General features: G+C 65.1%; 46 protein-coding genes and 6 pseudogenes (2 of these 52 cut by a window edge). 36 read left to right on the top strand and 16 right to left on the bottom strand.

Going from position 1 to position 57502, the window contains the following annotated elements; genetic code table 11:
- Nucleotides 1–360 carry the 3' portion of a winged helix-turn-helix domain-containing protein gene (locus ACRQ5J_RS09110; RefSeq protein WP_432382766.1) on the top strand. It extends 339 nt beyond the left edge of the window, so 360 of the gene's 699 nt are visible here — the last part of the coding sequence; its start codon lies beyond the left edge, outside the window; the stop codon is at nt 358–360.
- Entirely contained in the window at nt 357–1163 is an 807-nt protein-coding gene (epsA, locus tag ACRQ5J_RS09115; protein WP_432382767.1) for an XrtB/PEP-CTERM-associated transcriptional regulator EpsA, read from the top strand. The genes ACRQ5J_RS09110 and epsA overlap by 4 nt, the downstream gene beginning before the upstream one ends.
- Nucleotides 1164–1251: 88 nt before the next feature.
- On the opposite strand, the gene ACRQ5J_RS09120 is transcribed toward epsA, so the two are convergent.
- The 3 genes and pseudogenes from ACRQ5J_RS09120 to ACRQ5J_RS09130 all read right to left on the bottom strand — a co-directional run bounded on the left by ACRQ5J_RS09120 (nt 1252) and on the right by ACRQ5J_RS09130 (nt 5164).
- A complete protein-coding gene (locus ACRQ5J_RS09120) occupies nt 1252–2202 on the bottom strand; it encodes a hypothetical protein (protein ID WP_432383614.1) in 951 nt (316 codons plus the stop codon).
- 358 nt (nt 2203–2560) lie between these two features.
- Nucleotides 2561–4420 (bottom strand): annotated as a pseudogene (locus ACRQ5J_RS09125) (S8 family serine peptidase); the annotation flags it as partial.
- 18 nt (nt 4421–4438) lie between these two features.
- Nucleotides 4439–5164: an NF038120 family PEP-CTERM protein gene (locus ACRQ5J_RS09130; RefSeq protein ID WP_432382769.1), complete on the bottom strand. Its 726-nt coding sequence runs from the start codon at nt 5162–5164 to the stop codon at nt 4439–4441.
- A 321-nt stretch (nt 5165–5485) separates the two neighbouring features.
- On the opposite strand from ACRQ5J_RS09130, the gene gspG reads away from it, so the two are divergent.
- The 12 genes and pseudogenes from gspG to ACRQ5J_RS09190 all read left to right on the top strand — a co-directional run bounded on the left by gspG (nt 5486) and on the right by ACRQ5J_RS09190 (nt 14811).
- Nucleotides 5486–5905, top strand: a complete 420-nt coding sequence (gspG, locus tag ACRQ5J_RS09135; RefSeq protein ID WP_432382771.1) for a type II secretion system major pseudopilin GspG — start codon at nt 5486–5488, stop codon at nt 5903–5905.
- An 11-nt stretch (nt 5906–5916) separates the two neighbouring features.
- Entirely contained in the window at nt 5917–7107 is a 1191-nt protein-coding gene (locus tag ACRQ5J_RS09140) for a type II secretion system F family protein (protein WP_432382773.1), read from the top strand.
- A complete protein-coding gene (locus ACRQ5J_RS09145; RefSeq protein ID WP_432382775.1) occupies nt 7104–8783 on the top strand; it encodes a GspE/PulE family protein in 1680 nt (559 codons plus the stop codon). The genes ACRQ5J_RS09140 and ACRQ5J_RS09145 overlap by 4 nt, the downstream gene beginning before the upstream one ends.
- Nucleotides 8776–9594 carry a hypothetical protein gene (locus ACRQ5J_RS09150; RefSeq protein ID WP_432382777.1) on the top strand — a complete coding sequence of 273 codons (819 nt, stop codon included), beginning with the start codon at nt 8776–8778 and terminating at the stop codon, nt 9592–9594. Before ACRQ5J_RS09145 ends, ACRQ5J_RS09150 begins: the two co-directional genes overlap by 8 nt.
- Nucleotides 9591–10127 carry a hypothetical protein gene (locus ACRQ5J_RS09155; RefSeq protein ID WP_432382779.1) on the top strand — a complete coding sequence of 179 codons (537 nt, stop codon included), beginning with the start codon at nt 9591–9593 and terminating at the stop codon, nt 10125–10127. Before ACRQ5J_RS09150 ends, ACRQ5J_RS09155 begins: the two co-directional genes overlap by 4 nt.
- Nucleotides 10112–10675, top strand: coding sequence for a hypothetical protein (locus ACRQ5J_RS09160; RefSeq protein ID WP_432382781.1), 564 nt, complete (start codon nt 10112–10114; stop codon nt 10673–10675). Before ACRQ5J_RS09155 ends, ACRQ5J_RS09160 begins: the two co-directional genes overlap by 16 nt.
- Nucleotides 10672–11211 (top strand): hypothetical protein, encoded by a 540-nt coding sequence (locus tag ACRQ5J_RS09165; RefSeq protein WP_432382782.1) that lies wholly within the window; start codon nt 10672–10674, stop codon nt 11209–11211. The genes ACRQ5J_RS09160 and ACRQ5J_RS09165 overlap by 4 nt, the downstream gene beginning before the upstream one ends.
- The gene (locus ACRQ5J_RS09170) at nt 11211–13256 is read left to right on the top strand and encodes a secretin N-terminal domain-containing protein (protein ID WP_432382784.1); all 2046 of its coding nucleotides are present in this window, start codon (nt 11211–11213) and stop codon (nt 13254–13256) included. The genes ACRQ5J_RS09165 and ACRQ5J_RS09170 overlap by 1 nt, the downstream gene beginning before the upstream one ends.
- Before the next feature lie 5 nt (nt 13257–13261).
- Nucleotides 13262–13735, top strand: coding sequence for a type II secretion system protein (locus ACRQ5J_RS09175; RefSeq protein WP_432382787.1), 474 nt, complete (start codon nt 13262–13264; stop codon nt 13733–13735).
- Nucleotides 13736–13737: 2 nt separating this feature from the next.
- Nucleotides 13738–14108: pseudogene (locus ACRQ5J_RS09180) on the top strand (type II secretion system protein).
- A gap of 5 nt (nt 14109–14113) precedes the next feature.
- Nucleotides 14114–14500 (top strand): type II secretion system protein, encoded by a 387-nt coding sequence (locus tag ACRQ5J_RS09185; RefSeq protein WP_432382789.1) that lies wholly within the window; start codon nt 14114–14116, stop codon nt 14498–14500.
- Nucleotides 14455–14811: a hypothetical protein gene (locus ACRQ5J_RS09190; RefSeq protein ID WP_432382790.1), complete on the top strand. Its 357-nt coding sequence runs from the start codon at nt 14455–14457 to the stop codon at nt 14809–14811. The genes ACRQ5J_RS09185 and ACRQ5J_RS09190 overlap by 46 nt, the downstream gene beginning before the upstream one ends.
- Here the strand turns inward: ACRQ5J_RS09190 and murJ are convergent.
- Nucleotides 14808–16345, bottom strand: a pseudogene (gene murJ / locus ACRQ5J_RS09195) (murein biosynthesis integral membrane protein MurJ). The gene ACRQ5J_RS09190 and the pseudogene murJ sit on opposite strands and share 4 nt — an antisense overlap.
- Before the next feature lie 196 nt (nt 16346–16541).
- Between murJ and rpsT the strand changes: the two are divergent.
- Nucleotides 16542–16808 carry a 30S ribosomal protein S20 gene (rpsT, locus tag ACRQ5J_RS09200; RefSeq protein ID WP_092281579.1) on the top strand — a complete coding sequence of 89 codons (267 nt, stop codon included), beginning with the start codon at nt 16542–16544 and terminating at the stop codon, nt 16806–16808.
- Nucleotides 16809–16902: 94 nt separating this feature from the next.
- Here the strand turns inward: rpsT and ACRQ5J_RS09205 are convergent, their stop codons facing one another.
- Complete coding sequence (locus ACRQ5J_RS09205) at nt 16903–17463, bottom strand: pseudouridine synthase (RefSeq protein WP_432382792.1); 561 nt, start codon at nt 17461–17463, stop codon at nt 16903–16905.
- A 249-nt stretch (nt 17464–17712) separates the two neighbouring features.
- Between ACRQ5J_RS09205 and icd the strand changes: the two are divergent.
- Nucleotides 17713–18833, top strand: a pseudogene (icd, locus tag ACRQ5J_RS09210) (NADP-dependent isocitrate dehydrogenase).
- A 118-nt stretch (nt 18834–18951) separates the two neighbouring features.
- Here the strand turns inward: icd and cspE are convergent.
- Nucleotides 18952–19155, bottom strand: a complete 204-nt coding sequence (gene cspE, locus ACRQ5J_RS09215; RefSeq protein ID WP_008446468.1) for a transcription antiterminator/RNA stability regulator CspE — start codon at nt 19153–19155, stop codon at nt 18952–18954.
- Nucleotides 19156–19480: 325 nt separating this feature from the next.
- Between cspE and clpS the strand changes: the two genes are divergently transcribed.
- The 7 genes and pseudogenes from clpS (at nt 19481) to ACRQ5J_RS09250 (ending at nt 30703) form a co-directional block, all read left to right on the top strand.
- Nucleotides 19481–19783 carry an ATP-dependent Clp protease adapter ClpS gene (gene clpS, locus ACRQ5J_RS09220; RefSeq protein WP_008446470.1) on the top strand — a complete coding sequence of 101 codons (303 nt, stop codon included), beginning with the start codon at nt 19481–19483 and terminating at the stop codon, nt 19781–19783.
- Nucleotides 19780–22086 carry an ATP-dependent Clp protease ATP-binding subunit ClpA gene (gene clpA / locus ACRQ5J_RS09225; RefSeq protein ID WP_432382795.1) on the top strand — a complete coding sequence of 769 codons (2307 nt, stop codon included), beginning with the start codon at nt 19780–19782 and terminating at the stop codon, nt 22084–22086. The genes clpS and clpA overlap by 4 nt, the downstream gene beginning before the upstream one ends.
- A 206-nt stretch (nt 22087–22292) precedes the next feature.
- Nucleotides 22293–24020 (top strand): hypothetical protein, encoded by a 1728-nt coding sequence (locus tag ACRQ5J_RS09230; RefSeq protein ID WP_432382797.1) that lies wholly within the window; start codon nt 22293–22295, stop codon nt 24018–24020.
- Nucleotides 24021–24028: 8 nt separating this feature from the next.
- The gene (locus ACRQ5J_RS09235) at nt 24029–24967 is read left to right on the top strand and encodes a hypothetical protein (protein WP_432382799.1); all 939 of its coding nucleotides are present in this window, start codon (nt 24029–24031) and stop codon (nt 24965–24967) included.
- Between the two features lie 2017 nt (nt 24968–26984).
- A pseudogene (locus ACRQ5J_RS09240) lies at nt 26985–27056 on the top strand (hypothetical protein); the annotation flags it as partial.
- Between the two features lie 15 nt (nt 27057–27071).
- Entirely contained in the window at nt 27072–28151 is a 1080-nt protein-coding gene (locus ACRQ5J_RS09245; RefSeq protein ID WP_432383615.1) for a S41 family peptidase, read from the top strand.
- Between the two features lie 119 nt (nt 28152–28270).
- Nucleotides 28271–30703, top strand: a complete 2433-nt coding sequence (locus tag ACRQ5J_RS09250) for an FtsX-like permease family protein (RefSeq protein ID WP_432382801.1) — start codon at nt 28271–28273, stop codon at nt 30701–30703.
- A gap of 9 nt (nt 30704–30712) precedes the next feature.
- On the opposite strand, the gene ACRQ5J_RS09255 is transcribed toward ACRQ5J_RS09250, so the two are convergent.
- From ACRQ5J_RS09255 to prpR, 4 genes are all read right to left on the bottom strand, one after another.
- Entirely contained in the window at nt 30713–31411 is a 699-nt protein-coding gene (locus tag ACRQ5J_RS09255) for a LytR/AlgR family response regulator transcription factor (protein WP_432382803.1), read from the bottom strand.
- On the bottom strand, nt 31412–32446 hold the full coding sequence (locus tag ACRQ5J_RS09260; protein WP_432382805.1) for a sensor histidine kinase: 1035 nt from the start codon (nt 32444–32446) through the stop codon (nt 31412–31414). It abuts the gene before it with no gap.
- Nucleotides 32447–32450: 4 nt separating this feature from the next.
- Nucleotides 32451–33314 carry an alpha/beta fold hydrolase gene (locus ACRQ5J_RS09265; protein ID WP_432382807.1) on the bottom strand — a complete coding sequence of 288 codons (864 nt, stop codon included), beginning with the start codon at nt 33312–33314 and terminating at the stop codon, nt 32451–32453.
- A 100-nt stretch (nt 33315–33414) separates the two neighbouring features.
- On the bottom strand, nt 33415–35088 hold the full coding sequence (gene prpR, locus ACRQ5J_RS09270) for a propionate catabolism operon regulatory protein PrpR (protein WP_432382809.1): 1674 nt from the start codon (nt 35086–35088) through the stop codon (nt 33415–33417).
- A 145-nt stretch (nt 35089–35233) separates the two neighbouring features.
- On the opposite strand from prpR, the gene prpB reads away from it, so the two are divergent.
- From prpB to ACRQ5J_RS09310, 8 genes and pseudogenes are all read left to right on the top strand, one after another.
- Complete coding sequence (gene prpB, locus ACRQ5J_RS09275) at nt 35234–36121, top strand: methylisocitrate lyase (RefSeq protein WP_432382811.1); 888 nt, start codon at nt 35234–35236, stop codon at nt 36119–36121.
- Nucleotides 36122–36240: 119 nt separating this feature from the next.
- Nucleotides 36241–37385, top strand: a pseudogene (prpC, locus tag ACRQ5J_RS09280) (bifunctional 2-methylcitrate synthase/citrate synthase).
- 2 nt (nt 37386–37387) lie between these two features.
- Nucleotides 37388–40018 (top strand): Fe/S-dependent 2-methylisocitrate dehydratase AcnD, encoded by a 2631-nt coding sequence (gene acnD, locus ACRQ5J_RS09285; protein ID WP_432382813.1) that lies wholly within the window; start codon nt 37388–37390, stop codon nt 40016–40018.
- Nucleotides 40018–41202 (top strand): 2-methylaconitate cis-trans isomerase PrpF, encoded by a 1185-nt coding sequence (gene prpF, locus ACRQ5J_RS09290; protein WP_432382814.1) that lies wholly within the window; start codon nt 40018–40020, stop codon nt 41200–41202. Before acnD ends, prpF begins: the two co-directional genes overlap by 1 nt.
- Before the next feature lie 15 nt (nt 41203–41217).
- On the top strand, nt 41218–43071 hold the full coding sequence (locus ACRQ5J_RS09295) for a propionate--CoA ligase (RefSeq protein WP_432382816.1): 1854 nt from the start codon (nt 41218–41220) through the stop codon (nt 43069–43071).
- Nucleotides 43072–43142: 71 nt separating this feature from the next.
- A complete protein-coding gene (locus tag ACRQ5J_RS09300; protein ID WP_432382818.1) occupies nt 43143–43451 on the top strand; it encodes a DUF485 domain-containing protein in 309 nt (102 codons plus the stop codon).
- A complete protein-coding gene (locus ACRQ5J_RS09305; protein WP_432382820.1) occupies nt 43448–45109 on the top strand; it encodes a cation acetate symporter in 1662 nt (553 codons plus the stop codon). The genes ACRQ5J_RS09300 and ACRQ5J_RS09305 overlap by 4 nt, the downstream gene beginning before the upstream one ends.
- Nucleotides 45110–45227: 118 nt before the next feature.
- Complete coding sequence (locus ACRQ5J_RS09310) at nt 45228–48473, top strand: EAL domain-containing protein (RefSeq protein WP_432382822.1); 3246 nt, start codon at nt 45228–45230, stop codon at nt 48471–48473.
- On the opposite strand, the gene xth is transcribed toward ACRQ5J_RS09310, so the two are convergent.
- On the bottom strand, nt 48470–49234 hold the full coding sequence (xth, locus tag ACRQ5J_RS09315) for an exodeoxyribonuclease III (RefSeq protein ID WP_432382824.1): 765 nt from the start codon (nt 49232–49234) through the stop codon (nt 48470–48472). The two genes, ACRQ5J_RS09310 and xth, sit on opposite strands and share 4 nt — an antisense overlap.
- A gap of 400 nt (nt 49235–49634) precedes the next feature.
- Between xth and ACRQ5J_RS09320 the strand changes: the two genes are divergently transcribed.
- On the top strand, nt 49635–50042 hold the full coding sequence (locus ACRQ5J_RS09320) for a hypothetical protein (RefSeq protein ID WP_432382826.1): 408 nt from the start codon (nt 49635–49637) through the stop codon (nt 50040–50042).
- 109 nt (nt 50043–50151) lie between these two features.
- Nucleotides 50152–50592, top strand: a complete 441-nt coding sequence (locus tag ACRQ5J_RS09325) for a hypothetical protein (protein ID WP_432382828.1) — start codon at nt 50152–50154, stop codon at nt 50590–50592.
- Here the strand turns inward: ACRQ5J_RS09325 and ACRQ5J_RS09330 are convergent, their stop codons facing one another.
- Complete coding sequence (locus ACRQ5J_RS09330; protein ID WP_432382830.1) at nt 50593–52089, bottom strand: leucyl aminopeptidase; 1497 nt, start codon at nt 52087–52089, stop codon at nt 50593–50595.
- A 130-nt stretch (nt 52090–52219) separates the two neighbouring features.
- On the opposite strand from ACRQ5J_RS09330, the gene lptF reads away from it, so the two are divergent.
- The 3 genes from lptF to ACRQ5J_RS09345 are packed head-to-tail and all read left to right on the top strand — an operon-like array spanning nt 52220 to nt 54872.
- The gene (lptF, locus tag ACRQ5J_RS09335; RefSeq protein WP_432382832.1) at nt 52220–53329 is read left to right on the top strand and encodes an LPS export ABC transporter permease LptF; all 1110 of its coding nucleotides are present in this window, start codon (nt 52220–52222) and stop codon (nt 53327–53329) included.
- Nucleotides 53326–54495 carry an LPS export ABC transporter permease LptG gene (gene lptG, locus ACRQ5J_RS09340; protein WP_432382834.1) on the top strand — a complete coding sequence of 390 codons (1170 nt, stop codon included), beginning with the start codon at nt 53326–53328 and terminating at the stop codon, nt 54493–54495. Before lptF ends, lptG begins: the two co-directional genes overlap by 4 nt.
- Nucleotides 54496–54497: 2 nt before the next feature.
- The gene (locus tag ACRQ5J_RS09345) at nt 54498–54872 is read left to right on the top strand and encodes a sirohydrochlorin chelatase (protein WP_432382836.1); all 375 of its coding nucleotides are present in this window, start codon (nt 54498–54500) and stop codon (nt 54870–54872) included.
- Between the two features lie 106 nt (nt 54873–54978).
- Here ACRQ5J_RS09345 and ACRQ5J_RS09350 read toward each other — a convergent pair whose 3' ends face one another.
- The 4 genes in view from ACRQ5J_RS09350 to cobA are tightly spaced (at most 49 nt apart) and all read right to left on the bottom strand, a layout consistent with a single transcriptional unit that may run on beyond the window.
- Nucleotides 54979–55791 (bottom strand): MipA/OmpV family protein, encoded by an 813-nt coding sequence (locus tag ACRQ5J_RS09350; RefSeq protein ID WP_432382838.1) that lies wholly within the window; start codon nt 55789–55791, stop codon nt 54979–54981.
- A gap of 5 nt (nt 55792–55796) precedes the next feature.
- Nucleotides 55797–56567 (bottom strand): glutaminyl-peptide cyclotransferase, encoded by a 771-nt coding sequence (locus tag ACRQ5J_RS09355; protein ID WP_432382840.1) that lies wholly within the window; start codon nt 56565–56567, stop codon nt 55797–55799.
- A gap of 24 nt (nt 56568–56591) precedes the next feature.
- Nucleotides 56592–57281, bottom strand: coding sequence for a hypothetical protein (locus ACRQ5J_RS09360; protein WP_432382842.1), 690 nt, complete (start codon nt 57279–57281; stop codon nt 56592–56594).
- 49 nt (nt 57282–57330) lie between these two features.
- On the bottom strand, nt 57331–57502 hold the final stretch of the coding sequence (cobA, locus tag ACRQ5J_RS09365) for a uroporphyrinogen-III C-methyltransferase (protein ID WP_432382844.1). It continues 590 nt past the right edge of the window; only the last 172 of its 762 coding nucleotides appear in the window; its start codon lies off the right edge, out of view — the gene reads right to left on this strand; it ends in the stop codon at nt 57331–57333.

Consider the following 57502-nt stretch of genomic DNA (forward strand, 5'->3'; position numbering starts at 1 on the left):
GTGGCGCGCGTGCACAGCCTGCTGCGCCGCGCGCAGGCGGCCGCAGGCGCCGACGCGCCGCTGCAACTGGCCGGCCTGCGGCTCGATCCGTGCACCCAGCGCGTCACCGCCGGCGCGCGCGAGGTGGCGCTGGGCCGGGTCGAGTTCCGGCTGCTGAATTTCCTCATGAGCCACCCGGAGCGCGTGCACAGCCGCGCCCAGCTGCTCGACCAGGTATGGGGCCACGCCGCCTACCTCGACGAACGCACCGTCGACACCCACGTCGGCCGGCTGCGCAGCGCCTTGCAGCCGAGCGGCTGCCAGCGCCGCATCGAGACCGTGCGCGGCAGCGGCTACCGCTTTGTCGCGGCGCCGCTGTGAGCGTGGAACAGCTGGTCATTCTGAGCGCGCTGGAGCAGGAATACCTGCTGCACGCCATCGAGGCCGCGCTGCCGGTGCAGGACGCGCGCCAGTTCTTCCTGTGGACCCAGGGGCCGTTGCAGGCGCTGCTGCCGCACCAGGTCATGCTGGCTTTGCAGTTCGGCGCGCAGGACGAGTTGCAGCATGTCGAATGCCTGCACAGCGGCGTGCTGGACGCCGCGCTGCGCGAGCGCCTGAGCAATCGCGACGATGGCCTGGCGCTGCGCCTGGCCCGGCATGGCCGGCGCGGCGGCCGCTTGCCGGCCATGCTCGACGCCGGTCCCGGCGCCGACCCGTCCAAGGGCAGTCCCGGCCTGGCGCCGTTCCACGGCGAGCTGCGCGAGCTGGGACTGGAAAACATGCTGCTGCATGGCAGCGAGCGCCTGCCGGGCGGCGCGACTTTCTTCGTATTGTTCGGCCTGCCGCACCGGCCGCGCGCGCGGCACGCTTACTTCCTGCAATTGCTGCTGCCGTATCTGCACCTCAGCCTGCAACGTGTCGGCGGCCAGCAGGCGCGTGCCGCGGTGCGTGCGCTGGCGCGGCCGGTCAGCGCGCGCGAAGCGGAGATATTGCACTGGGTGCGCGAAGGCAAGAGCAATGATGAGATCGGACTGATACTTGGCATCAGCGGGCTGACGGTGAAAAATCACCTGCAGCGGCTGTATCGTTTGCTGGCGGTGTCGAACCGGGCGCAGGCGATCGCGCGGGGGATGGCGTTGCAGTTGTTTGATCGGCCGCCACAGCTGCTGGCGCGCGCGGCCTGAGACGTCGTTCCCGCGCATGCGGGAACCCATGCCGAGCGCGCGCCGCGCGCTCGATGGATTCCCGCCGGCGCGGGACCGGCGCGACCGCCTAGCGCTGGCTCACGCGCACGGCGCTACGATCCGGCTTCTGCACCTGCGGAATCGGATTATTGGTCTCCACCAGCAAGGCCGTGGTGGCGCCGACGCCGCCGTTCGGGTCCAGCAGCTGGATGCCGCCGTAGTAGCGCTGGCCGCTGGCCAGGCCCGACCAGCTGGCGCTGACCGACGCCGTGCTGGCCAGATACACCTGGCTCGGCACCGCCGCCCGCAGATTGCCCACCGTTTCGCCGCGCACCGCCACCGCCGACGACAGGCGGAACGTGGTGGGCGCGCCGTTCAGCGTTTTCCAGCCGACCACGCACACGGTGTAGCCGCCGGCCGCCGGCGATTTCAGCACGATGGCTTCGTTGGAGCCGCCGGTGCCGCTGTAATCGACCAGCTGGCCGGCCGCGTTCAGCACCACCATGTCGAGGTCGTCGCTGGCGCCGTGCCCGGTGTCGGCGTTGAACAGCTCGAAGGCGGCCACCACCGTGTTGGCCGGCACCGTCACCGCGATCTTGGTGGCGCCGACGTTGTTGGCGTTGCACGCGGCAGCCACTTCGTCCGGATTGTCGACCGAGACGGTGGCCTGCGCCACCGACTGCGGCGCGCCCTTGGTGACAGCCTTGAAGCCGCCGGTGCTGGCGTTCATGCGGCCCGAGAAGCCGGTGCCGACGCTGATCGCCATGCTGCCGGTCGGCCGCACGCTCGACAGCAGCGCCGGCGCGCTGACCGGTTTGCCGCTGCGCGCGGTGACCGGGATGCGCACGATGTGGCTGCCGTCGGTCCAGGTCAGGGCGCCGTACTGCCAGACGTCGTTCGGCGCGGTCGAGCGCGTCAGCTTGACGGTGAAGCTGGCGCTCTGGCCTGGGTTGAGCGTCAGCGCGGCCGGCGTCACCACCGTGGTGTAGCCCGGCACCGACGCCTGCGCCGTGTAGGTGGACCGCGGCGCTGCCCACATTGGTCACGGTGCGGGTGACGGTGGCGTTGCCCAGCACGTTGGACAGCGTGATCGACGGCAGGTTCAGGTTGTACGCGACCAGCGTGCCGCTGCCGCACTGGCTGCTGACGCCGTTGCCGCACAGGTATTTGCGGTAGTCGGCCGGCGCCACGTCGTACACCAGCCCCGGCGCGATGGCGCCGCCCGGATTGCTGGCGGCGTTGCCGTAGGCGGTCAGGCCGCCGCGCGGGTTGATGTGGCCGGCGCCCTGCGACCACGGCAGCACGCCCGCCGACAGGCCCGGCTGGGCGTCGGGGAAGGTCTGCGTGGCCGAGGTCATCAGCGCCGACTTGATCGCTGCCGGCGACCAGGCCGGATGCGCCTGGCGCAGCAGCGCGGCCACGCCGGCCACGTGCGGCGCCGCCATCGAGGTGCCGCTGTACAGCGACCAGGCGTTCGGCACCGGCGTCAGCGTGCCGGTGTTCAGGTTGTCCTGCTGGGCCGGGCTCAGTTCCGGCGACACGGCGGCCAGGATGTCGACGCCGGGGGCGGACAGGTCCGGTTTCAGCAGGTTGCCGTCATACGCGTTCGGGCCGCGCGACGAGAAGCCGGCGATGATCGGGCCGACGCCTTTCTGCTCGAAGAAGTGGCTCAGGCTGGCCCTGGCGCCGCTCGCTTGCGCATAGGCCTTGATGGCGGCGCCGTCGGCGGCGGAAACGTGCACCGTCGGCACCGAGTGCAGCTCGGCCACCAGGCCGCTGCCGTTGTCGACCAGCACCATGCCGACGCCCTCAGCCTGCTTCACGGCCAGGCTCTTGTCGACGCGGTCGTTGGTGCCGCGCACGCAGGTGACGATCTTGCCGCGCACTTTTTCCGGATCGAGTACCGGCGCGCCGTTCCAGTTGGCGCTGTAGCACAGGCGCGCGGCGGCGGCGTTGGCGCCCGGCAGCGCGGCGTCCTCGGAGCGGATGACCGGGGTGGTGGCCGGCAGCGTCTTGCTGCTCAGCGAGGCGCCGGTGTAACTGGCGCCGTTGCCCAGGCCGATGGTGGCGACGCGGAACTGGTCGTGCGCGGCCGCCGCCACCGTGGTCAGCCATGGACCGACGTGGTTGACCGCCTGCGCCGGACCGTCGTTGCCGCCCGAGGCGGAGACGAACACGCCGGCCGCCGTGGCGTTGAGGAAGGCCAGTTCGACCGCGTTGCTGGCGCTGTCGCCGCCGCTGATCGAGTAGTTCAGCACGTGCACGCCGTCGAGCACGGCGCGCTCGATGGCGGCCACGCTGTCCTGTTCCCAGCAGCTGTTCTTGCCCGGCGTGGTGCCGTCGACGTAGGTCCAGCACACCTTGTACATGGCGACGCGGGCGCGCGGCGCCGCGCCCGACACCGCGCCCATGGCCATGCCGTCCATGGTGGCCGCCACGCCGTAGTTGCCGGCCGCCGTGCTGGAGGTGTGGGTGCCGTGGCCGCCCTTGCCGAGCGTGCCGCCGATGGAGTCGCGCGGCGAGACGAACTCGGTCCAGTGCTGCGGATTGCCCGAGCGGACGAAGCCGTCGCGGAAGTAGCGCGCGCCGATCAGCTTGTTGTTGCAGCTGGCGCTGGTGAACGCCTCGCCGGTCTGGCACACGCCGTTCCAGCTCTGCGGCGCGCTGTAGGCCAGCGCGCCGCTGTTGTCGAAGGTCGGCAGGCCGTTGCTGTCGACGCGGTCGGCGTAGGCCGGATTCTCCGGCCAGATGCCGCCGTCGATGACGCCGATGATGACGTCCTCGCCGGCCTTGTCGCGCCCGCCCGCCTGCGCCCACAAGCCGCCGGGGCCGTCCAGGCCGAGGAAGGTCGGGGTGTAGCTGGTGTCGAGGTGGCGCTCGGCGTTGGCGTGGATCGCGGCGACGGCGCCGCTCGCTTGCAGCGTGCGCACCTCGGCGTCGGTCAGGCGCGCCGAAAAGCCGTTCAGCACCACCTTGTACTCGTATTCGATGTCGGCGGCCGGCACCAGGGCCTTGACGGCGTCCTGCTTCTGGCCGAGGTAATCGGTGTACAGCTGCAGGGTGGCGCTGGCCGGGTCGATGCGCTGGCCGGCCGGCGGCTGCGTGGCGGCCAGGCCGGCGACGCCGCCGGTATAGGTGGCGGCCGGCTTGTCGGCCAGCTGGACCAGGTAGGAGCGGCGTTCCTCGTCGGCGTGGGCGGCCAGCGTCAGGGCGCTGGACAGCAGCAGAATGGCGGCGGGTACTGGGCGTAATTTCATCAGGGATCTCCTCGGGTATCAGGCGCGGCGGCGGCGGCTGGCGACCAGCAGCAGCATGCCGCTGCCCAGCATCAGCCAGGTCGATGGTTCAGGGACGGCGGTGGTCACCAGCGTCAGGTTGTCCAGCGCGAACTGGGCGCGGTCGCTGTTGAAGCCGCTGCAGCTGCCGGCGCTGTTGCAGGCCAGGCCGAACACATACAGTTCGGTGAACTGGTCGGCGGCGAAGGCGGCCGAGGTGCTGAGGTCGCTGAAGGCGTAGCCGTCGGCGCCGGGTGCGCCAAAGGTGTAGGTTTGCAGCACCGAGCTGCCGTCGGCGTGCACGCCCATCAGCCGCACCGCGCCGACGATCGGGTTGTAGGCGTCGGCATAGGCGCCGAGGAAGCTGGCGCTGAACGAGCGCACGCTGAAGCTGTTGCCGCTGAAGGTGCTGAAGTACAGCGCGGCGTCGTTGACCACCGCCACATAGCTGCTGCCATTGGCGGTGCACTGCAACTGGCCGCATTGCTCGAAGGCCCAGTTGCTGTCGACCACCTCGGCCACGTAGTCGCCCGGTTGCGCCACCGGCGAGTTGGAAAACGCCTCGAAGTAGATGTCGTGGCCGAGGTCCCAGGCCTCGCCGTTGTACAGCGGCCCGTTGGGTAGATTTTCAAACGTCAGCGTCAGGTCGGTGGTGGCGGCCGAGGCGCCGGGCACGGCGGCCAGCATCATCAGGCTCAGTAACAGGGCATGCAAGACACGTTTCATGGGTGTTTCCTTCTCAGCAGGTAGATGAAAACTGCGGTGGCGGTGCGGCAGGGTACAGACGAGATTGCTGTAAGAAAGTATAGGCTTTCCATTAATTTTGTGGCATTCGTGACAACGTATTAAATTTGTTTATTCGCATATGAAAGTTAAGTTTATTCTGTTGCAAGAATGAAAAACTATGCCGCCGAGCATGAGTGAAATTGTTCAAAAAAAGCCACACACGTGAAACGCATCAAATCAGGAATAAAAGATTGTCGTACCGGCAAACCGCGTGGTAGCCTCTGGCTTTGAGCCGCCGCTTTTAGTTGAGGAGTTGCAGGGATGGATGGGGTTAAACAACACCGTGGATTCACGCTGCTGGAACTGCTGGTCGTCATCGTCATCATCGGTTTGCTGGCCGCTTACGTGGGCCCCAAATACTTCTCGCAACTGGGCAAGTCGGAAGTCACGATTGCCAGGGCGCAGATCGACGCGTTCGAAAAATCGCTGGACACCTTCCGCCTCGACGTCGGCCGCTATCCCACCACCGAAGAGGGCCTGAATGCGCTGCTGGCCGCGCCGGCCGCCGCCGCCGCCAAATGGAACGGTCCCTATCTGAAAAAAGGCGTGCCGCCGGATCCGTGGGGCCACGCCTACCAGTACAAGGCGCCTGGCGCCAGGGCTGAGTACGAGATCACCTCGCTGGGCCGCGACGGCCAGCCCGGCGGCAGCGGCGAAGACGCCGACCTCACTTCGCAGTAACCGTCCCCGCCATGCAGTTCGACGTGCGCACCCTGTCGGCCGAGATGGTCATCTCGCAGCTGCGGATCGATGGCCGCGACGAGGCCGACGCGCGCCGCCAGGTCGAGGCGCGCGGCCTGTTCGTCAGCGCCATCACGCCGGTGCGCGCCGGGCTGCCGGGACGCGGCGGCAAGCGCCGCGCGCTGTCCCTGGTGCTGTTCAGCCAGGAGCTGCTGGCGCTGCTGACGGCCGGCCTGGGCATCGTCGAAGGGCTGGAAGCCCTGCTGGAGAAGGAGGCCAGCCCGGCCACGCGCGGCGTGCTGGAACGGCTGCTGGCCGGCCTGCGCGAGGGCCAGCGCTTTTCCGCCGTGCTGGCCGGGCAGCCGGACTTGTTCCCGCCGCTGTATGTCGGCATCGTCAAGGCGGCCGAGGGCACGTCCGACCTGCCGCGCGCGCTGGCGCGCTTTATCGACTACCAGCAGCGCATCGACGCGGTGCGCGCCAGGCTGGTGTCGGCGGCGATTTATCCATGCATCCTGCTGCTGGTCGGCGGCGGCGTCAGCCTGTTTTTGATCGGCTACGTGGTGCCGCGCTTCGCCGAGGTCTATCAGGGCGCCGGCCGCAACCTGCCATGGCTGTCGCAACAGATGCTGAACTGGGGCCAGTTCGCCGGCGCGCACACGACGCTGGTGCTGGCCGCCATCGGCGCCGCGCTGCTGGCGCTGGTGCTTGGCGTGCGCCGGCTGATCGCCAGCGGCGGCCTGGCGCGGCTGCTCGGCAAGCTGCCCGGCATCGGCGAACGGGTGCGCATCTACGAGTTATCGCGGCTGTACCTGACGCTGGGTATGCTGAGCGAGGGCGGCATCACCATCGTCCACGCGATCGAGACGGTGCAGGGCATGGTGTCGCCGGCCATGCGCGCCAATCTGCACAGCGCGCGCGCGGCGGTGGAAGCGGGGCTGCCGCTGTCGGCCGCGTTCGAGGCCAGCCAGTTGACCACGCCGATTTCGCTGCGCATGCTGCGGGTCGGCGAGCGCACCGGCGACATGGGGCCGATGTTGACACAGTCGGCCGCGTTCTACGACGGTGAAATCAGCCGCTGGATCGATCGCTTCACGCGCACCTTCGAGCCGCTGCTGATGGCCGCCATCGGCCTGGTGGTCGGCGCCATCGTGGTGCTGCTGTACATGCCGATCTTCGATCTGGCGGGAGACATGTCGTGACCGCGCTCGACACCGCGCTGCTGGCGCGCGCGCGCCATCTGCGCCAGCAATCGAAACGCACGCTGGTCGAGGAGCTGGAGGCGCTGACCAGCGCCGAACCGCGCCTGCTGGTCCGCGCGCTGGCGCAGCCATTCGGCATGGCGGTGCTGGAGACGGCCGACATGCTGGAACATGAGCCGGCGTGGGACCTGCTGCCGCTGTCGCAGGCGATGGCGCGGCACTGCGTGCTGCTGCGCGCGCGCGACGGCACGCTGGCCGGCGTGATCGCCGATCCGTTCGACCTCGATCTGCAAACCTGGCTGGGCACGCAGGCGCGCGCGACGCCGTCCGCGCCGCTGCAAACGCGGCTGGCGCTGCAGGCCGATATCCAGGCGTATTTGTCCAAGCAGGAGGAATCGGCGCGCGCCACCGACACGCTGCTGCCCGGCGTCAGCGAGGGCCGGCGCGATGGCAGGACGGCGGCGGTGCTGTCGTTCGCGTCGGTGTCGGAGGGCGCCAGTCCGGCGGTCCGGCTGGTCAACTCCACGCTGTACGATGCGCTCAAGGCCGGGGCGTCCGACATCCACCTCGAAAGCACGGCCGGCGGCCTGGCGGTCAAGTACCGCGTGGACGGCGTGCTCGATCACGCCACCGCGGTCAACGGCGTCGACGTCGCGGAGCAGATCATCTCGCGCCTGAAAGTGCTGGCGGAACTGGACATCGCCGAGCGCCGCATTCCGCAGGACGGCAGCTTCCGTGTGGAGTCGGGCGGGCGCGAGATCGATTTGCGCGTGTCGATCATGCCGAGCATTCACGGCGAGGACGCGGTGATCCGGATTCTCGACAAGCGCGCGATGATCGAGGCCTATGGCGCGCTGACGCTGGAGGCGCTGGGCTTCGATGCGCCGTCGCTGGCGACCTTGCGCACGCTGGCGCAGGAAGCCTACGGCATGCTGCTGGTGACCGGGCCGACCGGCTCCGGCAAGACCACCACGCTGTATGCGGCGCTGACCGAAATCCACAACGGCCGCGAGAAGATCATCACCATCGAAGATCCGGTTGAATACCAGCTGCCGGGCATATTGCAGATTCCCGTCAACGAGAAGAAGGGGCTGACCTTCGCCAAGGGCCTGCGCTCCATCCTGCGCCATGACCCGGACAAGATCATGGTGGGCGAGATCCGCGACCGCGAGACTGCGGAAATCGCCGTGCAGTCGGCCCTGACCGGGCATCTGGTGCTGACTACCGTGCACGCAAACAATGTGTTCGACGTGTTCGGCCGCTTCACGCACATGGGCATCGATCCGTATGCGTTCGTGTCGGCGCTGAACGGCATCTGGGCGCAGCGGCTGATCCGCATCAACTGCCCGCACTGCGCCACCGAGTACACGCCGGACGATCACGAACTGGCCAGCGTCGGCATGACGCGCGCGGATGCCCATGCGTACCGTTTCATGCAGGGCAGGGGCTGTGGCGATTGCCGCGGCACCGGCTACAAGGGCCGCCGCTCGATTGCCGAGATTCTGACCCTGAACGACGAAATCCGCGAGCTGATCGTCGACAAGCGGCCGATCCGCCAGATCAAGCAGGCGGCCTATGCGAATGGCACCCGCAGCCTGCGGCAGGCGGCGCTGGAGCTGGTCAGGCGCGGCGGCACCACGCTGTCAGAAATCAAACGGGTGACTTTGCATGCGTAGAGCGATCGGCCAATACCTGCGCGTCGATGTAGCGCCGCACGCAATCGCGGTGCAGCGCGCCACCCGCTGGCGCTGGAAGGTCCGCGCCGGAGCGGCCGGCGCACTGGCCGGCGCGCCGGGCGGCGGCGAGGCGCTGGCGGCGCAAGCCATCGCGCCATCCGGCGACCATCCGTTCGACGCCATCGCCAACGCGCTGCGCGCGGTGCTGGGCGAGCTGGATGTCGCCGGCTGGCCGGCGAGCTTTGTGCTGGCCGACGAGTTGACGCGCATGTGGCGCGTCACGCCGCCGCCCGGCGCCGCCCGCATGGCCGACCTGGAAGCCGCCGCAGGGCTGCGCTTCCAGTCGCTCTACGGCGAGGCCCCGGCCGCCTGGCAGCTCTCTGCCGACTGGAATGCTACGCACCCATTCTTCGCCGCCGCCGTGCCGCGCGCCTTGCTGGCCGCATTAAGCGGCGCCGCCAAGGATCACAAGCTGGCCATCGTCGCCATCGAGCCGCGCTTCGTCAGCGCCTGGAACCAAAGCCGCCGGCGCCTGAAGCAGGGCGCCTGGTACGGCCACATACACGACAACCTGCTCACGCTGGCCGCCACCGAAGCAGACGGCCAGCGGCTGCGGGCGATCCGCCCGCTACCGATCCCGCACGGCGCCGATCACGGCTGGCTGACGCAAACGCTGCAACGCGAAGCACTGCTGCTCGACATGCAAGCGCCATCGCTGCTGCAGGTGAGCGGCAGCGTTCCCGTCAGCTGGGCGCAGCCGGTCGCCAACGCCGCCCACATTCCGTGTGCGCTGCTGGGGGCGGCGCGATGAAGATCGACTTCGCGCCAGCCAGCGCGCGCCGCACCTTGTTCCGCCTCCACCCGGCAGTGCTGGCGCTGGGCTGCGGCGGCGCGCTGCTCTGCGCCGCCGCAGCCTTCGGCGGCTGGCAGCTGCTGGAACAGCAGCGCCAGCGCGAACAGCAGCTACAGCATCTGCGCGATCACGCCGCCGCCATGAGCGCACGCCCGGTGGAAGTCGCCAGGGTCGCCATTCCCGAAGCGCAGGCCAGCTTTGTCAACGGCGCCGTCATGCAACTCAACCTGCCGTGGCGCGAACTGCAGGACGCGGTGCTGGCCGCCACGCCGCGCACCGTCGCGCTGATCGCGCTGGAACCCGATCCGCGCAAGCGCGTCCTGAAAATCACTGCCGAAACCAGAACCAGCGACGACATGGTCGCCTACGTGGCGGCGCTGAAGGAACAGGAAAGCTTTAGCGGCGTGCTGCTCACCCGCCACGAAATCAACGAACAGGACCCGAACCGGCCCTTGCGTTTTCAGCTGGAGGCCACATGGCTGGCCCGCTGAACGATGTCAACCTCGCGGCGCTGCTGCTGCGTGGCCGGATCGCCGTGCAGCGCCTCGGCGCACCGGCCTGCGTGGCGGCGGCGCTGTGCATTGCCGGCGTGACCGCGTGGGCGTGGCTGCTGCCGGAGCGCGCCGGGCAGGCGCGCCTGATGGCGCAACCGTTGCCCGCGCCATCGACACTGGTCGCGCCGCCGCCAGCGCCGTCCGCCAATCAAAACCTGGCTGCGTTTTACGAGGTGCTGGGCGAAAAGCGCCACGCCGAACAGCAAGTCAAAGTGCTGTTCGACCTGGCGGCCAAGTCCAACCTGACGCTGAATCAGGGCGAGTACAAGGCGGGCTACGACAAGGCCAGCCAGGTCAGCACTTACCAGATCATCCTGCCGGTGAAAGGGCCGTATCAATCGATCTGGCAGTTCGCCATGCAGGGTTTGCGCGAGATGCCGTTTGCTTCGCTGGACGAAGTGGCCTTCCGCCGCGAAACCATCGCCGAGCCGACCGTGGAGGCGCGGCTGCGTTTCACGCTGTATCTGAAGGGGCAGCAGCCATGAAGCCCTATCAAGTCCTCATGGCGCTGGCGCTGGCCGGCTCCGCAGCGCTGGTGCTGTTTGGCGATAACTCGCCATCGGCCGGCATCGCCGAAGCGGTGACGCGCGCTCCCGGTGCGAAGCCTGTCGCTGCGGCGCGCGCGCCGCAAGCCGCAAGCCGCGATGCCGATACCACCATCCTGCGCCTGACGCCACGCGCGGAACTGGTCGGCGACTCGGGCGACGCCGCCTTCGCGCAAGGCGAGGGCGTGTTCGCAGGTCAGAACTGGAATCCGCCGCCGCCTCCCGCGCCAGCGCCATCGAACGCACCGCCACCGGCGCCCGTCGCGCCGGCGCTGCCATTCATCTACATCGGCAAGTCGGTGGCCGATGGCGCGTGGGAAGTCTACCTGTCGCGCGGCGACAAGACCTACAGCGCCCGTGCGCACACGGTGATCGACGGCGCCTACCGCATCGACAGGATCGCGCCGCCGCTGATGACGTTGACCTATCTGCCTTTGAATCAGCAACAACAGATGAATATTGGAGTTTTCGAGTGATGGCTAGCTCTCTGACGAAAATCGGCCGCGGCGCGGCGTTGCTCCTTCTGCTGAGCGGCTGCGCCGCGCAGATGGCCTACCGCGACGGCAATGAGCTGGTGGCCCAGGACCAGATCGAGGCCGGCCTCGCCAAATATCAGCAAGCGGTGCAGGCAGATCCCGGCAACGCGCAGTACCGCGCCGCCTTCATCTCCGCGCGCGACCGCGCGACGCAACGCCTGCTGGACGTGGCCGAAGCCGAGCAGGCCGCAGGCCGCGCCGCCCAGGCGGAGCAGGGCTTTCGTCGCGTGTTGGGCCTCGATCCGCGCAACGAGCGCGCCATCGCCGGCTTGCGCGCGCTGGAGCGCGACAGCCGCCAGGCCAGGCTGCTGGAGGCGGCTACCCAGCATCTGAACAAGAACGAGTACGAACTGGCCAGGCAAAAGCTCAATTCCGTGCTGAGTGAAACGCCGGGCAACGAGCGCGCGCGCGCGATGCTGCGCGAGGCGACCGAAAAGAGCGCGCCGCCGGTGGTGGAATCGGGGCTGGCGAAAAGCTACAAGCAGCCGATCTCCATCGAGTTCCGCGACGCCCCGCTGAAGCAGGTGTTCGAGGTGATTTCGCGTCGCTCCGGCCTGAATTTCGTGTTCGACAAGGACGTGAAGACGGACCAAAAAACCACCGTGCTGCTGAAGAACAGCACCGTCGAATCGGCGATCTACTTCCTGCTGCTGACCAACCAGCTGGAGCAGCAGGTGATGGACGCCAATACGATTCTGATTTACCCCAACGTCGCCGCCAAGCTCAAGGAATACCAGGAAATGACGGTGAAGACCTTCTTCCTGGCGAACGCCGAGGCGAAGCTGGTGGCCAATACGCTGCGCGCCATCACCAAGACGCGCGACCTGGTGGTCGATGAAAAACTGAACCTCATCATCGTGCGCGATACGCCAGAGGCGATCCGCCTGGCCGAACGCCTGATCGCGCTGCAGGACGCGCCGGAGGCCGAGGTGATGCTGGAGGTGGAGATTCTGGAGGTGAAGCGTTCCAGCCTGATGGACCTGGGCGTGGTGTGGCCTACGTCGCTGAACTTCTCGCCGCTGTCGACTTCCGGCGGCGCCGGCATCACCATCCGGGACTTGAACAACCTGAATCAGCGCACCATCGGCGTTAGCGGCGTGCAGCTCGGCGTCAACGCCAACAAGAACGACAGCGACTCCAATCTGCTGGCCAATCCGCGCATCCGCGTGCGCAACAAGCAGAAGGCCAAGATTGTGATCGGCGATAAGCTGCCGGTGATTACATCGACGGTGTCGTCGGGCGTCGGCGGCTTTGCCAGCGATTCGGTGACCTATGTGGATGTGGGCCTGACGCTCAATGCCGAGCCGACCATCTATCTGAACAACGAGGTGGCGATCAATATGCAGCTGGAGGTCAGCAACCTGGTAAACACCATCACCACCAAGAATGGCACCACCGCCTACCAGCTTGGCACGCGCCAGGCGTCGACGATGCTGCAATTGAAAGATGGCGAGAACCAGGTGCTGGCGGGGCTGATTAATAACGAGGAGCGCAACTCGTCCAACAAGATTCCGGGCTTTAGCGAGCTGCCGGTGGTGAGCCGCCTGTTCGGCAGCCAGCGCGATGATAATCAGAAGACCGAGATTGTGCTGTCGATTACGCCGCACCTGATTCGCAATGTGCAGCGGCCCGAGGCCGGCGCCGCCGAGTTCTCGGCCGGCACCGAGGCCAGCTTCCGCCGCCGGCCGGACCTGACGCCGCGCACGCCGGTCGCGCTGCCGCCAGCGCCGGGCGCTCGCCCAGCTGCTGGCGCGCCAGCAGCGGCGCCTGCCGCTGCGATGCCGGCGTCGGTCGCCGCGCCGGCTGCTGAACCGTCTGGTGGCGTTGCGTCGCCGGCGGGCGCTGCTGCCGCGCCGTCGCTGCCGGTGCAGGCGACGCCGTTATCGCAAACGCAGCCCGCGCCGCTGCCGGCCACGCAGGGCGCGCAGCCGCAGGCCGTGCAGCCGCCGGCTGCCGAGCCGACGCCGCCACCCGCGCAGCAGTAAGCCGCATGATGCGCGCGCGCGGTTTCACGCTGATCGAGCTGCTGGTGACGCTGGCCATCCTTGGCCTGCTCAGCGCCTTGGTCATCCCCACAGCGCAGGTAGTGGTGCAGCGCCGGCAGGAGCAGGACCTGCGCACCTCGCTGCGCGAAATCCGCCACGCGCTGGACGCCTACAAACGCGCCTACGATGAGGGCCGCATCACCAAAACACTGGCCGCCAGCGGCTATCCGAAATCGCTGGAAGTGCTGGTGGAAGGCGTGCCCGATCAGCAGAACCCCAGGCACGCCAGGATCTACTTCCTGCGCCGTGTGCCGCGCGATCCATTCAGCAGCGACCCCACGCTGAGCGACGCGCAAACCTGGGGCAAGCGCAGTTACGCCAGCGAACCCGATCAGCCGCGCGAGGGCGAAGACGTCTACGACGTCTTCAGTCAATGCGAAAAGACCGGCTTGAACGGCATACCGTACAAAAAGTGGTGACCATGAAGAGCAAAGGCTTCACGCTGATCGAACTGCTGGTGGTGCTGGGCATCGTGGCCCTGCTGCTGACGCTCGCCGTGCCGCGCTACTTCCCCAGCGTGGACAAATCGAAGGAGACTGTCCTCGCCGATAACCTGCGCAATGTCCGCACCGTGATCGATCAATACTACGGCGATACCGGCCGCTATCCCGACTCGCTCGACCAGCTGGTGGAAAAAAGTATCTGCGCGCGCTGCCATTCGACCCGGTGGCCGATAGCGACACCGCGTGGATCATCGTGCCGCCGGAAGACGGCGCCAAGGGCGGCGTCTACAACATCCACAGCGGCGCGGCTGGCAATGACCGCCACGGCAAGCCTTACGCCGAATGGTGATGGCCGTGCCGCGCCAACGCCGCCAGCGCGGCTTCACCTACCTGAGCACCATCATTCTGGTGGCGATTATCGGCCTGGTGTCGGCGGCCACGTTGAAGATGGGCGCCGTCATCCAGCGCAGCAAGGCGGAAGAACAGCTGCTCGACATCGGCGCGGCCTTCAGCGACGCGCTGCAGAGCTATGCCGACGCCACGCCGGCCGGCATGCCGCCGCAGCCGCCGTCGCTGAAAGACCTGCTGCGCGACCCGCGCTTCCCGGTGTGCGCCGCCATTTGCGGCAGATTTATCCCGATCCCATCACCGGCAAGACCGAGTGGGGCGTCGTTTATCTGGGGGATAAGGTCGGGGTGCTGGCGGTCTACAGCCTGTCGGATGCGAAGCCGGTCAAGATAGGAAATTTCCCGTTGCGCCACGCGGCGCTGGAGGGCAAGCAAAAGATATCGGATTGGCGCTTTGCCGCCACGCCGAGGGCGGACGGCCAGGCCACGCCAGCCGCGCCGCCAACGCTCGCACAACCGGCGCAAGGCGTTCCGCCGCCGGCTGACGCCGGCCTGCCGCCATCACCGCCATCGCCGCCAGCCGAGCCGGCGCCGCCTCCTGCCGCTGTGCCGCCCGCGGAGTCGCCGGCAGATCAGGCGCCGCCGGCCGAACCGGCCGAGCTGCCGCCCGGACCGCCGCCGGCGGAAGAAGTCAAAACCAATTAGCGCGCGATGCGCCTGAAGTCGCGCAGACGGAAGCCCATCGCCAGCAGCGCGGCGAAATACACCACCGCGCACAAGCCCACCAGCAGCAGCATGGCGCCGATGCGCAGCAGGGCGTGGTGCTGCAAGCCCAGCCAGTCAATCTGCTGCGCGCCAAACCACGCCGCAACACCCATCAGCGCGCATGCGATCACTAGCTTCAGGCAGAACGGCGTCCAGCCCGGAGCAGGGCGATAAATCTCGCGCTTGCGCAGGCCGTAATACAGGAAGCCCGCGTTCAGGCATGCTCCCAGGCCGATCGACAGCGCCAGGCCGGCCACTTTCAGGTACGGCACAAACAGCAGATTCATCAGCTGCGTGGCGACGAGCACCCCTATCGCAATGCGCACCGGCGTGCGGATGTCCTGTTGCGCGTAAAACGCCGGCGCCAGCGTCTTTACCAGAATGATGCCCAGCAGGCCAGCGCAGTAAGCGACCAGTGGACGCGCCGAGGCGGCGGCGTCGGCGTCGGTGAACGCGCCGTAGTGGAACAGCGTGGCGATCAGCGGCTCGGCCAGCACCGCCATGCCCACGGCCGCAGGCAGCGCCAGCAGGAAGGTCAGGCGCAGGCCCCAGTCCAGCAGGCCGGAGTATTCGGTCTTGTCACCGTCGGCCTGCGCCTTGGACAGGCTCGGCAGCAGAATCGTGCCCAGCGCCACGCCCAGCAGCGCGGTCGGGAACTCCATCAGCCGGTCCGCATACGACAGCCACGAAATGCTGCCCTCGGCCAGGCGCGAAGCGATGGTGGTGTTGATCAGCAGGCTGATCTGCGCTGCCGACACGGCAAACAGCGCCGGTCCCATTTTCTTCAGCACCCGGCGCACGCCCGCATCGCCGAGGCCGGCGGCTGGATTCCACGACAGCCTGGGCAGCATGCCGATCTTGACCAGCGCCGGAATCTGGATCGCCACCTGCAGGATGCCGCCGACAAACACGGCAATGGCCATCGCATAGATCGGCGTTTCCAGATGCTGTTGCAAAAACAGCGAAGCGACGATGGACGACAAATTCAGCAGCACCGGGGTAAATGCCGGAATCTTGAACTCGCGCCAGGTGTTGAGCACGCCGCCGGCAAGCGCCACGAAGGCCATGAAGCTAATATAGGGGAACATCAGCCGCGTCATCCACACGGCGGCGTCGAACTCTTCCAGCCCGGTGGCGATCAGGTAGATCAGCAGCGGCGAAGCTATAATGCCGAGGATCGATACCAGCAGCGTGGCCCACACCAGCGTGTTGGCCACGTGGTCGGTCAGCTTTTGCTGGCCTCCATGCCCTGTTTGTTCTTGTATTCCGACAGGATCGGCACGAAGGCTTGCGAAAACGCGCCCTCGGCGAACAGCCGGCGCAGCAGGTTGGGAATGCGGAAGGCGACGATATAGGCGTCGGTCATGCCGCCGGCGCCAAAGGCGCGCGCGATCAGGGTTTCGCGCAGCAGGCCGGTGATCCGGGACAGCATCGTCATGCTGGAGATGGCGGAGAGTGTCTTAAGCAAGTTCATGGGACGTGATTATAGTTGCTCCTGCCGAAAAATATCGCTATAATCACAGGCTGTACAAAATTCTGTTGCGCAGACAATATTGTTTGGCAAGCAGTAGTTTGACTCACACGGTTCGCTCTGATTGCAACCTTGGACGTACCTGTTTGCCAAACAATAATGTTTGCAAACGCATCATTTCACTGATTTAGGAAATTTCATGGCAAATACCGCACAAGCGCGCAAACGCGCTCGTCAAGCAGTTAAGCAAAACGCCCACAACTCGGCCCAGCGTTCGACCCTGCGCACCGCTATCAAAGCCGTGCGTAAGGCCATCCAAGCCGGTGACAAAGCTGCTGCGACGACCATCTTCCAAGCTTCGGTGTCGACCATCGACAGCATCGCTGACAAGAAGATCATCCACAAAAACAAGGCAGCTCGCCACAAGAGCCGTCTGGCCGCTGCCCTGAAAGCACTGGCAGCTTAATTCCGGTCCGCCGGTTTTAAAGCAAGAGCCCGTTCCGGTTCGTCCGGCGCGGGCTTTGTCGTTTGTGCAGCCCCGGCGTGGGGCCGCGCGGGCTTCAGCTGGCCAGGTCCCTGGACGACACTTCCATCCATTCGCCCGGCATCAGCGGGTGCGTGGCCAGCGAAATGCCGCCGATGGCGGTACGGATCAGGCGCAGCGTCGGCAGGCCGACGGCGGCCGTCATGCGCCGCACCTGGCGGTTCTTGCCTTCCTGTAGCGTGATCGCCAGCCAGCTGGTCGGCTGGTCGGCGCGCTGGCGGATCGGCGGGTTGCGCGGCCACAGCCATGCCGGCTCGGCGATGCGCACCGCCTTGCACGGCTGCGTGACGAAATCGCCCAGGTTGAGCGGCGCCTGCAGCCGCTCCAGCGCGGCCGCGTCGGCCACGCCCTCCACCTGCACCAGGTACACCTTGGCCTCCTTGTGGTCCGGGTGGGCGATGGCGTGCTGCAGCTTGCCGTCGTCGGTCAGCAGCATCAGGCCTTCGCTGTCATAGTCCAGCCGGCCGGCGGGGTAGATGTTCGGGATGGACAGGTGGTCGGCCAGCGTGGCCTTGCCGTCTTGCGCGGAGAACTGGCACAGCACCTGGAACGGCTTGTTGAATAAAATCAGGGGCATTATCGAAAACTGAAAATGGTGTAGGCTTGAAAACTTTGATGCCTCGACACATAATGGCACAAACGTCTTATATCTTATAGAAGACCTAAGAATACATCCTTTCGGAGAACCACGATGTCTCAACATATCAACGTACCGGCTGACGGCCAGAAAATCACCGTCAACGCGGATTTTTCCCTGAATGTACCAGATAACCCGATCATTCCCTATATCGTGGGCGACGGGGTCGGGGGCGACATCACGCCGGTGATGCGGAAGGTGGTCGATGCGGCGGTCGCCAAATCCTGCGGCGGCGCGCGCCAGATCAAGTGGATGGAGATCTTCGCCGGCCACAAGGCTACCCAGCTGTACGGCGACGATGTCGCGCTGCCGGACGAAACCTTGCAGGCGGTCAAGGACTACCTGGTGTCGATCAAGGGCCCGCTGAGCACGCCGGTGGGCGGCGGCATCCGTTCGCTCAACGTGACGCTGCGCCAGAAGCTGGACCTGTACGTCTGCCTGCGCCCGCTGCGCTACTTCACCGGCGTGCCGTCGCCGCTGAAGGAGCCGGAAAAACCAATATGGTGATCTTCCGCGAAAACTCGGAGGACATCTACGCCGGCATCGAATTCGCGCAAGGGTCGGACGGCGCCCGGCGGCTGATGGATTTCCTGCTGAAGGAACTGGGCGTGAATAAAATCCGCTTCCCGGAAACGTCCGGCCTCGGCATCAAGCCGGTGTCGGTCGAGGGCACCGAGCGCCTGATGCGCAAGGCGCTCCAGTACGCCATCGACCATGACAAGCCTTCGGTGACGATTGTCCACAAGGGCAATATCATGAAGTACACCGAGGGCGGGTTCCGCGACTGGGCGTATGCGCTGGCGCAGAAAGAGTTCGGCGCCGAGCTGGTGGACGGCGGCCCGTGGTGCAGGTTCAAGAATCCGAAGACCGGCCGCGACATCCTCATCAAGGACTCGATCGCCGACGCCTTCCTGCAGCAGGTGCTGATGCGCCCGGCGGAATACAGCGTCATCGCCACGCTCAACCTGAACGGCGACTACATCTCGGACGCGGTGGCGGCGCAGGTGGGCGGCATCGGCATCGCGCCGGGCGCCAATATGTCGGACTCGGTGGCGATGTTCGAGGCCACGCACGGCACGGCGCCGAAGTATGCCGGCAAGGACCTGGTCAATCCGGGCTCGCTGATCCTGTCGGCCGAGATGATGCTGCGCCACATCGGCTGGACCGAGGCGGCCGACCTGATCATCAAATCGATGGAGCTGGCGATCGGCGCCAAGCACGTCACCTACGACTTCGCGCGGCTGATGGAAAACGCCGAGCAGGTATCGTGCTCCGGCTTCGGCGAAGCGATGATCGCGCAGATGCAGTAAGCTGCCGCGGTGGTATCACCGTCACGCCAGGCTGTGATGGTGATACAACACTTGCATTTTGCAGGGACGAAAAAAACCTCGCGCCGCGAGGTTTTTACATCGTGCGTCGCTTAACGAATTAAGCCGACTGGATGTTGGAAGCTTGCTTGCCTTTAGGGCCTTGCGTGACTTCGAACTGAACTTTTTGACCTTCTTTCAGGGTCTTAAAACCGTTCATGTTGATTGCGGAGAAGTGAGCGAACAAATCTTCGCCGCCGTCATCTGGAGTGATGAAGCCAAAACCTTTGGAATCATTGAACCACTTAACAGTACCAGTTGCCATAAAAAGAACCTTCTAAATTAAAACATATCACACGAGCCATAAAAGCAAGAAGCTTCTTGCCCCTCTCCTCACGCCCACTCCTTATCAACATGTACATTTCTGCACGTAGCCGATAGACGCATTGTTAGCGGACCAAATTTGAAAGTCAAGCAGATTTGTGTGCATTTTGCTACTTTTCCAACGCTTGGAGAAAATGCAACTCTTGATTTCGCGGAATAGGGCGCCATCTGCGCCAAGTTAAGAAAACGCGTAAGATGGAAAACAATTGGATATGTGCAGCGAAATGCACATTGCATCAACCCCGAAAGCATTAGAATATAAGCGTATGGCAACCAAGCATGACACCGAAACCCTCTTGGAGCGGCAAACGCTGAAGCCGCCACCGTTGTACCAGGTGGCGTTGCTCAATGACGACTACACGCCGATGGAATTTGTGGTCGCGATTATCCAGGAGTATTTCAATAAAGACCGTGAAACAGCCACGCAGATAATGCTCAGTGTTCACCGCTACGGCAAAGGAGTGTGTGGAGTGTTCTCTAAAGATATAGCCTGTACCAAAGTGGAGTTTGTTTTAACGCATGCGCGCAAGGCAGGCCACCCCCTGCAATGCGTGATGGAGGAAGTATGATTGCGCAGGAATTGGAAGTCAGTTTGCACATGGCGTTTGTCGAGGCCCGACAGGCGCGCCACGAATTCATCACGGTGGAGCACTTGCTGCTGGCCTTGCTGGACAACCCTTCGGCTGCCGAAGTGTTGCGCGCATGCGCCGTCAACATTGAAGATCTGCGCAAAACCCTCACCAATTTTATTGGTGACAACACCCCGACCGTGCCCGGCACGGGCGAGGTCGATACCCAGCCGACGCTAGGCTTCCAGCGCGTGATCCAGCGCGCCATCATGCACGTGCAGTCGGCTTCCAACGGCAAGAAGGAAGTGACCGGCGCCAATGTGCTGGTGGCCATCTTCGGCGAGAAAGATTCGCACGCGGTGTACTACCTGCACCAGCAGGGCGTGACCCGTCTCGACGTCGTCAACTTTATCTCGCACGGCGTGCGCAAGGACCAGCAGTCGGACACCGCGAAAGCGTCCGAGGGCGTGGAAGAGGGCGCGCCGGCCGGTGAGGGCCAGAGCAAGGAAAGCCCGCTTGACCAGTTCACCCAGAACCTCAACAAGTCGGCCGCCGACGGCAAGATCGATCCGCTGATCGGCCGCGAAGAGGAAGTCGACCGCGTGATCCAGATCCTGTGCCGCCGCCGCAAGAACAATCCGCTGCTGGTGGGCGAGGCCGGCGTCGGCAAGACCGCCATCGCCGAAGGCCTGGCCTACCGCATCACCCAGGGCGACGTGCCGGAAATCCTGCAGAACGCCGTCGTGTATTCGCTCGACATGGGCGCGCTGCTGGCCGGCACCAAGTACCGCGGCGACTTCGAGCAGCGCCTGAAGGCGGTGCTCAAGCAGCTCAAGGACAATCCGCACGGCATCCTGTTCATTGACGAGATCCACACCATCATCGGCGCCGGTTCCGCCTCGGGCGGCACGCTGGACGCGTCCAACCTGCTGAAACCGGCCCTGGCCAACGGCCAGCTGAAGTGCGTCGGCGCCACCACCTACACCGAGTTCCGCGGCGTGTTCGAGAAGGACCACGCGCTGAGCCGCCGCTTCCAGAAGGTCGACGTCAACGAGCCGACCGTCGAGCAGACCGTGCAGATCCTGCGCGGCCTGAAGTCGCGCTTCGAAGAGCACCACGGCGTGAAATACTCGTCGTCGGCGCTGTCGACGGCGGCCGAGCTGGCGGCGCGCTTCATCAACGACCGTCACCTGCCGGACAAGGCGATCGACGTCATCGACGAGGCCGGCGCTGCACAGCGCATCCTGCCGAAATCGAAGCAGAAGAAAACCATCGGCAAGACCGAGATCGAGGACATCATCTCGAAGATCGCGCGCATCCCGCCGCAGACCGTCAACCAGGACGACCGCAGCAAGCTGCAAACCATCGACCGCGACCTGCGCAACGTGGTGTTCGGCCAGGACCCGGCGATCGAAGCGCTGGCGTCGGCGATCAAGATGGCCCGCGCCGGCCTCGGCAAGACCGACAAGCCGATCGGCTCCTTCCTGTTCTCCGGTCCTACCGGCGTCGGCAAGACCGAGGTGGCCAAGCAGCTGGCGTTCATCCTCGGCATCGAGTTGGTGCGCTTCGACATGTCGGAATACATGGAGCGTCACGCCGTCTCGCGCCTGATCGGCGCGCCGCCGGGCTACGTCGGTTTCGACCAGGGCGGCCTGCTGACCGAGGCCATCACCAAGAAGCCGCACACGGTGCTGCTGCTGGACGAGATTGAAAAAGCCCATCCGGACATCTTCAACATCCTGCTGCAGGTGATGGACCACGGCACGCTGACCGACAACAACGGACGCAAGGCCGATTTCCGCAACGTGATCATCATCATGACCACCAACGCGGGCGCCGAGTCGCTGCAGAAGTCGTCGATCGGCTTCACCACGACCAAGCAGGCTGGCGACGAAATGGGCGACATCAAGCGCATGTTCACGCCGGAGTTCCGCAACCGCCTGGACGCGATCATCAGCTTCCGCCCGCTGGACGAGGAAATCATCCTGCGCGTGGTCGACAAGTTCCTGATGCAGCTGGAAGAGCAGCTGCACGAGAAGAAAGTCGAAGCGATCTTCACCGAGAAGCTGCGCAAGTTCCTCGGCAAGAAGGGTTTCGATCCGCTGATGGGCGCGCGGCCGATGTCGCGCCTGATCCAGGACATGATCCGCAAGGCGCTGGCCGACGAGCTGCTGTTCGGCCGCCTGGTCAGCGGCGGCAAGGTCACCGTGGATCTGGACGACAAGGACACGGTCAAGCTGGAGTTCCCGGAACCGCCGGACGCCGCCCCGGCGCCGCCGCCGGAAACCGTCGAAGTCGATTAAGCCAGAAGCCCGCGCAAGCGGGCTTTTTATTCCCGTCGTTCCCGCGCAGGCGGGAACCCATAGGCCGCGAGCAGACCAGCGCAGCATGGATTCCCGCCTGCGCGGGAATGACGGGGGCTGTCTGATCTAAATCAACATCTCCGCATCCGCCGTGGCGCAAGATGATTGGCGTTAGTGCGCCATCAACACGGGCGGCGGAGGATGCGATGATCGATTATTTCGGCCACATGGCCGTGCTGGACGAGTTGCACGCGCTGCTCAAGATGACCAGCCATGCCGATCCGGACGCGCAACAGGCGCAGGCCCGCATGCTGGACGCGCTGGCGCAGGACGGCGATCTGGCCCGGCTGGGTGCGCTCACCGGCCACCTGCTGGCTCACGCCGCCAGCGACGATACTGAACTCGACATGCTGGAAACCGCCGCCGCGCTGTGGCAACAGGGGCGCGCGGTGTATGCCGACGTCAGCGCCGCGCGCGCGGCGCTGGAATCGTCGCTCACCGATCCCGGCGCGCCCGACGCGGTGGCCAGGTTCAACCAGGCCAACGCGCTGCTCTCCGGCCTCGAACACCGCGCCACGCAGATCATCACCGCGGCCGTGGCGTTGCCTGCGCAGATGTCGCCGCCGCGCTACCTGGGCCGCCATCCGCGCCAGGACGACCGCAAGACCGCCGACTGGAACTGGGGCGACCTGTTCCTCGCCCGCCGCACCGACGCCTTTGCGCGCGCCATCATGGCGGCCGCCGGCAAGGACAGCGGCCAGCGCGCCTTTGCCTTCGGCGCCCTGGCCGGCTACGGCGGCAATGTGGCCGGCAGCGCCTGGCAATCGCGCAGCGTCGGCGGACCGCGCCGCGCCCATCCCTACCGCGACCGCCTGGCCAGGTACGCTGCCGGCGCCTGGCTGCGCGAGCACCGGCCGAATCTGCCGCCGCTCGACAAGCTGGCCTGGCAACTGCGCTGGGGCGCGCCGGGCTTGCCGCCGCAACTGCCGCCGGACATCGCCGACCTGCTCAACAACAGCCTCGCGGCCAGCTACGACCTCAGCATCACAGCGCCGCTGCCCGATCTGCACAATGGCTACCGCAAGCTGCTGCGTCACCTGCAATTGCTGGCGGCGTTCGACTTGCCGGACGTGCCTGCGCCGCTGAGCCTGGCGCTGGAAACGCGCAAGGCGGCCAACCCGGACGCCTTTCCGCCGCTGGACACCGGCGTCAAGCCAGCCAGCGGCGGCGCACCGCCGGGCGGCGCCGCAGCGTCGGCGTCGGACAGCGAGGAAACCAAGAGCAAGACCTGCTGGGAAGGCCTGTTGATCGCGCTGATCGCCATCGGCATCGTGCTGGCGTGCATCTTCACGCTGGGCGCCGTCTGCGGCAAGAGCGATCCGCCCAAGGACCCGAGCTTCCCCGAACCGCAGCCCGGCACCAGCGGCCAGGCGTTGGCGGCGTTTGCCGCCACCGACGAGGCGGTCCATATCTGCGACGTGCTGGAGCAACTGCAAAGCTATATGTGGCAAAGTTTTTCGGACGCCGCTGATTACTTGGCCGTGTTTGGCATCATCTACCCGAACGCCTTGCAGCTGGCGCAGCCGGTGCATGCGCAGTTCACCGCCATGCCGCCGGCGTCGGCGTTCCCGCGCCGCGCCCCGGCCCAGCCCAATGCCGGCTACGAGGTGCCGCCGGCCACGCCGGTCGAGCGTGCCGCCGGTGGCGCGCCACCGTATCCGCCCGGCGCCACGCCGTCCGCCTACGTGACGGGGGCGGCGCGCATCGCGCTCAACCTGTGGGGCCAGATCGCGCGCGGCGATTTCGACAGCGCCAACCTCGACATGGACGCCGACCGCGACCAAGGCCACCTGTGCTGGGACATCGGCGCCGGTTCGATCAACGACGACCCGGTGCCCGCCGTGGTGCTGGCCTATCCGCAAACCGGCTTGTGAGGAGCGCCATGGACCACGATCAACCGAACGGCGACGACATCGACACCGCCCATCCGTGGCTGGTAATCCCGTACTTCAACGGCGACGAGGGCCGCGCCGCGCAGCGGCCGCTGACCAAGGTGGCGCCGCCGGTCACCAGCTGGCTGTGCCCGTCCATCCATGTGCAGGGCGTCAACTACAGCACGCCGGCCGGCACCTATCTGCCGGACCAGCCGCTGCAAATCACCGTCGATGTCGACAACCGTGGGGTGCCCAACGCGCTGGTCAAGGTGCAGGTGTACTGGTCCGACCCGGCCACCGGCTTCGCCAGCCCCAAGCTGATCCTTGCGGCCAGCAAGCCGGTGCCGGGCAGGGCCGCCGCGCCAACGCGCTTTTCGCCGATGATCTGGACGCCCGGGCACGCCAGTATTCCGGAACACTTCTGCCTGCTGGTGCGCGCCAGCTGTACGCCGCCGGAGCCCGATCCCGGGCCGACGGCGCCATCGCCGATGACCGACCGCCACTGGGCGCAATACAACCTGACCTCGGCGATGCTGACGGCTGCCGGCAATAGCAACTTCGTGTTCTGGGCCGGCAATCCGGCGCTGGAGCAGGGCGCCTACCTGGTGGAAGCGCGCGCGGTCGGCGAAGACGCGCTGCGCCGGCTGGCGCGCATCGTGCGGGCCGAGCCGGTGCCGGTCCGGGCACGCCAGGTCAGCCTGCACCGCGCGGCCGACGCCGCGCGCCGGGATCAGCGCGAGGCCAGCGTGGTGCTGGAACTGGAGCGCGGCCAACGGCAGGCGCTGGTGCTGAGCACGCATGGCTTGCAACTGGCGCCGCAGCAGTTCACCGCCGTTGAGGTGGTGCAAACCCGGGTCGGCCACGAGCGCGACGGCGACGCTACCGGCAGCCTGGGGGTGGTGCTGTTTGGTCACGTGGCGGAAACCGCACGCCCCCGGCACCGCTAACCCCCGTCGTTCCCGCGCAGGCGGGAACCCATGCTGAGTATGCTGCACGCTGTCCATGGATTCCCGCCTGCGCGGGAATGACGGGGCACAGATAATATTCCCGCCAGGCGCAAGCTGTGCCAGAATTGTCGATCCATCCGACAACCCCTGACCCTGTCCATGAACCTGTCCCGCCCGCTTGCCCTGATGCTGATGTCCGCCGGCCTGCTGTCCAGCGCCGCTGCCGCCGACGCCTACTACCGCTACCCCGCCATCCGCGGCGACGCCATCGTCTTCACCGCCGAAGGCGACCTGTGGAAAGCCGCGGCGCGCGGCGGCCAGGCACAGCGCCTGACCACGCATGCGTCGGCTGAAACCAATGCCGCCATCTCGCGCGACGGCCAGTGGGTGGCGTTCTCCGCCTCCTACGAGGGCGCGCAGGAAGCCTATGTGATGCCGCTGGCGGGCGGCCTGCCCAAGCGCATCACCTTCGAGAACGGCGCCGTCTCCGTGCTGGGCTGGAGCGCGCAGGGCGAGGTGCTGGTCAGCATGGCCAGCGGCAGCGGACCCGGTCGCAGCTTTGTCGTGGCCGCGATCAAGCCGGGCGATTTACAGCGCCGCATCTTCCCGCTGGCCGACGCCAACGACGCGGCGCTCGACGACGCCGGCAAAACGCTGTACTTCACCCGCAACGGCCTGGCGCTGACCAACGACAACGTCAAGCTATACCGTGGCGGCGCCTACGCGCAGCTGTGGCGCTACGACGTCGACGGCAAGAACGAGGCGACGCAGCTGCTTGCCGCCGACACCGGCAACAACAAGCGGCCGATGTGGTGGCAGGGCCGCGTCTATTTCATCAGCGACCGTGGCGGCTCGGACAATCTGTGGAGCATGGCGCCGGACGGCAGCGATCCGCGCCAGCTGACCAATCACACCGACTGGGACGTGCGCAACGCCAGCATGGGCGACGGCCGCATCGCCTACCAGCTGGGCGCGGACGTGCACGTGCTGGACCTGGCCGCCAACAGGGACGAGCAGCTGGCCGTGACGCTGCTGTCCGACTTCGACCAGCAGCGCTCGCGCCAGATCCGTTCGCCGCTGGACAGCCTGACCAATGTGCAGGTGGCCGGCAAGTTCGAGCGCATCGTGCTGACCGCGCGCGGCCGTGTCAGCGTCGCAGGCACGGGCGCCCAGCGCCGCGTCGAGATCGCCATACCTGACGGCGCGCGCGCACGCGAGGCGGTGTTCAGCCACGACGACAAGGCCATCTACGCCATCGTCGACAGCACCGGCGAAAACGAAATCTGGAAGTTCGCCGCCGACGGTTCCGGCAAGGGCGAGCAACTGACCAGGGACGGCAGCAGCCACCGCTGGCGGCTATACCCGTCGCCGGACGGCCGCTGGCTCGGCCACACCGACAAGAAGGGGCGCTTCTGGCTGCTGGACCTGGCCAGCAAGGCCAACCTCATCATCGACGACGCCGGCAAGTCCGGCCTCGGCGAGTACGAGGAAATCCTGTGGTCGCCGGACAGCAAAAACCTGGCGCTGGTGCGCGCCGGCAGCACCGCGCAGCGCGACCAGATCGGCCTGTACAACATCGACAGCAAGCAGCTGAACTTTGTCACCAGCGACCGCTACACCTCGCGCTCGCCGGTGTTCTCGCCGGACGGCAAATGGCTGTACTTCCTGTCCGCCCGCAACTTCAACCTGGCCAACGGTTCGCCGTGGGGCGACCGCAACATGGGGCCAGTGTTCGACAAGCGCACCGGCATCTACGCGCTGGCGCTGCAAGCGGACAACCGCTTCCCGTTCAAGCCCGACGATGAACTGAGCAAGCCGGGCGACAAGCCGGCCGAAGGCGCGACCGAGCAGGCGGCCGAAAAAGCCGCCGAAAAAGCCGTCGCCAAGACCGCGCCGGACGCGAAGAAAGCCACCGGCAAAACGCTGCCGGCCATCGTCTACGCCGGCCTGGCCGAGCGGCTGTACGAAGTCCAACCCGCGCCTGGAATGGAAGCAGATGTTCAACGACGCCTGGCGCATGCACCGCGATTTCCTTTACGACGTCAAGATGCGCGGCGCCGACTGGCCGGCGGTGCGCGCCAAATACGCGCCGCTGGTCGACCGCGTGACCGACCGCGCGGAGCTGGACGATGTGCTGGGCATGATGATCAGCGAAGTGGGCGCGCTGCACTCGCAGATTCGCCCCGGCGACATCCGCAAGCCGGCGCCGGAGGGTACGCCGGCCGGCCTGGGCGCGCTGCTGTCGCGCACCGCCGGTGGCTATCGCGTCGATCATATCTACGCCAGCGAACCTGAACTGCCGTCGCAACGCGGCCCGCTGGCGCAGGCGGGCGTGGATGTGAAGGAGGGCGACATCATCACCGCCGTCAACGGCAAGCCGGTGATGGAGGCGCGCGACATCGCCGACCTGCTGCTCAATCAGGCCGGCAAGCAGGTGCTGTTGCAGGTCAAGCGCAACAACGACACGCGCTCGGTGATCGTGCTGCCGGTGAACATGACGCGCCAGTACGCGCTGCGCTACAGCGACTGGGAACAGTCGCGCGCGCGCCAGGTGGAGGCCGCGTCCAAGGGCCGCATCGGCTACCTGCATTTGCGCGCCATGGGCGCCAGCGACATCGCCTCGTTCGCGCGCGACTTCTACGCCAACGTCAATCGCGAAGGCCTGATCATCGACGTCCGCCGCAACAACGGTGGCAATATCGACAGCTGGATCATCGAGAAGCTGCTGCGCAAGGCCTGGGCCTTCTGGGCGCCGCCTGGCGTGGCGCCGTCGCCGAACATGCAGAACACCTTCCGCGGCCACCTGGTGGTGCTGGTGGACGAATACACCTACTCAGATGGCGAAACCTTCGCTGCGGGCGTGAAGTCGCTGGGCCTCGGCCCGCTGGTGGGCAAGCGCACCGCCGGCGCCGGCGTCTGGCTGAGCGATAACAACCGCCTGATCGACAACGGCATGGCGCGCGTGGCCGAGATGGGCCAGTTCCATGCCGAAGACGGCCAGTGGCTGATCGAAGGCGTGGGCGTGTCGCCGGACGTGGTGGTCGACAATCCGCCGCACGCCACCTATCAGGGCCAGGACCGCCAGCTCGAAGTGGCGCTGGAACTGCTGGATAAAAAGCTCAGGGAGCAGCCGGTCAAGCCATACAATCCGCAGGTCATCCCCGGCTTGAATGTCCGGAAATGAACAGCGGCGGCAGCGCGATAACGTTCATTTCCGCACAGCGCGCCGGCCGCAGGCGCGCAAATCCGCGTGGCACGGAGTTTGCAGATTGAGAGCATCATCTCAACGAGGACTTTAGGCTTATGGACTTTCGCATCGGCTGGCGCACACTGATTCAACAACCGGCATACACGCTGACGGTGATCCTGACCCTCAGCGTGGGCCTGGCGGCCAGCTTGCTGCTGCTGGGCTTTGTGCGCTTTTCGGCCAGCTACAACGCCGCGATTCCCGGCGTGGATGAGCTGTACGTCGTCAATCAATATTACAACGTGGCGGACACGCGGCCCAAGTATGAGGCGGCGCCGCTGTTCCTGCGCGCGGTGGCGCTCACCACGCCCGGCGTGAAGGACGCCACCAGTTATCTGCCCATGCGGCCGGTCGAGCGGCCGCTAACGGTGCGCACGCAGCGCGGTTTGCAGACTTTGAACGGTCTGGTGGTGCTGCCGGGTTTTGACAGCACACTGGGACTGCGCGCATTGCAAGGCAACCTGCGCGCGGCGCTGGAGCAGCCGGACAGCTTTGTCGTGTCCGAGGCGGCTGCCTTGCGTTTGTTTGGCGCCGGGGAGGCGCTCGGCCGCACGCTGCAAGCGGACGGCAAAACGGTGCGAGTCGGCGCCGTGGTACGCGTGCCGGCAAATACGACGATTCCCTACGACGCAATATTTGGTGTGAACTCGGTGCTCACCGATCCGGCGATCCGCAGCGAGATGCTGACCGGCGAGCAGGCGTGGATGGGCAAGCTGCTGATCCGCGTGGCGCCCGGCGCCTCGCTGAACGTGATCCGCGACGCCTTGCAGCGCGTGGTGGACCGCACTCCCAGCCTGCAAAATCACCCGCCCGAAACCAAGGCGCGCCTGGCCGGCCGCAGTGCGTTCGATCTGGAACTGGCGCCGCTGCGGGACGCCTATCTCGATCATCGCGTGGAGACAAGCCGCCTGTCGCCCGGCCAGCGCGCCAATCCCGCAGTGCTGGCCGGGTTGGCGCTGATCGCCGTGGCGATACTGGCGCTGGCCGCGATCAACTACGTCAACCTGGCGACGGTGCGCGTGCTGCGCCGCCAGCGCGAAGTGGCGATGCGCAAGGTCCTCGGCGCCTCCGCTGGCCGCGTCGCCGGCCTGTTCGTGGCCGAATCGCTGCTGGTGTCATTGGCGGCCACGTTGCTTGGGCTGCTGCTGGCGTGGCTGGCGCTGCCGGCCTTCGCGCACATGGTCAACCGCACGCTGGACGGCATGTTCAATCCATCCAGCATTCTGGCCGCGCTGGCCGTCGGCGGTGTGCTGGGCATCCTGACCTCGCTGTATCCGGCCTGGATCGCGCTGCGGGTGCGGCCGGTGCAGGTGCTGGCCGGACGTCCCGATACCGAGCCGGTGGCCAGCACGCGTTTCCGCCGCGTGCTGACCGTGCTGCAAGCAGCAACAGCGATGTGCCTCACAGGCGTGACGATCGCCATCGCCTGGCAGACGGATTACATGATGCGCGCCGAAGCGGGCTTCGATCCGTCGCCGCTGGTGGTAGTCGGGCTGCCGGAGCCGGTGCGCTACAGCGATAAGGCGCGCGGTTTCATGACGGCGTTGGCGACGCAGCCTGGCGTTGCTGGCGTCGCGGTATCGGAAGACCCGATCGGCAAGCTCGATCAGGCGTGGGCGCGGGAGTTGACGCGGCCGGGCGGCACGCCGGCGTTGATGGACATGAAAGGCGTCAGCGCCAATTTCTTCGAGCAGTACCGCATCAAGCCAGTGCTGGGCCGCCTGTTCGATTCGAAGATCGACCAGGAAGACGATCCCGTGCCGGTGATCCTGAACGCCATCGCCGTGCGGGAGCTGGGCTTCGCATCGCCGCAGGCGGCCCTGGGCGAGACGGTGCTGTTCACCGGCTTTGACGGCAAAGTGGTGCGCAAACGCGTGGTCGGCATCGCGCCGGAGCTACGCTTCCACACTCTGCGTAGCGCGCCGCGCGCCACCGCTTTCGAACTGTGGACCGCCGGCGTCACCCTCAGCGTGCGCACGCATGGCGACAAGGCGGCGGTGGAGGAGGCGATACGCCAGCTTTGGCCCCAGTACTTCCCCGATCAGATACTGAAAATAGAGCGCGCCGGCGCTATCCTCGCCGCCAACTACGAGGACGACGCACGCATGGTGCGCCTGCTGGCGTCTGCCAGCGCGGTCGCCTTGCTGATCGCGGCTTTCGGCACCTACACGCTGTCGGCCAATACGGTGCAGCGCCGCGCGCGCGAAATCATGCTGCGCAAACTGCATGGCGCCCGCCGCGCCGATATCGGCCTGCTGGTCATTCGTGAAACCGGTGCGTTGATCCTGGTCGCCGCCGCCATCGGCCTGCCGATCGCGCTGCTGCTGATCCGCCGCTACCTCGGCGGCTACGTTGAACATGCACCAATCGGCTACTGGACTTTGCTGTTTGCGCTGGCGCTCACCGTCGTCATTACGGTTGGTGCAGTCAGCCGCCATGCGTGGCTGGCTATGCGTCTTTCGCCAGCCAACGCGTTACGCAACGGCTAGCGGCGTTGGCTACAGGATGGCGATGGCCTTGAACTGCGGCGCGCGGCGGCGGGAGACTTCGACGCGTTGTCGGTCGCTCAGGGTGAGATCGAGGCCGCCGGATTCGTTGGTTTCGACGCTGGCCACGTGGTCGAGATTAACGATATGGCGGCGGTTGGCGCGGAAGAAGTGCTGCGGGTCGAGCTTTTCCTCCAGCTGGTTGAGAGAGCGCAGCATCAGCGGCTGGTGCTGATCGAAGTAGACGCGCGTGTAGTTGCCGTCGGATTCGAACAGGCGGATGTCCTGCAAGGCCACGAACCAGCATCGCTCTCCATCTTTGATGAACAGCTTTTTCGGCGCCACCGTGGCGGCAGTGGTCTGACGGCGTGCCGCGCAGCGTTGCAGGGCGGAGGCCATGCGCGCCGCCTGTATCGGCTTCTGCAAATAATCCAGCGCGTTGACTTCAAACGCCTGCAAGGCGTATTGGTCGAAAGCGGTGGTGAAGATCACGTCCGGCGCCTCGTCCAGGGCCGCCAGCATATCGAAGCCAGAGCCGCCGGGCATCTGCACATCAAGGAAAATCAAGTCCGGCTTGAGCGCATTGATCTGCGCCACACCATCGGCAGCGTTGACCGCCTCGCCGACAATCTCCACATCGGGATGCGCGGCCAGCAGGCGCTTCAGTTCCGCACGCGCCAGGCGCTCGTCGTCGATCAGTAATGCCCGCATCTACGCAGCCTCCGGTAACGTCAGCGTGGCGCGCACCCAGCCACTATTCTCGATCAGGTCCACGCGTGCGCCGTCACCCAGCACCAGGGCCAGTCGTTTGCGCGCATTCGCCAGCCCCACTTGGGTGGAATTTGAAAACGGCGCCAACGCACCCTTGTTGGCGATCTCGATCAGCACCGTGCCATCCTCCATGCGTCGCGCCAGGATGCGGATTTCGCTGCCGGCGGCGCTGTTCTCCACGCCATATTTGACCGCGTTTTCCACCAGTGTTTGCAGCGACATCGGCGGAACGCGCACCTGATCCAGTCCAACGCCGACTTCCACGCTCACCTGCATGCGCTCTTCAAAGCGAATCTTCTCGATGGACAGGTATGCCTGTACCGCTTCGATTTCCGCCGCCAGCGGGACCGTGTCATGCTGGCCCGATTGCAGCGCGTAGCGCATCACGCTTGCCAGCTGGTCGATCATCAGCGATGCCGCATCGGGATCTTCGTAGATCAACGCGCGCACGCTGTTCATGCTGTTGAAGAAAAAGTGGGGATTGACCTGCGCCTGCAAGGCGCGCAGTTCCGCATCCTTGGCCGCCACTTCCAGCCGCAACGCTTCGGCCTCCGCGCGGTTGGCGCGGCGCAGCGATATCACCGCCATGTAGAAAATATTCCAGACCAGGTAGATAGCCCACCACGACGCCAACGCGGCGGGCACCCAGCCGAAGCCCCGGTCCATATGCGCCGGCTGGAACACCAGATAGCCAAGGTACTGCACGGCGGTGTGGAGTGTGCCAAGCACCAGCACGGCAATGGCGATTCTCTTCCAGCTGGTGCGCTGACGGTTGCGGATGCGCCGCTTGATTATCCGGTGCCATACATCGGTAATCACCAAGCCGCTGCACGCGCCCCACACCATGACCCACATCAGCCCCTGTACGCGCCAGGCGCCCATGAGCAGGGAAAACAGCGGCAGAAAGCCCCAGCCGACCAGCTGGAAAATCCAGTACCAATTCAGGCGGGCGAGCAGGGGGCGGGCGTGGTGCATGGCGTTAGTTGAGGAAGTTATCGATGCGATCATACATCCAGGCCGGATCGTCGTACATGATGAAGTGGCGCGCGTTGTCCGCCATTTCTACGCGCACGCCCGGCAGCTTCGCATACTGCGCGGTGTAGATCGCGGTGATGGCCTGCTTGGGCGCATAGTCCTTGTAGGCTACCCAGGTGCCCAGCACCAGCGTTGGCGCCTTGATGCGGCTGATGTCGTCGCGCAGGTCGGCCGCCATCAGCTCCGTCATGCTGTCGATGACGGTATCGCGGTCCGACGCTTTGCCGCTGGCGAGCGCGCGATCGATGTCTTCCTGTTTGGTGATCATCGTGCGCAGTGTGCGCAACTGGTTGGCCTTGAAGGTCTCGGCGTCCTGGCCCTTCATCATGTTGCGCATGCCTTCTGCCTGCTGTTTCAATTGCTCGCGGGTGATGGTCGGCAGTTGCGTGGCGCCCAGCGCCGGCAGCGAGTCGACGATGATCAGGCGGCCCACTTGCTGCGGATGGTCCGCCGCCAGCTTCATGCCCAGATAGCCGCCCAGGCTGTGGCCTATAATGATCGGCTTGTCGAATTTTTTCTCGCTGAGGTAGGCGCTCAGTTGCTGTTCCACGGCCGGCAGCAAGGGTTGCTTGATGGCTGGTTGGCCGGCGAAACCGGCGAGCGTCAGCACGTGGCACTGGTATTTCCCTTTGCCGCAGTAGCGCGCCACTGTAGCATCCCATACGCTGCCCGAGGAGCCGAGGCCGGGAATCAGGATGATGGGGGCGCCGCTGCCGGTCACGTCGACCTTGAAGGCGGGATGCTCTGCGGCGCCGGCGTAGCCGAACATCAGGGTGGCGGCAAGGGCGGCGATGGTTTTGGTCAGCATTGCGTTCTCCGTAATCAGTAAGTGTGGCCATGCTATCGGCGCACGGCGGCGCGGGCGACAGCTTTGGGATGAGTGGCGCGTCCCGCCGGATGAACGGTAGTCAGCCCTCGGCCTTCAACTTGCGCCATAGCGTGGTGCGGCTGATGCCGAGGTAATCGGCGGCGGCGTCGCGGCGGCCGCCGAATCGCGCCAGCACGTCGGAGACACGCTCATTCGGCCGTCCGCCCAACGCGGCAGGCGTGGCGACGGGGGCGGGGGCGAAGGCCGAAGCGGGCGCGGAGGAGAGCGCCGGCGCCAGGTGCATGGCGGACCTGCCGGCGAGTTCCGGGGCGACGCTGAGGACAAAGGCCGGCGTCAACGCCTGCAACGGTTCGGCGGCGAGGAACAGCGCCAGGCGCTCGGTCAGGTTGCGCAGCTCGCGCACGTTGCCGGGCCAATCGTAGCGCTGCAACAGCGGCGCGCACGCAGCCATCTCCGCATGCAGATTCGGATGCGGCCGCGCGCCCAGCGACGCCAAGGCATTCTTCAGCGACCATTCCGCCAGCGGCAGCACGTCCTCGGCGCGCGCGCGCAGCGGCGGCAGCGTCAAACGCAGCACCGCCAGCCGATAGAACAGGTCGGCGCGGAAGCGTCCCTCGCGCACGCGCTGTTCCAGATCGCAGTGCGTGGCGCTGATGATGCGCACATTGACTGGTATCGGCCGCGTGCCCCCGACCCGCACCACCTCGCGCTCCTCCAGTACGCGCAGCAGGCGCGTTTGCAGCGTCAAGGGCATCTCGCCGATTTCATCGAGGAACAGCGTGCCGCGATTGGCCGCCTCGAACAAGCCCGCGTGGCCGCCACGCCGCGCGCCGGTGAATGCGCCTTCCTCATGCCCGAACAGTTCTGATTCCAGCAGCGATTCCGCAATCGCGCCGCAATTCACCGCCACAAACGGGCGGTTCTGCCCCAGCGTGCGCGGCGCCTCGCGGTGAATCGCCTGCGCCACCAGCTCCTTGCCGCAGCCGGTTTCACCCTGTATCAGCACGGTGGCCGGCGATTTCGCATACAGCACCACGGCCTGCCGCACCGACTCCATCGCGGCCGAATCGCCGCGCAGATCGTTCAGGCCATGTTTTGCGCGTAGTGTATCCGTCACTACCGCATTGCGCGCGCGGTGGCGGTTGGATTCCAGCTGCGTCAGGCGCGCCATCTCCAGTGCGTCGTCGAAGGCATGACGGATCGACGCGGCCGAGTACACGAACACGCCGGTCAGACCCGCTTCCTCCGCCAGATCGGTGATCAGCCCCGCACCGACAACGGCCTTGATGCCGGCCGCTTTCAGATCGTTGATCTGGGCGCGCGCGTCTTCTTCGGTAACGTAAGTGCGCTGCTCGACATCGAAGCCGAAGGTGGCGGAAAACTCTGCCAGCTCCGCCAGCCGCTCCTGATAGGTGACGATGCCGATGCGCTCCGATACGCGGCGCGCGCGCGCCAGCGCCTGCATCACATCCAGCCCGCTGAACTTCGCAATCACCACCGGCACCGATAGCCGGCCTTTCAGGTACGCCGCGTTGGAGCCGGCCGCGATCACCGCATCGCAGCGCTCAGTCGCCAGGCGCTCGCGGATATGCCTGGCCGCTTCGTCGAAACCGAGATTGACCGGTTCAATGGCGGCCAGGCTGTCGTATTCGAGCGTGATGTCGCGGAACAGATCGGACAGGCGCGACACGGAAACCGTCCAGATAACCGGCTTGTCGTTGACGTCGAAGGGCATGGGCGTGGAATGTCGCATGTTTCAATTATAGTTCAAATATGTTTCAGTGTTTCGTGGTGAAACGTCCGGCCCGGCGTAACGTGTTGATTTATATAGATTGTGCTGATGGCATGGCCCTTGCAATAGATAGCGCAATTCAACGTAACAATGAAAGGTTACCCACATGAGTCACTATTCCGCAGGCGCCGCGTTCCGCAGAGCCGTCCAAGAGGAATCGCCGTTGCAGGTGGTTGGCGCCATCAACGCCAATCATGCGCTGCTGGCAAAGCGCGCCGGCTTCAAGGCGATTTACCTGTCCGGCGGCGGCGTCGCGGCCGGCTCGCTCGGCCTGCCGGACCTCGGCATCTCGAACCTGGACGACGTGCTGGTTGACGTGCGCCGCATCACCGACGTGTGCGACCTGCCGCTGCTGGTTGATATCGACACCGGCTTTGGCGCCTCCGCCTTCAACGTCGCGCGTACCGTCAAGTCCATGATCAAGTTCGGCGCCGCCGCCATCCACATCGAGGATCAGGTAGGCGCCAAGCGCTGCGGCCACAGGCCGGGCAAGGAAGTGGTGAGCCAGCAGGAGATGGCGGACCGCGTGCGCGCCGCGGTGGATGCACGCACGGACGAGCAGTTTGTGATCATGGCGCGCACCGACGCGCTGGCGGTGGAAGGGCTGGACCGCGCGATCGAGCGCGCGGTAGCGTGCGTGGAAGCGGGCGCCGACATGATTTTTGCCGAGGCGCTGACCGATATCGGCATGTACAAGCGCTTCGTCTCCGCTGTGAAGGTGCCGGTGCTGGCCAATATTACTGAATTTGGTTCGACGCCGCTGTTTACCAAGGACGAGCTGCGCGACGCTGGTGTGGACATCGTTCTGTATCCGCTGTCCGCTTTCCGCGCCATGAACAAGGCGGCCGAGAATGTATACGGCGCGATTCGTCGCGACGGCACGCAGAAGGATGTGCTCGATTTGATGCAGACGCGCGAAGAACTCTACCAGAGCATCAACTACCACGAGTTTGAACAGAAGCTCGACGCGCTGTTCGAGGCACAAAAGAAATAACCGTCGCTCGCGCGCAGGCGGGAGCTTATAGAAATAACCGTCGCTCCCGCGCAGGCGGGAGCCTATACTCAGCATGGATTCCCGCCTGCGCGGGAATGACGTGCCGTCTGGAGACTGATATGACTGAATCGACTTTCAAGCCTAAAAAATCCGTCGCCCTGTCGGGTGTCGCCGCCGGTAACACGGCACTTTGCTCGGTCGGCAAAACCGGCAATGACCTGCACTATCGCGGCTACGACATCCTGGACGTCGCCACCACCTGCGAGTTCGAGGAAATCGCCTACCTGCTGGTGCACGGCAAACTGCCTGCCGGAGCGGAACTGCGCGGCTACAAGGCCAAGCTGAAATCGCTGCGCGGCTTGCCGCAGGCGGTGAAGTCGGCGCTGGAAGCGCTGCCGGCGTCGGCGCACCCGATGGATGTGATGCGCACCGGCGCTTCGGTGCTGGGCTGCGTGCTGCCGGAAAAGGATGACCACAACGTGCCGGGCGCGCGCGACATCGCCGACCGCCTGATGGCGTCGTTCGGCTCGATGCTGCTGTACTGGTATCACTACAGCCATAACGGCAAGCGCATCGAAGTGGAAACCGATGACGACTCGATCGGCGGCCATTTCCTGCACCTGCTGCATGGCGAGAAGCCCAAGGACAGCTGGGTGCGTGCGATGCACACCTCGCTGATCCTGTACGCGGAACACGAGTTCAACGCCTCCACCTTCACCAGCCGTGTCATTTCCGGCACCGGCTCCGACATCCACTCGGCCATCACCGGCGCCATCGGCGCGCTGCGCGGTCCTAAGCACGGCGGCGCCAACGAAGTCGCCTTCGAAATCCAGAAGCGCTACGAAAATCCGGACGAAGCGGAAGCCGATATCCGCAACCGCGTCGCCAACAAGGAAGTGGTGATCGGCTTCGGCCACCCGGTGTACACGGTGTCCGATCCGCGTAATGTGGTGATCAAGGAGGTGGCGCGCCAGTTGTCGGAGGAAGCCGGTTCCACCAAAATGTTCGACATCGCCGAGCGCCTGGAATCGGTGATGTGGGAAATCAAAAAATGTTCCCGAACCTGGACTGGTTCTCCGCCGTGTCGTACCACATGATGGGCGTGCCGACCGCGATGTTCACGCCGCTGTTCGTCATATCGCGCACCTCCGGCTGGTCGGCGCACATCATTGAACAGCGCATCGACAACAAGATCATTCGCCCAAGCGCCAACTATGTCGGCCCTGAAGACCTGAAATTCGTCCCGATCAAGGACCGCAAATAATCATGAACACCGCATTCCGCAAGCCCTTGCCGGGCACCCAGCTAGACTACTTCGACGCGCGCGCCGCCGTCGATGCGATCCAGCCAGGCGCCTGGGCCAAACTGCCGTACACCTCGCGCGTACTGGCTGAAAACCTTGTGCGCCGCTGCGATCCGGCCACGCTCAACGCCTCGCTGTCGCAGCTCATCGAGCGCAAGCGCGATCTGGATTTTCCCTGGTTCCCGGCGCGCGTGGTGTGCCACGATATCCTGGGCCAGACCGCGCTGGTCGATCTGGCCGGCCTGCGCGACGCCATCGCCCAGCAGGGCGGCGATCCGGCGCTGGTCAACCCGGTGGTGCCGACGCAGCTGGTGGTGGACCATTCGCTGGCGGTCGAATGCGGCGGCTTTGATCCGGACGCTTTCGACAAGAACCGCGCCATCGAGGAGCGCCGCAACGAGGACCGCTTCGATTTCATCAACTGGACCAAGAAGGCGTTCAAGAACGTCGACGTGATCCCGCCGGGGAACGGCATCCTGCACCAGATTAATCTGGAGCGCATGTCGCCGGTGATTCAGGCGGTGGACGGCGTGGCTTTCCCGGACACGCTGGTGGGCACGGACTCGCATACGCCGATGGTGGATGCGCTGGGCGTGATCGCCATCGGCGTCGGCGGGCTGGAGGCGGAGAGCGTGATGCTGGGCCGCGCTTCGTGGATGCGGCTGCCCGACATCATCGGCGTTGAACTGAGCGGCAAGCCGCAGCCGGGCATTACGGCCACCGACATCGTGCTGGCGCTGACCGAATTCCTGCGCAAGCAAAAGGTCGTATCGTCGTATCTGGAGTTCTACGGCGACGGCGCCGCGCACCTGACGCTGGGCGACCGCGCCACCATTTCCAATATGGCCCCGGAATACGGTTCCACCGCCGCCATGTTCTACATCGACGAGCAGACCATCAAGTACCTCAGGCTCACCGGCCGCGACGACGATACCGTCAAGCTGGTGGAGACTTACGCCAAAGAGACCGGCCTGTGGGGCGAAGCACTGGCAGGCGCGGAATATGAACGCGTATTGAAATTCGACCTGTCGACCGTCGTACGCAACATCGCCGGCCCGTCGAACCCGCACAACCGCGTAGCGACAACCGACCTGGCGGCGCGCGGCATCGCCCGTGCGCCGGACGGCGCGGCCGGCCAGGCGGATAGCGGCGCAGCCGCGCAGCCGGGCGCCTTGCCGGACGGCGCCTGCATCATCGCCGCCATCACCAGCTGCACCAACACCAACAACCCGCGCAACATGATCGCCGCCGGCCTGCTGGCCCGCAACGCCAACGCGCGCGGACTGGCGCGCAAGCCGTGGGTGAAGTCGTCGCTGGCGCCGGGTTCCAAAACCGTCACGCTGTACCTCGAAGAAGCCGGCCTGCTGCCGGAACTGGAAAAGCTGGGCTTCGGCGTGGTTGCCTATGCCTGCACCTCCTGCAACGGCATGTCCGGCGCCCTGGACCCCGCGATTCAGCAGGAAGTAGTGGCGCGCGACCTGTACGCCACCGCGGTCCTGTCGGGCAACCGCAACTTCGACGGCCGCATCCACCCTTACGCCAAGCAGGCCTTCCTCGCGTCGCCGCCGCTGGTGGTGGCTTACGCCATTGCCGGCACCATCCGCTTTGACATCGAAAAGGACGTGCTGGGCCACGACGCCAGCGGCCAGCCGGTGACGCTGAAAGACATCTGGCCATCGGACGAAGAGATCGACGCCATCGTTGCCAGCGCGGTCAAGCCGGAACAGTATCGCAAAGTCTATATCCCGATGTTCGCGCGCGAGGCCGACGACGGCGTGGCGGTCAGCCCGCTGTACGACTGGCGCCCGCAAACCACCTACATCCGCCGCCCACCTTACTGGGAAGGCGCGCTGGCCGGCGCGCGCACGCTGCGCGGCATGCGCCCGCTGGCGCTGCTGGGCGATAACATCACCACCGACCACCTGTCGCCATCGAACGCCATCATGCTCGATAGCGCTGCCGGAGAATACCTGCAAAAAATGGGCTTGCCCGAAGAGGACTTCAACTCGTACGCCACGCACCGCGGCGACCACCTCACCGCACAACGCGCCACCTTCGCCAATCCCACGCTGAAGAATGAAATGGTGCGCGACGCCGAGGGCAAGGTCAAAGCCGGTTCGCTGGCGCGCGTTGAACCGGAAGGCAAAGTGCTGCGCATGTGGGAAGCCATCGAAACCTATATGGACCGCAAGCAGCCGCTAATCATCATCGCCGGCGCCGACTACGGCCAGGGCTCGTCGCGCGACTGGGCGGCCAAGGGCGTGCGCCTTGCGGGCGTGGAGGCGATTGTGGCCGAGGGTTTCGAGCGCATCCACCGCACCAACCTGGTGGGCATGGGCGTGCTGCCGCTGGAGTTCCAGCCCGGCGTCAACCGCATCACGCTGGGCCTCGACGGCACCGAGACTTATGACGTTATCGGCGAACGCAAGCCGCGCGCCACGCTGACGCTGGTGATCCATCGCGCCACCGGCGCGCGCATCGAAGTGCCGGTGACCTGCCGTCTCGATACGGCGGAAGAAGTGTCCATCTACGAAGCGGGCGGCGTGCTGCAACGCTTCGCGCAGGACTTCCTGGAATCCGCAAAGGCCGCATGATGACTCACCAACCCCAGATCAAAATCCCCGCCACCTATATGCGTGGCGGCACCAGCAAGGGCGTGTTCTTCCGCCTGCAGGACCTGCCGCCAGCGGCGCAGCAGCCCGGCGCCGCGCGCGACCGGTTGCTGCTGCGCGTGATCGGCAGCCCCGATCCCTACGGCAAGCAGATCGACGGCATGGGCGGCGCCACGTCCAGCACCAGCAAGACGGTGATCCTGTCGAAAAGCACACGCGCCGATCATGATGTCGACTACCTGTTCGGCCAGGTTTCCATCGACAAGGCCTTCGTCGACTGGAGCGGCAACTGCGGCAACCTGTCCGCCGCGGTCGGCGCGTTCGCCATCAGCGGCGGGCTGGTTGATGCGGCGCGCCTCCCGCACGACGGCGTGGCGGTGGTGCGCGTGTGGCAGGCCAATATCGGCAAGACCATCATCGCCCACGTCCCGATGAGCAACGGCGAAGTACAGGAAACCGGCGGCTTTGAACTGGACGGCGTAACCTTTCCGGCGGCGGAGGTGCGGCTGGAGTTCATGGACCCGGCGGCGGAAGAAGAGGGCGCCGGCGGCGCGATGTTCCCGACCGGCCAGGTGCTCGATGACCTGGAGGTGCCCGGCCTCGGCACGCTGAAAGCCACCATGATCAACGCCGGCATCCCGACCATCTTCATCAACGCCGACGCCATCGGCTACACGGGAACTGAACTGCAGGACGCCATCAACGGCGACGCCAGAGCGCTGGCGATGTTCGAGACGATCCGTGCGCATGGCGCGCTGCGCATGGGGCTTATCAAAGACCTGGGCGAGGCGGCCACGCGGCAGCATACGCCGAAGGTGGCATTTGTGGCGCCGCCCGCCGGCTATACCGCGTCGAGCGGCAAACAGGTAGCCGCAGGCGATATCGACCTGCTGGTGCGCGCACTCTCGATGGGCAAGCTGCATCACGCCATGATGGGCACTGCCGCCGTGGCAATCGGCACCGCCGCCGCCATCCCGGGCACCTTGGTGAACCTGGCGGCGGGCGGCGGTGAACGGGCCGCGGTGCGCTTTGGCCACCCGTCCGGCACCCTGCGTGTCGGCGCGCAGGCGGTGCAGGAAAACGGAGATTGGTGCGTAAAAAAAGCGGTAATGAGCCGCAGCGCGCGCGTGCTGATGGAAGGCTGGGTGCGCATCCCTGCCAACTAAAAAACTGGAGGAGACATGAGGTACGCTGATTTTTATCAGCGCTCCGTCGTCGCGCCTGAGGATTTCTGGCGTGACGAAGCTGCGCTCATCGACTGGCACACGCCTTTCTCTCAGGTGCTGGATTATTCCCGCCCGCCATTCGCCCGCTGGTTCGTCGGCGGCATGACCAATCTCTGTCACAACGCGGTGGACCGCTGGTGCGCCACGCAGGGCGACAAGCCGGCGCTGATTGCCATCTCCACGGAAACCAACACGGAGCGCAGCTACTCCTTCAACGAACTGCATGTGGAGGTGCAGCGCGCGGCGGCGATGATGCAATCGCTCGGCGTGCGCAAGGGCGACCGTGTGCTGATCTACATGCCGATGATCGCCGAAGCGGCATTCGCCATGCTGGCTTGCGCGCGTATCGGCGCGGTGCATTCGGTGGTGTTCGGCGGCTTTGCGGCGAACAGCCTGGCCAGCCGCATCGATGACGCGCGGCCGGTGCTGGTTGTCTCCGCCGATGCCGGCTCGCGCAACGGCAAGCCGGTTCCCTACAAGCCGCTGCTCGATGAAGCGATCGCGCTGTCGTCGTTCAAGCCGCAGCGGGTGCTGCTGGTGGACCGTGGCCTGGCGCCGATGCGGCGCGTGGAAGGCCGCGATGTCGACTACGCCGCGCTCAGCGCCGCGCATCCGGCGGCGCAGGTTCCGGTGACGTGGCTGGAATCGAACGAGCCCTCATACATCCTCTATACCTCCGGCACCACCGGCAAGCCGAAGGGTGTGCAGCGCGATGTCGGCGGCTATGCGGTGGCGCTGGCTGCGTCGATGAAGTACAACTTCTGCGCACAGGCCGGCGAGGCGTTCTTCGCCACGTCCGATATCGGCTGGGTGGTGGGGCACTCGTACATCGTCTATGGGCCGCTGATCGCCGGCATGGCCACCATCATGTACGAGGGGCTGCCGGTGTGCCCTGATCCCGGCATCTGGTGGCGCATCGTCGAGCAGTACAAAGTGACGCGCATGTTCTCGGCGCCGACCGCGATACGCGTGCTGCGCAAGCAGCCGCCGGAATTCATGCACCGGCACGACAAGTCGTCGCTCAAGGCCTTGTACCTGGCCGGCGAGCCGCTGGACGAAACCACCTCGGGCTGGATCGCTTCCGAACTCGGCGTGCCGATCATCGACAACTACTGGCAGACCGAAACCGGCTGGCCGATCCTTTCCATCGCCAAGGGCATAGAGGATGTGCCGACCAGGCTTGGCAGCCCCGGCATGGCCATGTACGGCTACAAGGTCAAGCTGATTAACGAGGCCACGGGCGGCGAATGCGCCGCCAACGAAAAGGGCGTGCTGATGATCGAAGGGCCGCTGCCGCCGGGCTGCATGCAGACCATCTACGGCGACGACCAGCGCTTCGTCGATACCTATTGGACGCAGCAGCTGTATTCCACCTTCGACTGGGGCGTGCGCGACGAGGACGGCTACTATTTTATCCTCGGCCGCACCGACGATGTGATCAACGTCGCCGGCCATCGCCTCGGCACGCGCGAGATCGAGGAGTCCATCACCAGCCACCCGAATGTCTCCGAAGTGGCCGTGGTGGGCGTGCAGGACAAGATCAAGGGACAGGTGGCGGTGGCGTTCGCGATTCTGAAGGATCCCAGTGCCGGCACGGCGGAGCAGGATGTGATGGCGGTTGTGGATCGCCAGCTCGGGCCCGTGGCGCGGCCGGCGCGCGTCTACTTCGTGACGCAATTGCCGAAGACCCGATCCGGCAAATTGCTGCGCCGCTCCATCCAGGCAATCTGTGAAGGGCGCAGCCCCGGAGACGTTACCACCATCGAAGATCCTGCTTCACTGCAGCAAATACAGAGTGCACTTTTGTAAGCCACCGGTAAGGCTGCTCTTCTATTCTGTGTTTAAGCTCGAATAGAAGAGCATCAATAACGGAGACAAAAATGCACGACGACTTGGTTCAACAACTCAAGCGCGATCCCAATTATCATCAATTGGTCAAATCGCGCTCCCGTTTCGGCTGGCTGCTCACCGCGGCCATGATGGTGGTCTACTACGGCTACATCCTGCTGATCGCCTTCGATAAAGAGTTCCTCGCGACGAAAACCGGCGAAGGCGTCATGACCTGGGGCATGCCGATTGGCCTGTTCGTCATCATCTTCACGGTGCTGATTACCGGCGTGTACGTCCGCCGCGCCAACAGCAAATACGATGAACTGACCCAAGCCATCCACGCCAAGGTGAAGCCATGAGCATCCTGAAAAAACTGATGGCGCCAGCATTGCTGGCCGCATGCGGCGCCGCGCTGGCGGCCGGCGGCGACCTGGGGCAGGCGACCAAGCAGGCCACCAACTGGACCGCGATCATCATGTTCGGCGTGTTCGTGGTGTTCACGCTGTACATCACCAAGTGGGCGGCCGCGAAAACGCGGTCGGCGTCCGACTTCTACACCGCCGGCGGCGGCATCACCGGTTTCCAGAACGGCCTGGCCATCGCCGGCGACTTCATGTCGGCGGCGTCCTTCCTCGGCATCTCCGCGTCGGTGTTCCTGAACGGTTACGATGGCCTGATCTACGCCATCGGCTTCCTGGTCGGCTGGCCCATCATCACCTTCCTGATGGCGGAGCGCCTGCGTAACCTGGGCCGCTTCACCTTCGCCGACGTTGCCGCCTACCGCTTCAAGCAGGCGCCGATCCGCATCTTCTCCGCGTCCGGCACGCTGGTGGTGGTGGCCTTCTACCTGATCGCGCAGATGGTCGGCGCCGGCCAGCTGATCAAGCTGCTGTTCGGGCTTGAATACTGGATCGCCGTGGTGCTGGTCGGTACGCTGATGATGATCTACGTGCTGTTTGGCGGCATGACCGCCACCACCTGGGTGCAGATCATCAAGGCGGTAATGCTGCTGGGCGGCGCAAGCTTCATGGCGATTGCCGTGCTGGCGCAGTTCAACTTCAGCCCCGAGGCGCTGTTCGCCAAATCGGTGGAGCTGCACGCCAACAAGGAATCCATCATGGGTCCGGGCACCTTCATCAAGGACCCGATCTCCGCGATCTCGTTCGGCATGGCGCTGATGTTCGGCACCGCCGGCCTGCCGCACATCCTGATGCGGTTCTTCACCGTGCCGAGCGCGAAAGAGGCGCGCAAGTCGGTGTTCTGGGCGACTACCTGGATCGCTTATTTCTACGTGCTGACCTTCATCATCGGTTTCGGCGCCATCGTTTTGGTGAGCACCAATCCGGAGTTCAAGGACGCGGCGGGCAAGCTCCTGGGCGGTAACAACATGGCTGCGGTGCACCTGGCCAAGGCGGTGGGCGGCAACGTCTTCCTCGGCTTTATCTCGGCAGTGGCCTTCGCCACCATCCTGGCCGTGGTTGCGGGCCTGACGCTGTCCGGCGCATCGGCCGTGTCGCACGACCTGTACGCCACCGTGATCGCCAAGGGCCAGGCCAGCAGCAAGAGCGAGCTGAAAGTATCGAAGATTACCACCATCGCGCTGGGCATCATCGCCGTGGTGCTGGGGATCGCCTTCGAGAAGCAGAACATCGCCTTCATGGTGTCGCTGGCGTTCGCGATCGCGGCTTCGGCCAACTTCCCGGTACTGTTCATGTCCGTGCTGTGGAAGGACTGCACCACGCGCGGCGCCACCATCGGCGGCTTTATCGGCCTGACGCTGGCGCTGGTGATGACGGTGCTGTCGAAGTCCGTGTGGGTCGATGTGCTGGGCCACGCCGAAGCGCTGTTCCCTTATGCGTCGCCGGCGATCTTCTCGATGCCGGCCGGCTTCCTCGGCATCTGGATCTTCTCGTTGCTCGACCGCAGCCCGCGCGCGCGCATCGATCGCGCCGGCTTCGAGGCGCAGGAAATGCGTTCGGAAACCGGCATCGGCGCGGCCGGCGCCAGCGCGCACTGATATAAATCACAACTTGTTGTAGCGATGATGCCCGGTCCGCCGGGCATTGTCGTTTTTAGGGGCGCACACAAGTACATTCATCGCGATAGCCAGGAATGTGGTTTATTATCAGCCAACCATGCTGCCCAGGTATCGAGAGTCGACCAATCCGGAGTTCGTTGCCGATGCGCTGACGCTGATCGGCGTGCCTGCCTGCGCCTGTGATGCGGATGGCGTGGTGCTGGCCGCGAACGCGGAACTGCAGGCTTTACTCGGCCTTGATCCGAGCGGCCGGCCGATGGGCGACCTGTTCGCGCGCCATGTGCGCGAGGCGGCATTGGCGCAGCTGCGCAGCGCCGGGCGCTGGGACAGCTGCCTGACCGGCGCCGATGGCCGCTACCTGCCCGTGCAGGCATGGGCCAAGCCGCTGCCGGAGCAGGGCGTCACCATCATTTTCCACGACATGAGCGACGTCCAGCGCGACCAGCGCGCGCTGCGCAAGGCCCTGCTGGAACAGCAGGCCATCCTTGAAAACGCGGCGGTCGGCATCCTGTTCAGCAAGGACGGCCTTATCCGCGAATGCAATATCCGCTGCGCCGAGATGCTGGGCTACAGCCGCCAGGAACTGGAGGGCGCGCCGACGCTGAACGCCTATCCGAGCGAAGCGGACTACACCAGTCTGGGGCGCGACGCCGGCCCGCTGCTGGCGCAAGGCCGCTCCTTCACGACAGAATTGCAGTTGCGCCGCAAGGACGGCTCGCTGTTCTGGGCGCGCCTTTACGGTCGCGCCGTCGATCCGCAGCACAATGCCGAGGGCACGGTGTGGATCATGGAGGACATCGACGACTCGCGGCTGGCTGGCGAAAAGCTGGAGCGCATGCTGCGCGAACAAAAGGCGATTCTCGATAACGCCTCGGTCGGCATCCTGTTCACCAAGGCACAGGTCATGATGAGCTGTAACGTGCGCATGGCCGAGATGTTCGGCTACGCGCCGGGGGAAATGGAGGGGCAGCCGTCGTCGCTGGTGTTCCCGTCGGCGCAGTCATATGCGGCCTTCGGCCGCGAAGCCGCACCGTTGCTGGGCGCCGGCCAGCCGTTCGAGAAGGCGGCGTGGCGCTTCAAGCGCAGGGATGGCAGCTTGTTCTGGTGCCGCGTGCGCGCCAACGCGGTGGACCTCGAACATCGCGGCGGCGGCACCATCTGGATACTGGAGGACGTGACCGAATCGCTGCAAACGCAGATGGAGGTCGAGGCCATCATGACCAACGCCTCGATGAGCATCCTGTTCACCAAGAACCGTGTCATCACGCGCTACAACCGCGGCTTCGCCGACATGTTCGGCTACGATGCGCAATCGGGCCTTGGCTTGCCGGGCCGCGCCTTGTATCCGTCGCAGCAGGCATATGACCGGCTGGGCGCGGAGGCTTATCCATTCCTCTCCATCGGCAAGCCGTTCCAGACCGAGATCGAGATGCAGCGCGCCGACGGCAGCATCTTGTGGGCGCAGCTGATCGGCTACGTGGTCAATCCGGACGATCCGGCGCAGGGCACGATCTGGGTGATCGAGGACCGCACCGAGCAAAAACGCGCCGAGGAGGCGCTGCGCAACGCGCTGCTGGAAAATCAGGCGATCCTCGACAGCGCGGTGCTGGGCATCTCGGTGGTGGAAAACGGCCGCAACCTCCGCTGCAACCGCAAGATGGAAGAACTGTTCGGCTACGGGCCGGGTGAGATGAATCACCTCAGCGTGCAGGCCTTCTACGCCGACAAGGAGGCCTGGAGCCGCGCGCGCGCCGAAACGCTGCGCGATTTCGACGCCGGCAACGTCAATGTCTCGGAATATGAACTGGTGCGCAAGGACGGCAGCACGTTCTGGGGCCGGCTGTCGGGGCGCCCGTTCGACCTGGCGCAGTCGCGCGGGCGCTCGGTGTGGCTGGTGGACGATATCACCTTGCGGCGCGAAGCGTCGGAGGCGGTGGCCCGCGCGCGTGACGAGCTGGAATTGCGCGTGCGCGAACGCACCGCCGAACTGGCCGGCGCCAACGCGCAATTGCAGGGCGAGATCGTCGAACGCCGCCAGGCGGAGGCGCGGGTGCACCATATGGCCTACCACGACAGCCTGACCGGCCTGCCGAACCGCGCGTTGTTGTCGGACCGGCTGGACCGCGCCATGCTGGCGGCGCAGCGCTCTGAGCGCAAGCTGGCGGTGATGTTCATCGACCTTGACCGCTTCAAGACCATCAACGACTCGCTCGGCCACATGGTGGGCGATCAGCTGCTGAAGGAAGTGGCGGCCCGCGTGTGCGGCGCGGTACGCGTCAGCGACACCGTGGCGCGGCTGGGCGGCGACGAATTCGTGGTGCTGGTGCCGGGCATCCGCGCCGCCGAGGAAGCGGGCCAGGTGGCGCAAAAGATCATCGAGGCCTTGTCCGACGGCTTCCCGCTGGAAGGGCGCAACCTGCACATCACGCCGTCGATCGGCATCAGCGTTTATCCGGACGATGGCGTGGACGTGGACACGCTGATGCGCAGCGCCGACGGCGCCATGTATCACGCCAAGGCCAGCGGCCGCAATAACTACCAGTTCTTCAAAGAGGCGATGAACTTATCGGCGGCGCGCCACTTCGAACTGGAGTCCAGCCTGCGCGGCGCGCTGGCGGCCGGCGAGTTCGAGCTGCACTACCAGCCCATCATGGATATCGGCACGCGGCGCCTGCACGCCATGGAAGTGCTGCTGCGCTGGCGGCGCGGCGGCACGGAGCTGATCACGCCCGACCATTTCATCCCCATCATCGAGGAAAACGGCATGATCGTGCCGATCGGCGCCTGGGTGATACGCCAGGCGTGCCGGCAAAGCATGGCGTGGCAAAGCCAGGGCATGACGCCGGTGCCGCTGGCGGTCAACCTGTCGCCGCGCCAGTTCATGCATCGCGGGCTGGTGGAGTCGGTGCGCGACATCCTCGACGAAACCGGCATCGACCCGGCGCTGATCGAATTCGAAATCACCGAAACGGCGCTGATGCAGCACGGCGAGCAGACGCTGGAAATCCTCGGCCACATCAACGCCATGGGGATCCGCCTGTCGATCGACGATTTCGGCACCGGTTATTCGTCGCTGGCCTATCTGAAGCGTTTCCCGGTCAAGAAAATCAAGATCGACCGCGCCTTCATCAAGGACCTGGAGCGCAGCGCGGAAGACCGCGCCATTGTCTCGGCGATCATCGCGCTGTCGGACAGCCTGCAGCTGTCGGTGGTGGCGGAAGGGGTGGAGACGGAAGGGCAGTACGCGCTGTTGCAGCGCGACGGCTGCCAGTTCGCGCAAGGCTATTTGTTCTCGCAGCCAGTGCCGGAGGCAACGGCGCGGCTGCTGCTGCCGAGGAGTTAAGCGAAGGTCGCCACCACCGGCGTATGGTCCGACGGCTGCTCCCACTTGCGCGGCACGCGGTCGATGATGCAGGCGGTGCAGCGCTGCTTCAGGGCGTCCGACAGCAGCAGGTGATCGATGCGCAGGCCTTTGTTCAGCCGGAAGCCGAGGCCGCGGTAGTCCCACCAGCTGAACGACTTGTCGGCCTGCTCGAACATGCGGAAGGCGTCGGTCAGGCCCAGGTCCAGCAGGCGCTTGAGTTGCGCGCGTTCTTCGGGCGAGACATGCACCATGCCTTCCCACGCGGCCGGGTCGTGCACGTCGCGGTCTTCCGGCGCGATGTTGTAGTCGCCCACCACCGCCAGTTGCGGATAGTTGGCCGCTTCTTCCTGTATCCAGTCGTGGAAGGCGTTCAGCCACGCCATCTTGTACTGGAACTTGTCCGAACCGACCGCCTGGCCGTTGGGCACATAGGCGCACACCACGCGCACGCCATCGATGGTGCCGGCGATGATGCGCTGCTGCGGGTCCTCGAATTTCGGATTGTTTTTGACGATATCGTGGATGGGCAGGCGTGAAATAATTGCCACACCGTTATAAGTCTTCTGGCCGGTGTAGGCGACGTAGTAGCCGGCCGCTTCCAGCTGCGCCAACGGAAACTTGTCGTCAGTTAATTTTGTTTCCTGAATAGCTAGCACATCTGTAGGATTTTCCTCTAGCCATTTCATAACGTGCGGCAGTCTTACGTTCAAAGAGTTAACATTCCATGTGGCTAATTTCATATGGGTTCTTTCTTGCGTTTGGTCGAGTGGCTTGCATCTTACAGCATCTGGATTTAACACATTGCGTTACAAGAATATAAAGTTGTATGAAAAAACATGAAAAGTCCTTCCTTAAGACAGGGGCTAGGGCCTAAAATGTTGCGTAATGTGTGAAATTAAAAAAAAATTGCCAAGCCTGTCTCGTTGTTGTCAAAATAGAACTGGAAGGCGACACACAATAAGCGAAATAGAAATATACTAGTGAAAAATCAGTGGAAAACTTGTGTTTCCGTTTAGCAACCAAAACAGCAATATTTACGTATCGACCTGTGTTGTAATGACGCAAGAAATGATACTATACGGAAATAACTTGTGGTTTTTATAGTGAATGGCGCTTAGCGCATTTGCAAAGGAATGGAAAATGCGAACTGCATTTGAGGCATGGGCACAGCGCGACGGTCACATTGTACGCCGCCGCGAAGACAAGCCAGAGGAATACCTGGTCTTCGAAACGCAACGCCGCTGGGTAATCTGGCAAGCGGCGCTGGAACACGGCAAACCGCCAGGCGGGCGCAAGACCGCCGCGCAAAAGGAAGCTGCCGCCGCTGAGAAGCGCGCCGCCGCCGCCGTGGAACGTCCGCCGGCCATCAACGCCGACGAGGCGGCCGTGCGCAATCAGGTGCTGAACGAAGTGCTGGACGCCTTCTCGTCGCTGGGCGGCGAGCGCGGCATGGACGACATCCTGAAAGTGGTGCAGGGCCTGAAGAAGAAGCAGGACCAGGCCGACCAGCCGGTACGCGCCAAGGCGCCGGCGCGCCAGGACGCCTGACGCGCAGGGCGCAAGGCGTAAAGTGCAAGGCTTTACGCCGCTTGATCTCGCATATAGAACCGCCAGCGGACTGCTACACTGGTCTGTATCGTTATTCCAGAGACAGACCATGTATCTCCGCCCCGCTGCAGCGGTCGCGCTGCTCGCCTCGCTGGCGGGCTGCGCCTCCCTGACCGAACCCACCGAACAGAATGTGCTGGTGCAGACCGTGCTCGATCACCGCGAGATCGCCGGTGTCGGCTGCGTGCTGTACAACGACATGGGCAAATGGTTCGTCACCACGCCGGCGCGCATCACGCTGCGCAAGAGCGCCGGCCCGCTGCGCATCGATTGCCAGAAGTCCGGCAAGGGCTGGGCCTACGAAAGGGTGGAGTCCAGGGCGGACGCCAATATCTGGGGAAATCTGGTGCTGACGGCCGGCGTTGGCCTGTACGTGGACCGCAATACCGGCGCCGGCTACGACTATCCGGACGTGCTGACGGTGGTCATGCGTCCGGCGCAGGAAAAGGAAGATGGGCCACCCCCGGCTGCGGGCGTGACCCTGTTCTGATTAGTTGGCGCGGTTAATCAGGAAGTTCGACAGCAGCGGCACCGGGCGGCCGGTTGCGCCTTTGTTGCCGCCTGATTTCCACGCGGTGCCGGCGATGTCCAGGTGCGCCCAGGTGTACTTGCGGGTGAAGTTCTCCAGGAACGCGGCGGCGGTGCACGAGGCGCCGCCCGGCGTGCCGATGTTGGCCAGGTCGGCGAAGTTGGACTTCAGCTGCTCGTTGTACTCCTCGCCGATCGGCAGGCGCCACGCGGTGTCGCTGGACGCTTTGCCGGCGGCCATGATCTCGTCGGCCAGCGCGTTGTGGACGTCGTCGTCGCGGGTGAACAGGCCGCTCTTGTGGTGGCCCAGGGCGACGATGCAGGCGCCGGTCAGCGTGGCGATGTCGATCACGGCGGCCGGGTTGAAGCGCTCGGCGTAGGCGAGCGCGTCGCACAGCACCAGGCGGCCTTCGGCGTCGGTGTTGAGGATCTCGATGGTCAGGCCGTTCATCGAGGTGACGATGTCGCCCGGCTTGGTGGCGCGGCCCGACGGCATGTTTTCGCAGGCGGCGATCACGCCGATCACGTTCAGCTTCAGGTTCATTTCGCCGATGGCGCGGAAGGTGCCCAGCACCGAGGCGGCGCCGCCCATGTCGTACTTCATCTCGTCCATGCCGGGACCGGCTTTCAGCGAAATGCCGCCGGTGTCGAAGGTGATGCCTTTACCGACCAGCACCACCGGCGCATCCTTGGCCTTGCCGCCCATGTGCTTGAGGATGATGAATTTCGGCGGCTGCTCGCTGCCGTTGGTGACCGACAGGAAGCTGTTCATCTTCAGCGCTTCCAGCTGTTTGCGGTCCAGCACCTCGACCTCGAACTTGTAGTCCTTGCCCAGTTTCCTGGCGACGTTGGCCAGGTAGGTTGGCGTGCAGACGTTGGCCGAGGTGTTGCCCAGCTCCTTGGTCAGGTCGATGCCGTTGGCGATCGCCACGGCCTGCGCCAGCGCGAGCTTGGTGGCGGCGTTGTTCGGCACCGCCAGGGCGATTTTCCTGACGCCGGCGGCGGCCGGGTCTTTCTTGCTCTTTTGGCCATCGGTGCGGAATGCCGACTCGTGGGCCGCTTGCACCACGCAGCGGATCGCCCAATTGACGTCACGCTCTTTCACTTCGGTCATCGGCAATGCGATAATAGCGTCGCTCGCGCCCAGGGTGGAGAACACCTTCAGCGCGGCGGTTACGCCGCCGGCAAAGCTTTTCTCGCCGACGGCGTCGTCGCTGCCCAGGCCAACCAGCAGCACGCGGTCGGCGGCGGCGCCTTTCAGGCCGCGCAGCAGCAGGGTGGCGCCGGCTTTGCCGGTGATGTCGCCGGACTTGAGCGCAGCAGTGATTTCACCAGCGCCGTCCAGCGCCTTGGCAGCTTGCGACAGCTTTTTGTTCTCGAAGACCGCGACGGCGATGACGCCGGCTTTGGCCGTAGCGATGGTGTTTTTTGTGTCGAATGCTTTTATGCTAAAGTCCATTTGATTCTCCGTGTCGTGTACGTACTTAAAACTTTTATGGTCCCGCATAGCGCAGGTTTGCGCTTAACAGCGGGGCCAAACTACCGAATTATAATCTTCAATGATCTTTCAACGCGCCCTACGACGTGAAATGGCCAATACGGCCGGCGCCTCTTTCACGGTGCTGTTCAGTATCTGCGTTACCTGGACCCTGATCGCAGTCCTCGGCAAGGCCGCGGGCGGCAAGGTGGCGTCCAGCGACGTGGTCGCGCTGATCGTTTTCGCAACGCTGAATTATCTGCCAACTATCCTCATCCTCACCAGCTTTATTTCCGTGCTGATGGTGGTCACGCGGACCTACCGCGATTCCGAGATGGTGGTGTGGTTCGCCTCCGGCCTGTCGCTGACCAGGTGGATCGCGCCGGTGCTGACCTTCGGCCTGCCGCTGGTGCTCATCACCGGCATGCTCAGTTTCGTCGCCACGCCGTGGGCCAAGCAGAAAAGCGCGGAATATGTCGAGCGCTTCGAAAAGCGCGAGGACCTGCAAAAAGTCTCGCCGGGCCAGTTCAAGGAATCGGCGTCGGCCAACCGCATCTTCTTCGTCGAGGGCGTGGCCGGCAAGACGGCCGTGGTGCAGAACGTGTTCGTCAACACCGTCGACGAACGGGGCACCGCCGTCATCGTCGCGCGCGAGGGCGTAATCAACACCGGGCCGAAGGGCGAGCGCTATCTGGTGCTGAAGAACGGCCGCCGCTACCAGGGCACGCCGGGCCAGGCCGACTTCCAGACCATGGAGTTCGAGAGCTACAGCATGCGCGTCACCAGCCAGACGCAGGACCTGGAGGGCGACAAGGACACCGACTCCACCCCCACCATGCAGCTGCTCAAGGACACCAGCAACGGCGCCCGCGCGGAGCTGTTGTGGCGCATGGCGGCGCCGCTGACCTGCCTGGTGCTGCTGTTGCTGGCGATTCCGCTGGGCTTTGTCAATCCGCGCGCCGGCAGCTCGGCCAACCTGATTATCGCGCTGCTGATCTTCTTCAGCTATAACAACTTCGTCAAGCTGCTGGAGTCCAGCGTGCGGCAGGGTAAATTCCTCTTCGCGCTGTCCTGGTGGCCGCTGCACCTGGTCGCCGTGCTGACCGTGGTGGTGCTGTTCGCGTGGCGCCTCTACCTGAACCATCCGTACCATCCGCTGGCGCTGCTGTCGGCGTATAAACGCTCGCGCAACGGCGCGGACAAGAAAGCTGTGTCGCAATGAAAATCCTGCAACGCTATTTCGCAGTCTCGATACTGCAAGCAGTCGCCTTTGTGCTGGTGGCTTTCCTCGCGCTGCAAGCGTTCATGGACCTCACCGGCGAGCTGCCGAAGGTGAGCAAGAACGGCGTCGGCGTGCAATTCGCCTTCCTGTACGTGCTGACGCAACTGCCCGGCCACGTGTATGAGGTGATGCCGCTGGCGGCGCTGATCGGCACCATCTACACGATGGCGCAGTTTGCCGCCACGTCCGAGTTCACCATCATGCGGGCGTCCAGCATGTCCACCGGCATGGTGGCGTGGATGCTGGCCAAGATCGGCGTGATCCTGGTGATCATCACCTTCCTGGTCGGCGAATTCGTGGTGCCGCGCACCGCGCCGCTGGCGGAAAAATTCAAGCTGACCTCGCGCGGCACCACCATCTCCACCGAATTCCGCTCCGGCCTGTGGACCAAGGACATCGTCAAGTCGGAAGGCATGACCGGCACGGTGACCGGCTCGCGCTTCTTCAACGTCAAGGAAGTGCGCCCCGACGGCACGCTGAAGGACGTCAAGCTGTACGAATTCGACACCAACTTCCGCATGCGCTCCATCACGCAGGCCAAGACCGCCACCTTCCAGGGCAATAACAAGTGGCTGCTGCAGGATGTGACGGAAAATATCTTCACCAACCCGGAGCTGCTCAAGCCCGGCATGGAAGCCAACCTGGCCAACAACTACGCGCAGGAATCGAGCATGATCGAAACCCGCACCAGCGCCACCAAGGACCTGCTGTCGGAAATCACGCCGCGCATCCTGTCGGTGTCGCGATCTGACCCGGAGCGCATGTCGGCGGTGGAGCTGGCGGTGTACACCCGCCACCTGATCGAGAACAAGCAGGAGACGGAGCGCTTCAAGATCGCGTTCTGGAAAAAGCTGTTCGATCCGCTGGCGATTTTTGTGCTGATGGCGCTGGCGCTGCCGTTCGGCTATCTGCACACGCGCAGCGGCGGCGTGAGCCTGAAAATTTTCCTCGGCATTATGCTGGGCGTCAGCTTCCTGCTGGTGAATACCCTGTTCTCGCATCTGGGCCTGTTGAGCACCTGGCCGGCGATGCTGACGGCGATCGCGCCTAGTTTATTGTTCATGGTGCTGGCGATAGGCGCCTTGTGGTGGGTGGAGCGACATTAGAAATGAGCAAGCGAGCATTGATATTATTTGCGCACGGCGCGCGTTCGGCGTCGTGGGCCGGCCCGTTCGAGCGCCTGCGCGACCTGACGCGGGCGCGCGAGCCGGAAGTGCGCGTCGAGCTGGCCTTCCTGGAACTGATGTCGCCGCGCCTGCCGGACGTGGTCTCGGCGCTGATCGCCGAAAACATCAGCGACATCACCGTGGTGCCGGTGTTCCTGGGGCAGGGCGGGCATGTGCTGCGCGACCTGCCGCTGATGATCGGCGAACTGCGCACCGTCTATCCGCAAGCCGCGATCAAGGTAGTGGAAGCGGCCGGCGAGGATGGCGCGGTGCTCAAGGCGCTGTCCGATTACTGCGTCAACGCCCTGTCCGCATAAGGCCTCCTGCACCACGTGGCCGCCGCGTTGCGGTCCTTGACCGTGTGGCCCGGCCAAACTTCCTTCAATCAGGTGGCGTCGAGATGTGGCAGCGGCTGACTACGTGCTACTCCCAGGCGCGCGCGGCCGAGCGGTGCGCCGTCCAGCTAAAGCCGATGCCGGCCGACAGCCCGCTGGTCTTGCGGAATAGCGGGCTGTCGCGGTTGGCCGAGTGGCTCAGGTTATCGTAGCGCGCGAAGCCGAAGATGCGCCAGTCCGGCGACAGGCGGCGCGACAGGCTGGCGCCAAGCCGCGTCATCATCAGGCCACCATCGGCCTGATACCGGGGGCGCGTGGCCGTGGCGTATTGCGGCGCCACTTCGTAGAAATACTGGTTCAGTTTTGTATTGCCGTAGACCGCGCCGATGCTGGCGTCGGCGCTCCATTTGCCGTCGGCGGCTGCGGTTTCGAACACCAGGCGCGGCTCGAACACCAGGCCTTGCCGCTCAAAGCCGTTGCGCAGTTCCAGCGGGAGGCGCAGCGGCAGCTCAAGGCGCGTGCGATCGGTCAGCCGCACTTTCAGGCGCGGACCGAACTCCAGCAGCGAGTTCAGGTCCGGCATGCCGGCGCGCGCGCCGACATCTTTCGAGCGTGCCGGCAGCGACAGCGCAAAGCCGATGTCGAGTTCCACGCGTTCCGTGTTAATCAGCCGCGCGCCGATGCCGGAACGGTCGGAGCGCAGCACCTTGCCGCGATAGATCAGCATCGGCAGCACCAGCGCGCGGGTCGAGCGGTCGTCCGCGCCCGGATAGGCCGGCGTGGTGGCGGCGCCGCCGAACATGCCGGCTTCCCACAACGGCAGGTCGGGTTGCTGCGTCTGCGCGGCGGCCGATGCGGCCAGCGCCGCGCATGCGATACCGAACCAGGTGCGCTTAGTCATGGGCTTTATTTGCGGGGGATGATTTTGACTTCGTAGATCTTCGGCCACAGCTTGCCGGTGACGAACAGGCGTTTTTTCGCGGCGTCGTAGGCGATGCCGTTCATGACGTTGTCGGCGTTGGCGCCCTTGCCGGCGTCCGGATACAGTTTGCCGAAGTCGATCCAGCCGGTGATCTTGCCGGTGTTCTGGTCGATGCGGGCGATGGTGTTGGTGTGCCAGATATTGGCGAAGATCTCACCCTCCACCACTTCCAGTTCATTCAGCTGGTCGACCGCGATGCCGTCGGCCGTTACCTTCACGCGCCGCACTTCGAGGAAGGTTTTCGGATCGAGGAAGCGCAGCGTGGCGCTGCCATCGCTGAGTATCAGCTCCTTGCCGTTGTTGGCCAGGCCCCAGCCTTCGCCGGGATAGGCGAACTGGCTTTTCACTTCAAAGGTCTTCAGGTCGAACACAAAGCCGGTCTGGCTCTGCCACGTGATGCCGACCAGCGTGTCGCCGGACGCGGTCAGGCCTTCGCCGAAATACTGCGGCGGGATGCTCTGGCTTTGCAGTACCTTGCCGCTGGCCAGATCGACCTTGCGGATCGACGATTTGCCGTTCAGGCCCGTGCTCTCGTACAAAAAACCATCGCGGTACAACAGGCCTTGCGTAAAGGCCTGCGGATCGTGCGGATAGCTGCGCACCACCTTGTAATCGTAGGTGGGCACCGCCGCGTGGACGGCGGCGGCGGGCAGCAGGGAGGAAAGGAGGAGGGCTTGAGCGTAAATCTTGTTCACTATGCAGTCACCGAATTTTGTAGTTCAACCATGGCGTCCAGCGTGGTGCCGGGAGCATCCAGCTCCGCCTGCACGCATGCCCGCGCTTCGGGCGCCTGCACCAGGTCGACGGCTTGCCGGCGCGCGCGGTTCCGCCGCAGCAGTATCGCCGCAGCCATCCAGCAAGTCCAGTACCAATGCGACTTCGGTGATGTAGTTGAATACGTCGGCCAGCAGTTCGGCCATGCCTTCGGTGGTGAGGACGTTGATGTGGCTCTTCAGTTCGTTGAGTTCGGCCGCCGCCCTGGCCAGGTGCTGCTCGGGATGCGGCAGGTGGCGGCGCGCCAGCGCGTAGTCGCCGCAGGCCATGACGGCCGGCAGCGCCTCGCGCGCATGCTGCCGCGCCTGCGCGTCCGACAGGTGCTCGAACAGGTGGTAGGTGTTTTGCAAGTCGCCCAGCTTGTCGTTGATGATGCGGATATCGTGGAACAAGTCAGGCGCGGACGGCAGCTGCGCGGCCAGGCGGTCGCGCTCTTCGACCAGCGCGCGCCGCGCCGGCACATATTCCTCCGCCAGCTTGGCCCACGCGGCCAGCACGTAGGACAGCCGCAGCGAGGCGGTTTCCGGATCCTTGCCGGTGGCGTCGAACAGCGCGATGTATTCCTGCAGTGCCGGTTCGAACTCGCCGGCGGAGTGGGCGTTCCAGGCGCTTTCCAGTCGTTGAACAGTGTCCATTACATCCTCTTATGATGGGAATGGCCATTTTAATACCGAAAACAGGATTTCAGGCGCGGAGTTGGGGGCCTATTGTGTTGCTAATCCCGGTATCGAAAGTTTGTCGCGGACGCGGGCGCATGGCTTCGCCGATCATGACCAGCACCGGGCCGTGCGGCGTGCCGAGGCCTTGCGTCAGTTCGGCGATGGTCATGCGGCGGACCTGCTGGTCGGCGCGGCTG

It is taken from the genome of Duganella sp. P38 (assembly GCF_050859475.1).
In the GTDB taxonomy this organism is placed as follows: domain Bacteria; phylum Pseudomonadota; class Gammaproteobacteria; order Burkholderiales; family Burkholderiaceae_D; genus Rugamonas.

Bases quoted from the DNA above. Each gene is read 5' to 3' on its own strand.
- ACRQ5J_RS09120 (WP_432383614.1), bottom strand. From the start codon at position 2,202: ATGTGGGCAGCGCCGCGGTCCACCTACACGGCGCAGGCGTCGGTGCCG.
- ACRQ5J_RS09130 (WP_432382769.1), bottom strand. From the start codon at position 5,164: ATGAAACGTGTCTTGCATGCCCTGTTACTGAGCCTGATGATGCTGGCC.
- gspG (WP_432382771.1), top strand. From the start codon at position 5,486: ATGGATGGGGTTAAACAACACCGTGGATTCACGCTGCTGGAACTGCTG.
- ACRQ5J_RS09140 (WP_432382773.1), top strand. From the start codon at position 5,917: ATGCAGTTCGACGTGCGCACCCTGTCGGCCGAGATGGTCATCTCGCAG.
- ACRQ5J_RS09150 (WP_432382777.1), top strand. From the start codon at position 8,776: ATGCGTAGAGCGATCGGCCAATACCTGCGCGTCGATGTAGCGCCGCAC.
- ACRQ5J_RS09155 (WP_432382779.1), top strand. From the start codon at position 9,591: ATGAAGATCGACTTCGCGCCAGCCAGCGCGCGCCGCACCTTGTTCCGC.
- ACRQ5J_RS09160 (WP_432382781.1), top strand. From the start codon at position 10,112: ATGGCTGGCCCGCTGAACGATGTCAACCTCGCGGCGCTGCTGCTGCGT.
- ACRQ5J_RS09165 (WP_432382782.1), top strand. From the start codon at position 10,672: ATGAAGCCCTATCAAGTCCTCATGGCGCTGGCGCTGGCCGGCTCCGCA.
- ACRQ5J_RS09170 (WP_432382784.1), top strand. From the start codon at position 11,211: ATGGCTAGCTCTCTGACGAAAATCGGCCGCGGCGCGGCGTTGCTCCTT.
- ACRQ5J_RS09175 (WP_432382787.1), top strand. From the start codon at position 13,262: ATGATGCGCGCGCGCGGTTTCACGCTGATCGAGCTGCTGGTGACGCTG.
- rpsT (WP_092281579.1), top strand. From the start codon at position 16,542: ATGGCAAATACCGCACAAGCGCGCAAACGCGCTCGTCAAGCAGTTAAG.
- ACRQ5J_RS09205 (WP_432382792.1), bottom strand. From the start codon at position 17,463: ATGCCCCTGATTTTATTCAACAAGCCGTTCCAGGTGCTGTGCCAGTTC.
- cspE (WP_008446468.1), bottom strand. From the start codon at position 19,155: ATGGCAACTGGTACTGTTAAGTGGTTCAATGATTCCAAAGGTTTTGGC.
- clpS (WP_008446470.1), top strand. From the start codon at position 19,481: ATGGCAACCAAGCATGACACCGAAACCCTCTTGGAGCGGCAAACGCTG.
- clpA (WP_432382795.1), top strand. From the start codon at position 19,780: ATGATTGCGCAGGAATTGGAAGTCAGTTTGCACATGGCGTTTGTCGAG.
- ACRQ5J_RS09230 (WP_432382797.1), top strand. From the start codon at position 22,293: ATGATCGATTATTTCGGCCACATGGCCGTGCTGGACGAGTTGCACGCG.
- ACRQ5J_RS09235 (WP_432382799.1), top strand. From the start codon at position 24,029: ATGGACCACGATCAACCGAACGGCGACGACATCGACACCGCCCATCCG.
- ACRQ5J_RS09250 (WP_432382801.1), top strand. From the start codon at position 28,271: ATGGACTTTCGCATCGGCTGGCGCACACTGATTCAACAACCGGCATAC.
- ACRQ5J_RS09255 (WP_432382803.1), bottom strand. From the start codon at position 31,411: ATGCGGGCATTACTGATCGACGACGAGCGCCTGGCGCGTGCGGAACTG.
- ACRQ5J_RS09260 (WP_432382805.1), bottom strand. From the start codon at position 32,446: ATGCACCACGCCCGCCCCCTGCTCGCCCGCCTGAATTGGTACTGGATT.
- ACRQ5J_RS09265 (WP_432382807.1), bottom strand. From the start codon at position 33,314: ATGCTGACCAAAACCATCGCCGCCCTTGCCGCCACCCTGATGTTCGGC.
- prpR (WP_432382809.1), bottom strand. From the start codon at position 35,088: ATGCGACATTCCACGCCCATGCCCTTCGACGTCAACGACAAGCCGGTT.
- prpB (WP_432382811.1), top strand. From the start codon at position 35,234: ATGAGTCACTATTCCGCAGGCGCCGCGTTCCGCAGAGCCGTCCAAGAG.
- acnD (WP_432382813.1), top strand. From the start codon at position 37,388: ATGAACACCGCATTCCGCAAGCCCTTGCCGGGCACCCAGCTAGACTAC.
- prpF (WP_432382814.1), top strand. From the start codon at position 40,018: ATGACTCACCAACCCCAGATCAAAATCCCCGCCACCTATATGCGTGGC.
- ACRQ5J_RS09295 (WP_432382816.1), top strand. From the start codon at position 41,218: ATGAGGTACGCTGATTTTTATCAGCGCTCCGTCGTCGCGCCTGAGGAT.
- ACRQ5J_RS09300 (WP_432382818.1), top strand. From the start codon at position 43,143: ATGCACGACGACTTGGTTCAACAACTCAAGCGCGATCCCAATTATCAT.
- ACRQ5J_RS09305 (WP_432382820.1), top strand. From the start codon at position 43,448: ATGAGCATCCTGAAAAAACTGATGGCGCCAGCATTGCTGGCCGCATGC.
- ACRQ5J_RS09310 (WP_432382822.1), top strand. From the start codon at position 45,228: ATGCTGCCCAGGTATCGAGAGTCGACCAATCCGGAGTTCGTTGCCGAT.
- xth (WP_432382824.1), bottom strand. From the start codon at position 49,234: ATGAAATTAGCCACATGGAATGTTAACTCTTTGAACGTAAGACTGCCG.
- ACRQ5J_RS09320 (WP_432382826.1), top strand. From the start codon at position 49,635: ATGCGAACTGCATTTGAGGCATGGGCACAGCGCGACGGTCACATTGTA.
- ACRQ5J_RS09325 (WP_432382828.1), top strand. From the start codon at position 50,152: ATGTATCTCCGCCCCGCTGCAGCGGTCGCGCTGCTCGCCTCGCTGGCG.
- ACRQ5J_RS09330 (WP_432382830.1), bottom strand. From the start codon at position 52,089: ATGGACTTTAGCATAAAAGCATTCGACACAAAAAACACCATCGCTACG.
- lptF (WP_432382832.1), top strand. From the start codon at position 52,220: ATGGCCAATACGGCCGGCGCCTCTTTCACGGTGCTGTTCAGTATCTGC.
- lptG (WP_432382834.1), top strand. From the start codon at position 53,326: ATGAAAATCCTGCAACGCTATTTCGCAGTCTCGATACTGCAAGCAGTC.
- ACRQ5J_RS09345 (WP_432382836.1), top strand. From the start codon at position 54,498: ATGAGCAAGCGAGCATTGATATTATTTGCGCACGGCGCGCGTTCGGCG.
- ACRQ5J_RS09350 (WP_432382838.1), bottom strand. From the start codon at position 55,791: ATGACTAAGCGCACCTGGTTCGGTATCGCATGCGCGGCGCTGGCCGCA.
- ACRQ5J_RS09360 (WP_432382842.1), bottom strand. From the start codon at position 57,281: ATGGACACTGTTCAACGACTGGAAAGCGCCTGGAACGCCCACTCCGCC.